Source organism: Paraburkholderia sp. GAS448, assembly GCF_050435685.1.
Lineage (GTDB): Bacteria > Pseudomonadota > Gammaproteobacteria > Burkholderiales > Burkholderiaceae > Paraburkholderia.
Genome location: NZ_JBNDKT010000027.1, coordinates 57,672 through 111,545, shown reverse-complemented (window position 1 = coordinate 111,545; position 53,874 = coordinate 57,672). Strand labels below are relative to the sequence as shown.

Genomic DNA, 53,874 nt, shown 5'->3' with positions numbered 1-53,874 from the left:
CAATTGCGCCACCAGCCGTGAAGGCAACGGCGGGCGTTGCGAGGCCCGCATCGGCTCACGCCGCGCCGCAACTGGCTCGGCGTCGGGCAGCGCCGACCTGGATGGCAAGTGCACAGGTTCAGCATCAACCACTTCCAGAACAGGAACGAATGCCGGCGAATTGCCTGGTGCCGGCTGCCGTGCACGTCGGGGACGTGTCTGTTGGCGCGCCAGGCTAATCCATTTGCGAAGCTGGTTGGCGTTCACGCCGGCCTTCAGCGCCAGCCCGGCCACGGAGGCTCCGGGTTTCTGGCACGCCTCGATCAGCTTTCGCTTGCCCTCGCGGTCGTACCGGTTCTTGCCGTCGGCCGATTTGCCGATCACCCGCAGGGGCAGGAAGTCAAAGTCAGTTTGTAGGTCAGTCATAAGTTGCGTCCGCAATGTGTAAGCTGCGGACGCAATCTTGTTCCCTCTCACCCGCAGGTTCCAGATGAGCCGAAATTACCGCTTACGAATGACCGTTGACAATGTCGATGCCCTGCTCACCTCTGCAGGATCCACATCCGCGAACGCAAGCGCAGAAGCGGCAACGAAATGCGCTGCCCTGAAGAATCCCCCTGCTACCAGAGTTGCCACGATAAATATCGCTGGAGTGCTGCTGCGGAAAGTCGCTGGCGTCATTGTGGCAATGGCGGTCAAAACTGCTGTGGCGAGTAACGCCCTGCGAAAGCCAATCACCCGAATAGTGAGGGTTCCTCCAAACCTGGCGAGGATAGAACCAAGCATGATTGCGGTCATGACGAATCCCGACCGCACAGGCGACCATCCGAGTCCGATCTGGAACAGGAGGGGAAACAAAAAAGGCGTGGCACTGATGCTTGAACGCATCAGCGATCCACCTATCATGCTGGCCCGATAAGTGGCTTTCGAAAATATCCGCAGGTCCAGCATGGGCGTCTTGCTTCGCAACGCATGCCATACAAACACCACACCGCCGACTATCGAGCAAGCCACAAGGCTGATCTGCTCACCAGTCGAAAGCAATCCCGTCCCGACCGTCTCGGACAGGCTGACGACAGCCATAATCGTGCATGCCGCCAGGAGAAAACCAACCCAGTCGAATTTACCGGGGTGAATTTGACGAAGACGCGGCACGATCCGAAGCACAGCGAAAATTCCAACCAGCCCAACCGGTAAATTGATAAAAAAGATCCATCGCCAGCTTGCCACCTCCAGCAAAAGACCGGCCAACGGAGGTCCCAGCAACGGTCCAATCACTGCTGGCATCGTAAACGCGTTCATCGCGTGAACCAGTCGGGCGCGCGGCGTGGTTGCAACGACAATCAGTCGGGCAACAGGCGTCATCATCGCGCCGCCGATGCCTTGTAACACGCGTGCCGCGACAAGCGTCGACACAGAATCAGACAGTCCACAGCAGAGGGAGCCCAGCAGATATATTTTTACGGCATTCACAAAGACGCGCCGCGCGCCATAGCGATCCGCAAGCCAACCGCTTGCGGGCACAAACACTGCCATCGTCATGAGATACGCCGTCAACGCGAACTTTAATTGTACTGGACTGGTGTGGAACTGCCGGGCCAGGGTCGGCAACGCCGCACCCAACGCAGAGGTATCCAGCAGATCCATGAATAGCGCACTGGCCATCGCCATGGGAAGGAATCTGGATGCAGGCGGAAGATCGGGATTGGCTGGGGGTTCTGCACACGTCTTCGCATCCGAGATATTCGACACAAACCCTCGCTTATCCATGACCTCTATCCATGACAAAGACAATGCCTTACAACCTGTCCAGACGGACGAAATGACCTATCGGATGTCCGAGACCCGCGGCCAGATCAACTATCCGGCTTGACAGTCCTCTCCCATCGTCCGATCATAGCCACATAAATGACTCTTCATCAGTTTATACCACGGCGGATGGACGGCGAGCGACTCATTTTTCAGCTATTTACTCGGTTTCATCTGGTCAAAGTCACTCGAAAAACTCTCACATTGACATCTGTAGATGATGATCCATCATTTACTAATCAACCCCTTAAAAGGTGAATTGAAAGCGAAATCGACAGGAGCGCTGAATATGGAGGTTGTTGCGATAACCGGTGCAGGAGGCATGGGAAGCGCGTGCGCGCGGCGGCTGGGCCCTGGCCGTGCTGTAGTGCTCGGAGATTTCGATACCCAATGTCTCGCCGCGACTGAGCGCGCTCTGAGCGAAGAGGGCTATACCGTTATCACTCAGTTTCTCGATGCCTCTGATGCCGGATCGGTCGAGGAGTTTGCAAGTCTCGTCGACTCGCTGGGTCCGCTGCGCGCGTTCGTACATACCGCCGGTGTATCGCCCGTCATGGCGTCAGCAGACAAAATCTATGCAGTAAATCTTCTTGGCACCGCCTTGTTGCTGGATTCCTTCCTTCCGCTTGCCGGCGATGGCACAGTCGGTGTCGTCATTGCCAGCATGGGCGGCTATAGTGTCAGCCTGTCCGCCGAGACCGAGCGGTTGTTCGCGACTAGCCCGACGGAAACATTGCTCGATATCGCGGGCAAGTTAAACAACAATGATCGTTCAACTGCCTACAGAACGGCCAAGCGTGCTAATCAGTTGCGCGTCCAACATGATGCTCGCATGTGGGGCGCACGCGGCGCACGGCTCGTTTCGGTAAGCCCTGGCATTATCTCTACCCCGATGGCTTCCCGGGAACTGAGGACCGCAGCGGTCGCCGAAAAGTTGAAGAACGCAGCGTTGGCTCGTATAGGCACGCCGGCTGAAATTGCATCGGCCGTGGAATGGCTGATCAGCCCGGCGGCCTCTTTCATCACCGGAACCGACATTTTGGTAGACGGAGGGGTAACCGCCACGTTGAAGTGGCATTGAAGCTCCGCTCTTCGCCGGGCCTGCAATTTTCTCTCGCCCAGCGTGGCCGCCCCGCTGGGGCCATCGGTTCGCGAAGCTACCGCCCGATTTCCTGGAGCAACGCCTGCGCGAGTTCTTCTGGTGCATCAATCATCATGTCGTGCCCTGCGTCGATGGCGACCGTGTGCCACGCCGGATCCTGACCCAATCGGTCAAATGTTTCGCGGTTCAGGGCATAGCCATAGTTGCTGGCAAGCATATAAGTGCGATTCCGAACCGCGCACTCCCTGCCTGTCAGGCGCACCGCTTCAACGAAGGTGGCAATGGATTGAGGCACGCAGCGACGTTCGACCCATTCCGAATCAGCGGCATTTACATTGAAGAACGCTGTTCCGGGAGACGGTACGAGACCGTCCCGTGCAGCAGCGGCAATCGTGAGCTGCATGGTTTCGAGCCCGACAACGTCGAACAATGACTGACCGTCTTGTGGAACAATTGCATCAAGGTAGACGAGCGTGCGGATGCGCTCGCCTTCGGCGGCCGCTACACCTGTGATCACCATGCCAGCATAAGAATGGCCGCACAGTATCACGTCCGTGAGTTCTTCGTTGCGCAGCAATGCGGCCACGTCCTCGACGTGAAGTGAAAGGTTGACCGACATATGCGCTAGATGCGCACGTTCACCAAGACCCGTCAAGGTCGGCGTAAAGACATCATGACCGGCGGCCCGCAAGATTCGCGCGACGCGGCTATAGCACCAGCCACCATGGAAGGCACCGTGAACAAGGACGAAAGTAGTGATGGCTGTCATCTCACTCGACATAGGCCGGAGCCGGCTCACGCGCTCCGGATTGTCTGTCCCCCTTCCGATGGACTTCGTCGGGCGAACCATATAAGGCAAGGCCGATGGCCTCCCGTATCGTCGACGCCGCAAATCTCTGCTGCGTGCTGCACTCCACCCCAAGCAGGTGAGAATTCGGACTGTACGCATCCAGAGCGACCTCGAGTGCCTTCAGCATCGCGGGAGCGGCACTCAAAAGTCGAGCAACAGCAAGACCGTCTCCGTGCCACGCAGCAAACCGGTTCACCGTCGCCACGACCGTTCCGTCCGTGTCGCCAATCACTGCGCTGCGCATGTCATACGGATCGATATAGAGCTGAAAGTTGTATTCACTAAGGCAATTTTCCATGGTCACACCACTTCGGAAGATGAGGTCGTTGAGCCGCGGATGTATCGTTTCAATTTGATTCTTTGCTCAAAAGTGACGAATCGTGCGCGGTGATGAATCGCCTGCTTATCGGGCTGACGATATGGGTATCTCGTCAAAGGGCATGTTTCTGTCCGCGCGCAAATCCCCTGGTAAGCCCAGAACTCGTTCGGCAATAATGTTTCTCAATATCTCGTCTGTTCCACCCGCAATTCGTTTTCCAGGCGCATACAGATAGGCATCCTGAAAAAGACCGCCGTATAGTGATTGATCTGGGTCGCTAACCACTGCGGCCGGACCCATCATATCCAGTGCCAGCGAAACGATCTCCTGAAGTCTGGTGGCGTTAACGGCCTTGGCAATGGACGCCTCGGGGCCGGGCTTTTGCCCACGGGACAGAGCAGTCATTACGCGATATCGTGTATATCGAACGCCCTCGGCTTGAACGTACCAGTCTGCCAGCCTGTCTCTGACACTCTGGTTTTCAACCGGCAGCTTCCCGCCGATTCTCGTTTTCGAACATAGCGTGAATACGTCGGCGAACGTGGGACCGCTTGTTTCTGCTATGGCAAGCCGCTCGTGGGAAAGCGTGGTGAGGGCCACGCTCCACCCCTCCCCCACGGCACCGAGGCGCTGCGCATCCGGCACCCGCAAGTTGTCAAAAAACACTTCGTTAAAGTTATGGTCGCCGGAGATCCGCTTGATCGGCCTGACTTCGATTCCGGGCGAACGCATATCGATGAAGAACGCTGTGAGGCCCGCATGCTTGGAAACTTTCGTATCCGTACGAGCCAACAGGAGGCCGAAATCCGCAATGTTAGCGTGCGACGTCCAGATTTTCTGCCCACTGACGAGCCAGTCTTCTCCGTCGCGAGTCGCGCGCGTGCGCAGCGCGGCGAGATCAGATCCGGCAGAAGGCTCGGAAAAAAGCTGGCACCAGAGTTCCTTGCCTCTGAGCGCTGGACCAACATGACGCTCCAGCACCGCCGGTCCCGCGTAGCTCAGCAGTGTCGGTATGCACATGCCGAGCGTCACTTCGAATACGCCGCGGGGCACATCGAAGTGTGCTTCTTCCTGATTGTAAATAAGCTGTTCGATCGGCTTGCCTTCGCGGCCACCCCACCGTTTCGGCAACGGGATCGACGCAAAACCATGATCGGCCTTGATTGCCTGCCATTCGCGGGCCCGCTTGACCATTTCCGCATCGGGCGCGCCTTGGGACAGACGTGCCGAAGTTTCACGCTTGCGCGGAGCATGCTGCTCGAGGAATGTGCGCACGTCGGCGCGAAACGATGCTTCGTCTGGCTTATCGTCAAAATCCATGATGTTATCCAGTAATGAGGTCAGGGCGCCGGACAAGTTCGCTCACGATATGCTCTTTCCAATCGGAGGAAGGTCCGTTCAGCGCAGCCAGCATCTTTGCGCGCCGTAGATAAAGATGGCAGTCGGCCTCCCAGGTCACCCCGAAGCCGCCATGCACCTGAATGTTTTCTTTCGCGCAAAGCTGGAAGGCGTTCGATGCGCAAAGTTGGGCTGACGCGGCAGCAATTGTCAGCTTCGATGGATCGCCCGCGAGCGCCCATGCTGCGAAATAGGCGTTTGATCGGGCCAGTTCAACGGCGATGTACATATCCGCCAATTTGTGCTTGATGGCCTGGAAGGATCCAATCGGTCGTCCGAACGCGTAGCGTTGTTTTGCGTATTCGACTGCCATGTCCAGACAGGCTTGTGCACCGCCCAGCAATTCGAATGCAAGCGGAACCCCGGCGCGTGCGATCAAGGCGCGCATATCCTCCGCCGACATCCGCATCGATCCCAACCGTTCAGCATGAGCGCCATCGAACCGGATACGCGCGTGATCGCGCGTCGGGTCCAGCGTGACAAGGCGCTGCCGCTCGACCCCTGACGCATTCAGGTCGACGAGATAAAAGCCACAGGTACCGTCATCCGATCCGTCCGTCGCAGCGACGATAGCGAAATCGGCATAAGTACCATCCGTCACAGGCCATTTCGTCCCTGTAAGAAGGCCGCCGTTGACTTTGGCCGAGAAAGGGCCGGTGCACGTTGCCTCGAAGCCCTCGGCAAACCCGAAAGCGCCGATCAGCTTACCCGCACCAAGCGCGGGCAGCAGCCGTTGTTTCTGTTCGGCAGACCCGTGGATTCCGATCGCCATGGCCGCGAAGTACACTGACGAGGAAAACGGAATCGCTGCATTCGCCCGGCCCAATTCGTAGGCAAGCATACACAGCACTTCGTCGGACAGGCCAGAGCCTCCATACGCTTCGGGAAGCGACACTGCCGTCCAGCCCAGCTCCGCAACGAGACGCCACAGCGGTTCGTCGTAGGGACACAAACCATCGAGTACGCGTCGGGCGCCGCGCAGGCTATCGTGACGCACAAGCGTACGCTTCGCTTCCTCTCCGATGGCGAGTGCTTCTTCAGAGAAATCAAAATTCATGGTGTCCTCGACAAATTCCTGCTCTGTGCCGCGTCCGGCCCCTGGATATGCACGCCATCTGGTTCATTGGCGCTGCGCAGCAGCCTGCATCATCCCCGCGCCACGCGCCATCATGTCGTCAGGCGGAGAGGGAAGAACAATCGCCTTGCCGGCCCGGGTAGGTAGAATGACCGTCGCGGTACCCGGCGCCGTTACCTCGCCCCGTTGGTTAGTACCCCAGATTTCCAGATCGATCACGTGTCGGGCGCCGATCTCTCTTTTTCCGACTACCCGCCCTGAACAGATCGTCGTATCGCCCATGAAGTTGAATGCACGCGACTGGCACGACAGCTGCCACAGCCAGGCGTCATCGCCCATCCAGTTTGTGACCAGATGAATCAGCCAGCTGGTGCGCATCTGCCCGTAGTCGTAGGAAGTCGGCAGTCCAAGATCTGTCGCGCGCTGGTGATCCCAGTGCACTCGCTGCACCACGTCGGGTACCCCCCAGGCATCGGGCACAAAAAATGCCGGCATACGGCTGCGCTGCCGCCAGTTGTAGCGCAAAGGCCCGATGCCGCTGCTGGACAACCCGAGACCCATGTGCATCGAAATAATGTCGACCATTGTCAGAGGTCCTTTTGCAACGGGAGTGAGTTCATCTCCGATCTGCACATCGTCCCAGTATCGCTTTTCGGCGCCGCGTCGCTGCTCAGCCGCATAGACTTCATCGATTCGCGCAATGTCCTCGGTGCTATAGGTCTGACGGGTGACGGAAGCGTAGCGGCCGGTCTTCCTGCTGCCTTCGCGTTCAGCGCTCAGATAGGCCTCTTCGCGGCGTCCGACTGGCAGCCCGGCCCGGTTGACCCACAGGTCGCGGTAGACCTCGGTTACCGAAATGCCACCGCTGAATGAAGACTTCTCATTGACCTTCACCTCGGACGTCACGCGTTCCACAAAGAGCTGTTCTTCCGGGTATATGGGTTGCCACCACGTCCATGTGACGCCCGTGTAGTACTTTCCTACGCCCCGAAACAGCCCCTTGAATAGCTGTTTCTGCGCGGCGTCTGGTCTGGGCGTCAGGTTCGTGCCCGTCGAATGGAGAAATAGCGGAAAAGCGATCTGGTCGCGCCAGCGTGTGGCTCTGCCGTAGGCGGGGTCATGCCACAGAGGATTGTCATCTCCACAGGCCCAGGCGAAATGACGCAGAACGTCGCGTGACGCAATCTCGTTGTACGGTTTGTTGTAAGCAAATTTCGGAATCCCGATCTGGTCTTTCGCCCGTTCGATATCCGATTGCGTGATCGTTCCCGAGTTTTCCTCGGAGACGGCTGCGTCTGTTGCGTTTTCCTGCTCTTTCAGTTCCATCTATTGTCTCCATAAGGATGATCCAAAATTCGCGGACCACCCAACAACCTGTTCCTTGAGGGAAGCCATTGGCTGCTACCCCTGTCCTGGCTCGATAAATGCGAAGCCTTCAGGTTCCGGTAAAGCGAGGCATGCGTTTCTCACGAAATGCGAGCGCGGCCTCCTTGACGTCCTGCGTGCGACTGCAGCGCGCCATATGAAACGCCTCGCATTCCATCACCTCATCCAGTGAGCCCACTTCCGCCCGCGCGATGTTCTGCTTGATATAGCGCAGCGCAATCGCCGGACCGTCCGCCAGTCGGGCTGCCATGTGTAACGTCGCCTGGCGAAGCCCGGGAGCATCTTCCACTCGCGTGACCAGTCCGATGCGAAGCGCCTCCTCCGCTGAGATCTTGTCGCCGACGAACATCAGTTCCCGAGCTTTTGCGGAGCCCACCAGTTGCGTCAGGAAATAGCTCACGCCGAGATCACCTGACATGGCAACCCGGACATAGGAGGTCGTAAGCGTCACGCCGCGTGCGGCGAACCGCATATCGCAGGCCAGTGCCAGCGCGAGGCCGGCGCCGGCCGCAACCCCATTGATCATTGCAATCGTCGGCTTTGGCATGGTGTGCAGCAACCGCGCCGTCTCGCCGTGATGAAGAAGGCTGTCGGCGCGATCCTCCAGACTCGGCCGCGTACCCGCATCGGACGTATTAGACGCTTCAGGGCGACGCATGTCGCCACCCGAACAGAATGCACGTCCCGCGCCACATAGAACAACCGCACCCACCTCCTTGTCGCTCGCCGCCTCGCGCAACGCCTCCAGGAGTCGCTGATGCAAATACGGCGTCAGCGCGTTCAAACTTTCAGGACGGTTCAGCGTGAGGATGAGAACGCGCCCATCGCGGACTTTCGTGAGTTCGCCACGCTCCCCCCGCTGCACCGAATCTTCAGCAACGTCCCACATCGTGTCGGATACAGAGGTCATGACCAGATTCCTTGTCGATTGAGCGTGAGGTCACGCGCGTAATGGCTCAACCGCACCTGCGGGCTCATTACCGTGGACCCGCTATCCGTTGGCACAAAGGAAACGCCCCACTTCATCGCAGTGTCCATCCGGCCTCCGCTTTGGTACTCACCGGGTTCAGGTCTGTGGCGATTGGCTTGCCAATCTGTATGTACTTCAACGCATTGCTCACTGCCTGCGCCCTTGGCAAACTTTGAGCCTCCCAGACAGCGCGCACAGATCCCTGTACTGCCACGGGATGACGTCTTGCGACCATGGCGGCAAGTTCGTGAGCACGCGCCCATAACTGTTCGTTCGCAGTCACCTCGGTGACCAGGCTTATCCGTAGCGCGGTACTCGCACTGATCCGCTCGGCGTCGGCGAGCAGCACCATTCGCATGATTTCCTGATACGGAATGTGTCCCATCGCCCCGATTGGTTCGACTGCGGAAATCTTGCCGAACTTCAGGTGCGGATCGAAGAATGTCGCATCCTCGGAGCAGATCACGATGTCGGCTTCATTGAGCCAATAGAACGCGCCGCCCGCGGCGATGCCATGCACGGCAACAATCAGGGGTTTCCACACCTTATTGCTCTTCGGTCCGAGCCACTCGCCCGGATCGTCCTGATCAAACGGCATGTCCTCCTGGCCGGACGCCCGCCATCCCTCCTTGACGTCGACCCCGGAACAGAACGCGCGCCCAGGCGCGGCACGCAAGACCACGACCCGCACGTCTGGCTCGGTGCGTAGCTGGCGCCACAGTTCACGGAACTCCACAACCATGTCCCGGTTGAAGCAATTGAGCTTGTCGGGCCGGTTCAGCGTGACGGTCGCGATGCCGTCGGCGACATCGACGAGAATGGTTGTGTATTCCTTGACGATAGTGCTTTCCATATTCCTGTCCTAAACGCTAGACACCCAACAACGCTTTGAGCTCAGGCCGACTCACCTTCATCGAAGCCGTACGCGGAAGCGCCTCGACAATCCGGAACTCTGTGGGAATCATGTAAGGGGTGAGCAGCTGGCGTGCGAAGGCGATCAGCTCATCTGCAGTGGGCGCGACAGCGCCGGGGGCCATTTCTATCGCCGCGACCGGAACCTGGCCGAGACGGCGATCCGCCTTGCCGATGACCGCAGCGTCACGGACGCCCGGGTATCGTCGCAGCACGGCAGCAACTTCTTCTGGGAGGATCTTGAAACCGCCACGGTTGATCGCATCATCCGCACGTCCGTGCAGGAACAGAAATCCGTCTTCGTCGATCGACGCAAGATCGTTGGTGCGGATCCATTCGGGCCCGAACCGATCGCACTTCACGCTCAGCACGCCGACCTGACCTGCGGACAGAGCGGTCTCGGAGTCATCTGGCGCGGCAACCTTCAGCAAGACATCACTACGCGCGCGCCCAACACTGCGACGCTTGGCGGATGCGTACTGCCGATGGTCGTCGAGCGTCCAGCCGGCCACGCCGCCGATGAACTCGGCCGCGCCGTAGTCGACGAGGACGGGGACACCATAGCGCTGCTCGAAATCGACCTGGACCTGCGGATCCAGTGGCGCGGTTCCCGCCCGAATGGCCTTCAGGCTCTTCAGGAACTGCGGTTCGATGTTAGCTTCCAGAATCATCTGGATCATCGCCGGCACCAGACTCGCGGATTTGATCTGATAGCGCTCGACGGCCCTCGCCCACTCGTCGGGCACGAACTTCTCGAGCAGCACCATCGGGCGCGCCTGGTACAGCGCGAGCAGCAGTCCGAACAGTCCACCCGCATGGCTAAACGGCTTGAGCAGAATCGCTGGCGAGCGCTTCAGGCCCAATTCGCCGTCTGATGCGCCCCTGCCGCGCTGTTCAGCGGATTGAAGCGACGGGATCAGCACCTCTTCCCGCACTGGAATCCGCTTGGGCGCCCCCGTCGTGCCACTGGTGAGCCTCTCCAGGATGTATCCCGGCATGGGTTGCCGATGTGGACCGGCGCCGACCATTGAAAGCTGGGGGTGCACGCTCGTTTGCACTGGCGAAGAGCCGCTGACGATAATGCCCAGAGTACCGGCTTGCGCCGCTGCCGCCACTACGCCTTCTTCTGCCCAGTCGTCATCGTCTGCGAGGACAGCACATAACCGCTGGGCGGCCAGTTCCGCCGCGAAGGTCGCCGAGGCCTGCCTCGGCCGCAGCGGAACAACCATCCAACCGCCGATCAACAAGCTGACGAACGAGGCAACTGCTGCTGGCCGATTGCGGGCCACCCAGCCAACCGGCGCATCGCGACCCACCCCGTTGCGCAACAGCAGACTCTCTATTTCCTCAGCCGCCCGACCGAGGTCTCCCCAGGTCGCAACCGTGTGGCCAGCTTCCACTGCAACTGCGTCAGGCTTCAGGAGCAGCACGCTGCGGATACGTTCACCCAGGTGCCTGGTGCTCATCGACGACATTTCATCTCCATAAGACAGGAATCACGGGACAACCGACTGCTTGATCGACCCCCCCCACTCCAAGGCCGTCAACTTCATCATAACTTACTTGTCGTCATTTTTAAAGATATGCAAAACACCAGGGAAAACTCGTACAAAATCCGTATTTATCAGGGACTTACGGGGTATTTTAGAGTCGAAAGCGGAGCTCTGTTGACCATCAATAACTGATGTTATATCATTTATTTAAAGAAGGCGAACGCTCGAACAAACTGGAGGAGCGAGATGGATTTGCAGTTTTCCCGTGAAGACAAGGTTTTCCGCGAGGAAGCCCGGGACTGGCTGAACAGCAATAGCCCGAACGAACGGCGTCCTCACGCCGGCCAGGCCATGCGCGAATTCGACCTCGTCTGGCAGAAGAGGCAATATGAAGGCGGTTGGGCTGGTGTTTCGTGGCCAAAGGAATACGGCGGTCTCGGACTCTCTCTCACACGGCAGTTGATCTGGCATGAGGAATACGCGCGTGCAGATGCGCCGGACAATCACTTATGCTTCGTCGCACTCAACCATGCCGGCCCGACCATCATTGCCCGTGGCTCGGAAGTGCAAAAGCGGGAGCATCTGCAAAGGATTCTCAGCGGCCAGACCATCTGGTGCCAGGGCTTTTCCGAACCCAACGCCGGATCGGATCTCGGAAGCCTGAAAACTAGCGCACGCATCGATGGAGACCATCTGGTGGTCAACGGTTCAAAGATCTGGACGAGCCATGGGCATCTGTCGGACTGGCAGGAACTGCTGGTTCGCACGGACCCGGAAGCGCCTAAGCATAAGGGTATTAGCTGGGTGATCTGCGACATGAAATCGCCTGGCATCACGCTGCGTCCCATCGAGATCATGACTTCGCCGAATCAGGTGCATTTCGTCCAATGCTTTTACGACGACGTGCGCATACCGTTGGCGAACGTCGTCGGCGCGGTCAACGACGGATGGAATGTCGCGATGTCAACGCTGGGCTTCGAGCGCGGCACGGCTCAGATCCGGGACATGATCCGCTATGCGTTTCTGCTCGAGAAGATGATCGAAAGGGCGCAGCAGCGGCTGGGAGCTGACTGTCCGCTGTCGCGAGATGAGATCGGTGCGCGGCTCGCGCAGTTGCGTGCAGACATGGCAGCGGCAAGAGCCATGACATATATGGTCGTCTCGCGCGCGCAGGCTGGCATCAGGGGTTCCGAGAGTTCATTGATGCGGGCGATGGTTGGCGAGACACAGCAGCGTGTGCGCCGGCTTGCGCTAGACATTCTCGGTCCCTACGCGCTGGAGAATCCCGAGGACGACGACTGGGTCTACTACTACCTTCGCTCCTTTTCGATCACGATCGCAGCCGGTACCGCGCAGATCCAGCGCAACATCATCGGCGAACGCGTTCTCGGCCTCCCCCGCTAACACTTGAGAGGCATACATGAATCTGCTGCTTTCCGAAGATCAGGTCCAGATTGTTGACACACTGAAACACTTTCTGTCCGAAGAAGCGCCCGTCTCCCGCTTCCGTCCCCCTGCGCCTCAAATCGGCAATCAGGATCATCGGCTGTGGCCGCACCTGGCAGAACTCGGCTTCCTCGGCGTCTCCATTCCCGAAGAATCAGGAGGAATAGGTTTGAGCAGCGCAGAAGAGATGGTGGTCTATCGCGAGTTCGGGCGGCACCTGATCTCTCCCGCCATCATTGGCTCGATGCTCGGCGCGCGTGTTGCTGCAGCTGCGGGCGATACAGCGCTGCTGCACGATCTGCTATCTGGCAAGGCGCGCGTCGGGCTGGGGAATCCGCGCGGAGATGCAGGCATCGGACCGCTCTGTCACGGAGAATTTCACCTCATCGAAAGCATCGATGCACCGTGGGTACTATGCTGCGATGAACAGGGCGCTGCACTGCTCAGGCGCAGCGACTTCACGGCGATCGAGCAGGTCCACGCGATGGATCACTCGCTGTCGCTCGAACGCGCCCACCTGGAAGACGTTCGTCCCGCTGCGTGGGTCAGTATCGAGCAGGACGCGATTTACACGCGCGCGCTCGTGCTGATCGGGGCCTTCGCAGTTGGACTCGCCGAAGCCACCCGAGACATGGCCGTCGAGTACGCGAAGATTCGCGAGCAGTTCGGCAGGCCAATCGGTTCGTTTCAGGCCATCAAGCATATATGCGCCGATATGGCGATCCGTGCTGAGTCGGCTCTGTGCCAGGCAGCCGTGGCGTCGTTGACGCTAGCCGACAATGACGCGGGCGCCGGCTTTCATGGCACAGCCTGCAAGCTGGTCTCGATCGACGCCGCACTGAAGAACGCATCCCAGAACATCCAGGTGCACGGCGCAATTGGCTTCACCTCGGAAGCGGATGCCCATCTCTATCTCAAGCGTGCACACGTGATGGACCAGCTGTGGGGCGACACGCGCGTCCAGCGCGAACGGATGCTGCACACACCATTTGCCGGTTGATACAACGAGCCTTATGACTTACCAGACAATTCTCTTTGAACGTGGTTCTGGTGTTGCGCGCCTGACGCTCAACCGCCCGGAGCGGCTGAATGCCTTTAACACGCAGATGCACAAAGAAGTGGCCGACGCACTTACCCGAGTCGAGGCTGACGCGGAGGTGAGGGTTCTGCTGCTGACTGCCGCCGGCAAAGGGTTCTGCGCAGGTCAGGATCTCGCGGAACGTGACGTCCAGGCGGGGCCGCTCGATCTCGGGCGAACGACCCGCACTTATTACAACCCGCTCATCCGTCGTCTCGCCGCATTGCCGATGCCGGTTGTCTGTGCGGTGAACGGTGTGGCGGCGGGAGCTGGAGTCAGCCTCGCGCTCGCTTGCGATGTGGTGATTGCGTGCTCGAGCGCGCGGTTTGTCCAGGCTTTTTCCAGCATCGGCCTCGTACCCGATGCAGGCGGCACCTGGACTCTGCCGCATCTTGTCGGGCAGGCCCGCGCGCTGGGATTCACGCTGACGGGCGGCACGCTGTCTGCGGCAACAGCAGTTGAATGGGGCCTGATATGGAAAGCGATCGACGACGAGCACTTCGAGGCAGAACGCGAGGCATTGGTCGAGCAGCTTTCTCGCGGCCCGACGAAAGGCCTGGCGAACGCGAAACTTGCCATCCGCCATGCGGCGCGCGCAACACTCGACGAACAACTGGATATCGAATCGGAGTTGCAGCGCAAATGTGGATTGACGGATGACTACAAGGAGGGGGTATCCGCATTCAAGGAACGGCGTCCGCCTCGCTTTACCGGCCGATGAACATGTCCCGCTATAGCTGGCCGTACCTGATCAACTGTCTCGAAGCCGAGTGAAAGCACCCATGTTAGAAAATCGTGTCACGCAAATCCTGGGCATCCGCTACCCTGTCATCCAGGGTGGGATGCAATGGATCGGAAAGGCAGAGCTTGCATCCGCAGTTTCCAACGCCGGCGGCCTTGGCGTGCTGACAGCGCTGACTCAGCCTACGCCTGCTCATCTGGCGCAGGAAATCGAACGGTGTCGGTCGATGACCGACCGTCCATTCGGCGTCAACCTGACCATCCTGCCTACCGCGTCCGCGCCTCCCTATGAAGAGTATGTCGACGCGATCATCGACGCAGGCGTCAAGATTGTCGAGACAGCGGGGAGCAGTCCCAAGGCGTTTATCGAACGCTTCAAACGTCACAAGGTGACGATCGTCCACAAATGCACATCTGTGCGCCACGCGGTTTCTGCCGAGCGAGCCGGCGTGGACATCATCTCTATCGACGGCTTCGAATGCGCCGGACACCCCGGGGAGGACGATGTCCCTGGGTTGATTCTCATCCCGCTTGCAACCCGGGCACTCACGATTCCCGTTGTTGCGTCGGGCGGCATCGGAGACGGACGAGGCATGGCAGCCGCACTCGCGCTCGGCGCTGAGGGCATCAACATGGGAACGCGCTTCTTATGCACCCGGGAAGCGCCCGTACATGACGATCTGAAGCGGGCATTGGTCGCAGCAACCGAAAAGGATACCAACCTGATCTTCCGGACACTGGGTAACACGGCCCGCGTCTTCAGGAACAGCGTATCGGACGAGGTGATCGCCCTGGAACGGCAGCCAGGGGGCTGCAAATTTGAGGATATTCGACACCTCGTCATCGGTACCCGCGGCCGGGATGCCTGGATATCCGGTGATTCCGACGGCGGCGTGCTGACAGCGGGCATGGTCATGGGCCTGATTGACGATGTTCCAACCTGCGCCCAACTGATCGAGCGGATCGTTCTGGAATGTTCAACGCGTCTGCGCGAATCACTCTCCTTGCTTGACAAATGCGGAGGCCGCAATGAGTGATGCGTCAACGGACCACCCCCAAGGGGCCATCGAGTCGATCCCTCGGCGGCATTTGCCTCGCCTGACCGACGAAAACACATTCTTCTGGCAGGCCGGCGAATCCGGCAAGCTGCACTTCATCCGCTGCGACGCCTGCGGATTCTATGTTCACCCGCCTCTTCCTATCTGCCCCCGCTGCAAATCGCGCGAAGTCGCTCCCTGCGCCGTCTCCGGAAAGGCGACGGTCGCGTCCTGCACGATCAACCATCAAATATGGGAGCGCGGCCTCGAAGCGCCTTATGTGATCGCCATCGTTGAGATTGCGGAACAAAGGGATCTGCGACTCACAACGAATATCGTTAACTGCTCACCTGGAGATGTAAAGATCGGCATGCCGGTACGGGTGCTCTTCGACAAACGCGAAGACGTCTGGCTGCCGCTGTTTGAGCCGGATGTTTAGCACCGGGAAAACTACGGCTCGCAGACGACGAGTAAGTTGGCCGGTCACGGATACCAACCCTGCACCGGCGGTACTGAGAATCTTTCGCTTTTTGTCCATGGCGAAACGCGTCGAACCGATGTCACTGAAGCGCTATGTCACGTCGTGCGAAACACGCGGCTTGCCACTAACAGAAAACAGGCCACCGCTCATGATGAAAGCTGCATCCTGGCTCAACAACACCATTACCTCAGCTATTGCCGACGGAGGCGTCCAGGACGACGTATCGGCAGCAGGCATATCGGCCCTGTTTGCTGGCGTATCCATGATCTCAGGCATCACGCAAAACACACCGATTTCCTCCTTGCGCAACTCCGCTGCCATGCTTTCTGTCAATCGCATCACAGCGCCTTTGGCAGCGGCATAAGCGCTCATACATGCCTGACCGCGCGTATGGGCCGCAGCGCCGACGTTGATGACGGTGCCTTTTTCTCCGGATATCATCAACGGCACCACGGCGCGAACCACGTTGATCATGGTCACCGCATTCAGGTCCATCATGCGATGCCAGACATCCACTTTCATCTGGTGGACCGGTTCACCATAGTAAAAGCCACCGGCTACGTTGCAGAGCACGTCGACCGTGCCAAACTTTTCGACGGCAACAGCCACGGCCCTGTCGACCGATTCGGTATCCGTCAGGTCAGCCGACATCAGCAGACGATCACCTGATTCGGTGGGGTAAGCCGCATGAAGTGCCGCCTCGTCGACGTCGATCACCACCCGTCGGCTTCCGGTTCGCGCGAAAGCGCTCTCGACCGCACGACCAAGCTGGCCCGCACCTCCCGTTATCACGACAACCCGGCTCCTCGACGCGCTCATCTCATTCCTCGCAAAAGAAAATGCGCTGCATTGAGCAACGCTGGCTAAAAATCGGTGCCACCGTCGATATTGACCGTCGCGCCTGTCACATACGAAGCGCGGGCAGACAGCAGATAGGCAATGAGATCGGCAAACTCTTCATGGCGCCCAGCCCGCTCCAGCGCAACCGACATGCCAGACTCGCGGCGCACCTGCTCATAGCGCGCCTTGCACTCGGGCACACCATATCTAGCCGCAAGTGCCCGGTTGGTCTGCGCATCCCTGTCGATGATCCCTGGCGCGATGCAATTGGCGCGCAAACCCCGTGATCCATAAGTCCGCGCGATATTCTTTGCCACGCTGGCTACAGCGCTTTTCATCGCCGTGTAGGCGACAAGGCCTGATTTCTGCGCGCGGATCGAAAGCGCAGACGTGAGAACAATGGCGCTATCGGGTGTTCCTAGCAATGCTGGCAGCGCTGCGCGACAACTGCGAACTGCCAGCATCAGGCTCTGCTCGAAATACGACTTCCAGTCGCTGTCGTCGAGTTCGTGCAGCAGCGCGCGCGTGCCCATGGGACCGGCCACCACCGCAAGGCGATGCAGGCCGCCGAAATGCGACACCGTCTGCGCCACAACATCGTCCATGAAACCGGCATTCCCAGCATCACCCGCAATGCAGAGAACCTCCACCCCGGTTGCCGTCAATTCCGTGCGGATCCCTTCAAGCTCCCGCTGACGGCGCGCCACCAGTGAGAGCTTCGCCCCTTCCCGGCCAAGAACCCGTGCGGCGGCCGCGCCGATCCCGCTACTACCTCCGACGATCAGCACGACCCGATCGCTGAGATCAAGTTCCATCTCAGATCCTGAGAACGGTGCCGCCGTCCACGCACCAGGTCTGTCCGGTGACCCAACCCGCATCGTCGGATAGCAGGAAAAGGCACGTGTTCACGACATCCTGCGTGGTCCCGATGCGACGCAAAGGCAAGTTCGAAAGCAGTGCCTGAAGACGCTCTGGTGGGACACTGGTACGGGTCGCGGTCGTATCCGTCGGGCCCGGCGCGACACCATTGACGCGAATATTCAACGGCCCAAGTTCGCGCGCCAATCCGATCGTGATGGCGTTCAGGCCGGTCTTCGCAATCTTGTAGTAGTTACCCGCTTCGTAAGCAGCAGTCGACGATTGGTTCACGATTGCCCCGCCGCCACGCTCCACCATCAACTTATAGACCGCGCGCGTAACGATCAGCGCGCCGTTCATGTTGACCTCCATGAACCGCTGGTAATACGCGTAATCGACCTCAAGCAGGCTTTCACGCCGCATTCCCGCAAAGATCGCCGCATTGTTGATCAGCAGGTCGACCCCGCCGAAAGCTTCGGCCACGCGTGCCGCCAGATTCGCAGCCGACTCGGGCGATGAGACGTCGGTCTTGACGAACAGCGCGCGGCCTCCCGTCCCGACGATCTCCTGCGCGACGCGCTGACCGTTCTCCTCGTTAATCTCCGCCACCGCGACCGCAGCCCCCTCGCGAGCCAGTGCGCGTGCGTAGGCTTCGCCGATACCTTGTCCGGCACCGGTCACGATCGCGATCTTGTCCTGAAAACGCATTTCGACTCTCCCGCCATTCTCATTCAAGTTTGAGATCCGCGGCACGGACCGCTGACCCAGCTTGCATTGTCGGCTTAACCTGACGACCGTAGATCAAGCAGGTCGATATTGGCCTCGCGCGGCAAAGCCAGCACATCCATTACCGCCCTCGCGGTAATCTGCGGTGAAATCGGCTCGCCCGACGACGCGTGGTAGCCTTCCGCCTTCACGATCTCGTGATAGCGCGTTCGGCGCTCCTCAGGCCAATCCCGATTGAACCCGCTTTCACTCATCCGGCCCGAACGTAGGACAGTGATACGGATACCCTGCCCTCGCAATTCCGTTCGCAGCCCCGCCGACAGGGTTTCCATCGCGCTTTTGGTGGCTGCGTACACCGTCAGAAACGGATAAGGTCGGTTCACCGACTCCGACGTGACATTGACAACGCCCCCTCCTCCCCGCGCCTTCATCAAAGGAATGGCTGCGCGTATGCAATAGATCGGACCGAGCAGATTTGCGCCGACTTCTTGCTGAAGCAGTTGATCATCTGCCTCCTCAATCGTCTGCAAATGACCTATCGCGGCGTTGTTGACAAGAAAATCGACGCCGCCGAAGCGCCGGTGTATCGCATCAAATGTCTGACGTACGGCCAACGGGTCAGAGATGTCCGTGGGAAAAACCACCGCCATCGCGCCCAATTCTGCCGCAGCCGCTTCTAGCGCAGCGACGTTGCGCCCCAACATTGCCACGCTGCCGCCCTCGTTTATGAAGGCCTCGGCAATCCGCTTGCCGAGACCGCGGGCGGCGCCGGTCACCACAGCAATTTTGCCCTGAAAGCGCTTTGACTGATCCGTGCTCATCTGCCACCCTCGCTCAACCAACACGCGGCCACCTCAATGCTGCTCTTTTCCATCTGGCTCATGTCGTCCCCCTCCAGGCATGTCGTTGCGTGATCCAGCGAGTTCAGATTGGATCCCACGGTGTGATAGCCATCGACGGCACGTTCTCATAGAAGCTGGGCGCGAGCGCGGGGATCGCATGTTCTGCGATGGTCTCAGGCGTCCATCCATCACTTCTGTGCAAGGTGCGCAGGATGCGCGGCTGACTGAAGAGATAGATCTCATTCGCGCGCACGCCGAATATTTGGCCCGAAACGTCAACCGCCTGATCACTTCCGAGGTACACGGCCAGTGGTGCAATCTTCGCGCTTTCCATCTTCTTGAGCTTCTCGATCCTGGCGATGTTCTCAGGCGTATCGGCAGGGATATTCGCCGTCATCGAAGTCCATGCCCACGGCGAGATGCAGTTTGAACGCACCTTGAATCTGGCCATGTCCAGCGCCAGCGACTTCGACAGGCCGACAATGCCCATTTTTGCCGCAGCGTAGTTGGCTTGTCCGAGGTTGCCGACCAACCCGCTCGTCGAAGTCATATGGATATAGCTTCCCGACGCCTGGCTTTTGAAGTGCGGCGCGGCGGCGCGCGCGACGTAGAATGAGCCATTCAGGTGCACGTCCAGCACGGCCCGCCACTCCTCTTCGCTCATATTGAAGAAAAAGCGATCGCGTGTGATACCCGCGTTATTTACCACGCAGTCAATCCGGCCAAAGTGGTCAAGCGCGGTCTGAACAATGCGCTGCGCAGATTCGTTGCTGGCCACGCTTTCCACTGCCGGAGCGGCCTCTCCTGCTTCAGCCCGAATCTCCGCGACAACCTGTTCGGCGGCGAAGCCCTCACTGTCCACAGCCCGACCGGTGTCGTTGACGATAACTCTCGCACCGTTAGCGGCGAACGCCTTTGCGAGATCGCGGCCGATGCCGCTTCCGGCGCCGGTCACTATGACCACCTTCCCTTCTACCATTTTGCCCACCGCCCATCTCCTGTTTTACAGCGTATCAATCGATTTCGATCACACCGTTGTCCAACACGATCGCGTCACGCGCCATCACGCGCGCGCGTAGCCGCAGTGTCCGGTCGCCTATGTGCCACAGCTCGAACCGGATTTCCTCACCCGGGTACACGGGCGCCGTGAAGCGTGCGGCAATCGCGCGAAGTCTTGTGGCGTCATATGACAGGGCAGCACGTAGCACCGCGTGGCATGCCATACCGTATGTGCAGAGCCCGTGGAGGATCGGTTGACTGAAGCCCGCCGCAGCAGCGATCTCCGGATCCGCGTGCAACGGATTCAGATCGCCAGTCAACCGGTATATCAACGCCGCCTGAGGCAAGCTTGAAATGTCGATTACGAGGTCTGCCGGCCCCTCGGGCATCGACGGCAACGGATCAGGAACCGGGTCGGAGGCGCCGCTGAATGCGCTGAAGCCGCCGTCCCCGCGAAGAAAGCTCACGTTGCGGCTCTGTGCGACCAACTCACCCGTCCCCTCATCGACGAGGTCTCTGAGCACGACGCCGATTGCACCGCGACCTTCACCCTTATCGCTCAGTGAATGCACACGGTTTCTGGCGATAAGGCATCCCTGTGCTGGCAAAGGCCGGATTATCCGCAGGGATTGCTCGCCGTGCACCAGTTTCAACGCGTTGGCGCCCGTGCGTGGATCACGCCACCAGGCACCCGGAGCGCCCATCACAGTGGCCATCGTCGGAACCGCGTGCAGGTCTTTTTCATACACGTAGCGCAACTGCCCGCGGTCTGTCGGCTCAACGCCAAGTCCAACGCTCAGCGCATAAAGCATCGACTCGCGAGCCGTGTACGGATAACGAACGTCCTCGAACTTCCACGATTTCACAACGTGATAGTCGATCATGGCCGCGCTCCTTTCAGTGCCGGGCAATCACGCAGTGGCTCATCGTCTGCAATCTGCTCGCCCTGCCAACGGGGAAGGCGCCTTTCAGCGAACGCCCGTGGCCCTTCGGTAGCATCATCGGATGCGTACATCGCCAAAACTGCCGGATATTGACCCTGCAGACTCAACGCCTCACTCAGCCCAGCTTCGTCGAGCCCGCGCAGGATCGTCTGCTTTGTTGCTCGTACGGCCAACGGACCACTCCGCAGGATCTCGTTCGCCCAACGGCGTGCGACGTCGACGGAGGTCCCCGCCGGCACAACTTCGTTGACAAAACCGAGATGGTTAGCCTCGGCGGCATCGACGCGACGCCCCGTCAGTGCGATCCCCATCGCAGCCTTGAGGCCGATTTCCCGGGGCAGACGGTGTAGACCACCCGCCAACGCGGCAAGCCCCACCCGGACTTCTGGTAACGCGAACTGCGCACGCTCATCTGCGACGATCAGGTCGCAGGCGAGCGCCAGTTCAAAACCGCCCCCGACGGCCAGGCCGTTGACCGCCGCCAGTACCGGCTTGTCGAGATCAAAGCGGGCCGTCAGACCGGCAAAACCCGACTCCGGCATGCGCTGCCGCCCTTCGGCCACGCGGAACTTCAGGTCGTTACCCGCACAGAACGCACGGTCGCCAGCGCCGGTGACAATTGCAACCCATTGGCTACTGTCGAACTGGAACGCGTCGAAGGCCGTGGCGAGTTCGTGGTGCGCTGGCGGATGCAGCGCATTGAGCACGTCGGGACGGTTTATCGTAATCAACGTCAGCCGGGCTTCCTGCATAACGGAGATAAACTCGTATTGCATGACGACCTGGCTCAGACTTTTTCGAGGATATGCACCGCACAGGCGCTGCCAAGCCCGACCACGTGCGTGAGGCCAAGCCGTGCACCTTCCACCTGCCGCTGGCCGGCTTCGCCGCGCAACTGCGTCACGACTTCATAGATGTTCGCAATGCCAGTTGCACCAAGTGGATGTCCTTTTGACAGGAGTCCTCCAGAAACGTTGACCGGGATGCGGCCACCGAGCGCCGTCTCGCCCTTATCGATCAGGCTTGCGCCCTCTCCCTCCGGGCACAGGCCCAGGTTTTCGTAGTGGGGAATCTCAGCTGTGGCAAAACAGTCATGCAGTTCCACAAGATGCAGTTCGTCTGGACCAATGCCAGCCATTTCGTATGCTGTTTTCGCCGCAAGACGCGTCACCGTGTTGACATCCTGCATCACCAGATTGCGCTCCGACCACGCGTCGCTCGCGAGGGCCGACGCCCTCACTCTCGCGGCTCGCCGCTCGAGCCCCAGTTCCCGAGCCTTCTTTGCCGACATAAGCACCGCCGCCGCAGCGCCGTCGACATTAACCGAGCACATCAGCTTTGTGTTCGGGTAGGCAATCATCTCCGCGTTCATCACTTCCTCGAGCGGCGTCTCTTTCTGGTACATCGCCTTCGGATTGAAGGTCGAGTGATGGTGGTTCTTCACCGACACCTTGGCAAACTGCTCAAGCGTGGTCCCATATTTACGGGCATGTTCCATGCCCATCATGGCGAAGACCGCCGGCATCGTTTCCGAACCGATGAGACCCTCGACCGGCAGCGGCTCGTTACCTACCTTCTTCTTGACGATCATCCCGGGCTGCATTTTCTCGACGCCGATGCAAAGCACAACGTCATAGAGTCCTGCCTTGATTGCAGTCCATCCTTCACGCAATGCCGTCGCCCCGGTTGCACACGCGTTGGTGCAATTGACGACCGGAATCCCGGTCTGTCCGATCAGTTGCAACGTGCGCTGCCCCGTCATGGTTTCGCCGATGTTTCCGCTATAGAGTGCCTGCACGTCTCCGATGGCAATGCCACAATCATCAAGCGCGCCTAGCGCCGCTTCGGCAGCCAGTTGGACGACGGTACGGTCGGGATAGCGCCCGAACCGGATCATGTCGATACCTACCACATATACGTCGGACATATCTGCCTCTCAAGCCGGAACAAAGAAATGGGCGAGATAGCCAAGCGCGTCGGCGTTGGCCGTTTCGGCGCCGCGAAATACCATCTTTACGGGCATTCCGAAGGCGAGCGCGTCTGCCGTGGGCTCGACCTCGAGCAGGTTCCCTTTTACGGACGTTCCATCGTCAAGGTCGACCACTGCCGAGACGAAAGGCACGGAGATACCCGGATAACTGCGGTACACAATGGTGTAGTTGTACAGACGACCGTATTCACTCAACGGATAGCTCTCCATGAATCCGCGCACGCCGCAGCGCGCGCAGTTCTCACGGGCGCCAACGAAGCGCGCCCCGCATGCCCGGCATTTACTTCCTTCCAGCCAGGCCGAGCCGTCGTCGCCTACCCTCGTGTAGGAGGTGGCGGGCTTTAGGGCGTCGAAGCTGCAATGTTCCATAGTGTTCTCACAATCAATTGATCTGCGCGAGCGTTGCTCTGCCGTTCCTGATTACCTTGATATCCCGGGCACGCACACCGACTTCGAACCAGACATCGTGCGCATCGCGCCACAGATCCACCGTAAGCAGATCCCCCGGAAACACTGGCGCCGAGAAGCGGACCGAGAACTCGCGAATACGTGCGGGATCGTAGTCACAGAATGCCTGCAGGACCGCGCGGCATGCCATTCCGTAGGTGCACAACCCATGCAGGATCGGCCCTTCAAAGCCAGCCGCACGCGCTAATTCCGGATCCGCATGCAGCGGATTTCGATCGCCGCAGAGGCGATAAAGCAGCGCCTGATCGCGCCGCGTAGGCAATTCAATCGTCACGTCCGGCTGCCGCTCGGGCGTGACGTTCATAGTCCGTGTGTCGGGTGGGCCGCCGAATCCACCGTCCGCCCGTGCAAATGCGGTTCGGGTAAGCGTCGCGAGCGCCTCTTTCGAGTCGAGGTCGCGCAGGACGGTTTCCCTCTGGATGACCGCCCCCTTTCCTTCTCCCTTGTCGTAGACCGCAAGCACCCGGCTGTCCGCGATCACGCTGCCGGTGACCGGAATCGGCTTATGGACGATCAAGGCTTCTTCACCGTGCAGTGTCTTGCCGCGATTGACGCCGATCCGCTCGGGCGTGATCCCGGCGCCCCAGGCCGCGACCGCTGCGAACGTGGGCACGGTCCGCAGTCCCTCTTCGTAGACAAAGGGCAACTCCCGACGGTCGAGCGGATCGGCTCCCATGCCAATCGCAAGCCCGTACAGCATCGTGTCCCGATCCGTCCAGGAAAAATGCCGCCCCTCTTCCTTGAGATCGAGCACGGCGGGGTACTGGATAGCCATGGATGCTTCCTTCCTAGTGGCTCTTCTGCGCCGGCCCGTAGGCATTGACAAAATTGAGATCCCGCTCCGGCAGCATGACTTTGCCTGCTGCAACGGCGGCGGCCAACGCGTGGGCGTCGAACTGTTCTGGCGGAACGATCCCCGGACCAATCTCCATCCGGATCTCGCCGACATAGCCACCGCCAGCCAGAAGCGTCTTGCCCGTCTGCTGGCCAGACAGATCACTGACCATGTACAGCAGCACTGGAGCGACGCGCTCGGGCGTAAAGACCTTCTTGTACTCGTCCGACACCATGCCGTCGATCAGCTGGCTGGCCGCCGCGGGCGCGATCGTCCAGACCCGGATACCGTACTTCAACCCTTCCTGAGCAAGCGAATTGGAGAATCCCCAGATACCCGCCTTCGCAGCACCGTAGTTGGTCTGGCCGAACTTGCCCCGCAGGCCGGAGGTTGACGTGGTGTTGACGATCACGCCGCCGCGCCCCGCCTCCTTCATCTGGCCGAAAACAGCCCGCGTCACACAATACGTTCCCTTCAGATGCACGCGAATCACCGCATCCCAATCAGCTTCCCCCATCTTCAACAGCGACTTGTCGCGCAGGATGCCGGCGTTGTTCACGAGAATATCCACGTGGCCAAACGCCGAAAGCGCGTCTTGAAGAATGCTTTCCCCGCCTTCAACACTACCGACGTCTGCCACGCTCGCGACAGCCGTGCCGCCCGCTTCGCGAATGCCAGTTGCGACTTCCTCTGCGGGCCCTTGGGCATAGTCGTTCACGACAACCGCCGCTCCCTCACGCGCCAGCAACTGCGCATATGCACGTCCCAGCCCGGCGCCAGCACCGGTCACTACCGCTACCTTCCCGTCCAGCAAACCCATTTCATCACTCCGTTCTTTGGCAACGTGGTGTCAGGGCGCGGGTCCGCGCCAATCGTCGTGAGATGCACACGCATCTGAGCAGACGCGACCCGTTCGCCTGGCCGCCGTTCAACCGGCCTGAATCTCAATCAGCTTCGTTTGTGTAAATTCATTCAGACCGTCCTCGCCCAGTTCCCGACCGTAGCCAGAACGTTTGACACCACCGAACGGGCCATCTGAAAGCTGGGTGCCGGCGCCGCCGTTAAGCGTCACCCCACCCGTGCGAATCGCGCGAGCCATCTCAAAGGCGCGACCCACGTTCGCACTGATGATTCCACCCCGCAGACCAAAGCGTGAGTCGTTGGCAATGGAGATCGCCTCATCGTCGTCGTCGAAGCCAATCACTACTCCGACCGGTCCAAATATTTCGTCCTGTGCGATCGTCGATCGGCTTTCGACGTTGTCAAAAAAAGTGGGCTCGTAGTAGAAGCCCTTGACCAGATCCGCTGGGCGCCGACCACCGGCCATCAGCGTCGCTCCACTGTCGATACCCTGCGCGACGTAACGCTCGACCCTCTCACGCGCGGAGGCCCGGATCAGAGGCCCCATCTCGGTGTCTGAGGCACGCGGATCCCCAACCTTGACCGCTCGTGCCATCGCTGCCAGCTGCTTGACGAATTCCTTGCGCAGCGAGTTGTGCACGAGCACGCGGGTGTTCATGGCACATCCTTGCCCCGCATGACTGGTGAAACCCCGCAACGCCTGACCGAGCGCCATCTTTACGTTCGCATCCTCGCGCACGATCAGGGCAGACTTGCCGCCCAGTTCCATGACAAGCCGCTTCAGCGTCGGTGCGCTCTGCGCGACAATCGCCGCGCCCACCTGGTCGGAGCCCGTGAAGGTCACCATGTCGACCCTGGCATCCGCTGTCAGTTGTTCACCAACTTCCTTGCCGCCAGTGATGACGTTCAGCACGCCCTTCGGCAATCCAGCCTCTGCCGCTGCACCAGCCAGCACCAGCGCCTCGAAAGGTGTATAAGGCGATGGCTTCAGCACCACGGTATTACCGGTGACCAATGCCGCCGCAACCTTAACCACGTTGAGGAAGTACGGATAGTTGTAAGGCGTTATCGCCGCAACCACGCCCACCGGTTCACGCACGACAAAAGCGGTCCCCAGCACAGTGCCGGGTCCACCGCCTCGGGTCAGTTCCGGCGCAAGCGCCCGGATATCCTGGCGCAAGGCCAGCTCCAGAATGCGCCGAAAGTGCTTCATCGGCACATCAAACTGCCGCGCTTTCGCATTCGACTGAACGGAACCCGCTTCAAGCACAATCAGTTCGCAAATCTCTGCGGCTCGCGACTCCAGCACGTCATACATTCTTTGCAGGTATGCAACGCGCTCACCGATACTCATGGTGGGCCACGAACCGGTGTCGAACGCCGAGCGTGCGGCGGCAATGGCCGCCTCTGCATCGGCGACTCCGCCATACGGCGCCATCGCGATCACTTCTTCGGTCGCCGGATTGAGCACCGGGTCTTCATGCCCCTCGCCCGGTGCAACGAACGCGCCGTTGATATACAACGCCCCAGCTTGCTGCAATGGCAAATTCAAAACCGTTCTCCCTATCTTCAGGCGCACTCGCCCACAGTCCTATCCGATTCGACCGCGGATCCCGCGGTAATGACACACTAATCCAGTGTGTAAGCTGCGGCGAAGCATCCGGCCAGTCAGTCAGACGTGCGACAGAATTTTTTTGATGTCTGCGGAGGTCACAGGCTTATCCGACGACGCGGACGGATTCAGGCCGCCCCGCGAGATCGGTCGTGTGTCGACCTTTTCAGCCAGTTGCCGCAACGCACCCACCGTACAGTTTTCACGCCCCAGAATTGAAAACGGGTCGTAGCTAAACTCCCGCATCGCATTCAGATGAGTGATCTTGTTGATATCGGTTGATGGAAGTGCCCGGATGCTCTGCCAGAGATGCTCCGGAGAATTGGGCCAGGTCGCGTCCGAATGCGGATAATCTGCTTCCCATGTGATCATGTCGATGCCGATATCCTGCCGGTTGCGCAATCCGAACTCGTCGTCGATGAAGCACGTGATGACGTGGCGCCGAAAGACATCGCTCGGCTTGTCCTTGCCGAAGTTCGCGCGTGTCCACGCGCTATGCTGCTGGTAGGTAAAATCGGCCCGCTCGAGCAGGTACGGAATCCATCCAATGCCGCCCTCTGAAAGCGCCATGCGCAGACCGGGGTAACGGCGCCAGAAGCCGGCGAACAGCCAGTCCGCTGCAGCGTTCGCAATCGAAATGGGCATCGACGTAATCCACGCGTCGATCGGCGATTCGTCTGACGGATAGGGCGCGTTTCCGCCCGAGCCAATGTGGCAACAGATCACCACGGCGTTTTCCTCGCACACCGCCCACAGCGGTTCCCAACATTCGTTGTGCAGACTCGGCAGACCGATCATCGACGGATTGTCCGGAAACGTGATTGCGTGACAACCGAGTGCGACGAGGCGCTTCACTTCATCCACTGCGAGCTTGACGTCCCAGAGTGGAAGCATGCCGAGGGGGATAAAGCGTCCGGGGTGCCTGCCGCACCAGTCGTGGAAATGCCAGTCGTTGTAAGCCTGAATAGTGGCTAACGCAAGCTCCTTATCCTGCATTTTCTGGAAGCGAGCGCCTGCAAATCCCGGAAACGACCCAAAGCAGATCGAGCCCAGCACGCCGTTAGCGTTCATGTCTTCGATGCGGGCGTCGACGTCATAACACCCCTTGCGCACCTGATCGAAAGAAACCGGCTCGAACCCGTACTCCTCTTTAGGCCGTCCAGCGACAGCATTGAGCCCGAGACCAGGCGCGCGCTGCCCCTCGACCACCCAGTGGTGCGCCCCACCCGTCCCGCGAACCACCTTCGGCGCCCGCTCCCTGAACGCTGGACGGATGTGGCGCTCGAACATGTCCTCGGGCTCGATCAGGTGATCGTCAACGCTAACCAGAATAAGGTCCTGCAGCTCCATGTGCGTCTCCTGTTTGTATTTCATTGTCATAAACTGACTTAGATTCAGTTTATTCACCTAACTTATGGATGTCAACGCCCGAGATTTATAGCGGGCAAACATTAGGGTAATACCGAACAAAGATCAGTAGACAAAAGCTGACGGTTCGTCCATTATTGAATCGTGATGTTTCGAGAAGTTGCCGTAAATCCGCCCCGGCGGACCCTTGATGAACCCGTGGCGGAGATTCCGGTACGCCGGGCAGTGCGCCAATTCCCATAGACCAACCGCGCGGCTCCTGCGAGGGCATCCGAACGCGAGAAAGCTTAAGACGACGACACATGGATGAGCATAAGATCTGGTCCCGTGGAAAACAGGACACCGTAACGGCGGCGATCACCCGTTCAGCAATGCAGTATCGCGACCGCACGTTTCTGGATTTCAGCGGCGAGCTGCATACCTATGCCGAAATTGATCGCGCCTCAACCCGCCTGGCGCACGGCCTCATCGCGCTGGGCGTGAAGAAAGGCGATACCGTGGTCAGTATTCTCGACAACAACGTCGAGGCGGTGCTGAGCTGGTTTGCAATCAACAAGGCAGGTGCGATCAGCGTTCCCGTGAACACGGCCTACAAGGGGGAATTTCTGCGGCATCAGTTGAACGACTGCGGGGCGAAAATCGTGATTGCGGAGGACGACTACGCGAGGCGAGTGGTCGACATCGAGGACGGGCTCGATCATGCGACAACGCTGTTGCAGCGCCGCGGATCGCTGGTCCGCGCGTCCCGTCTGCAGGTCGTCAAACTCGATTCCGCCTTTGATGAATCGGTCGAACCGCTCCCCGACGTGAATTCCCCGGCCGATCTGTCGATGCTCATCTACACAGCCGGAACCACCGGTCCGTCAAAAGGCTGCATGATCAGCCATAACTATGTGTGCAACCTGGGTCGACAGGTCGTGCAGATGGAAGACCGGCGCAGCGAGGACTGCAACTGGACCGCGCTCCCCCTCTTTCATATGAACGCCACGGGTGGCTCGATCCTGTCCTGCATGTTCGTAGGCGCCCGCGTGGCGATCTTTCCGCGCTTTTCGGTATCGCGTTTCTGGCCGGACATTCAACGCAGCGGAGCGACGGTGGCGAGTCTGCTGGGTTCGATGATTACCTTTCTGGCCGAAGCAGAAGACTCTGAAGCATCGAGGGCATGTTTTGGCCAGTTGCATACCGTGCGCGGTTCGCCATTCCCGGCCCAGTTGCAACGCAAATGGAAAGAGCGCTTCGGCGTAAAGACCGCAGGCTCGAACAGCTACGGCCTGACCGAGGCCGCTCGTGTGGTTACCGGTGCGCAATCTGACGAATCTGCACCGGCAGGCTCATCGGGTCGCGCCAACGAAGACTTTGATGTGCGGATCTTTGATGACGAGGATAACGAATTACCTCCCAATACCCCGGGTGAAATCGTCATTCGTCCCAGACGGCCGCATATCATGTTCGAAGGCTACTGGAACCGGCCTTCAGACACAATCAAGATCATGCGGAACATGTGGCTTCACAGTGGGGATATCGGCAAATTCGACGAAGACGGCTACTTTTATTTCGTCGATCGAAAGAAGGACTACCTACGCCGGCGTGGAGAAAACATTTCGAGCTACGAAGTTGAAACCGGTTTGCGTGCCCACCCTGGCATTGCTGATGTCGCAGTGCACGCGGTATTCTCCGAGTCCGGAGAGGACGATGTAAAAGCTACGATCGTCCTGAAAGAAGGCGCTGGCGTCACCGAAGAAGAGATATGCCTGTGGGCAATCGAGCGTCTGCCCTATTTCACGATCCCACGTTATTTCGAGTTCAGGCCGGATCTGCCGCGCAATCCGGTCGGAAGAGTACTGAAGTACGAACTGCGCGCCGAAGGCTGCACCCATACAACGTGGGATCGTGAGAAGAGCGGTATGCAGGTCCCGAAACGATAATACGACGCCGTCCGTTAGCTGAAGGCAACAGAGTGTCGCGGATCAGAGATTGAACATGCTCAGCCAGATACAAACTGAAAGTACGGTAATCGTGGGTGCCGGCCAGGCGGCCAGCGAAGCGGCGGTGTCCCTGAGGCAAAAGGGATACGGCGGCCGCCTGCTCATGCTCGGAGATGAAGCGCACCTGCCTTACCAGAGACCTCCGTTATCGAAAACCTATCTGTCAGGCGAGGCTGAGCCGCAAGGGTTATATCTCAAACCCGCGACCGCATATGAAAAGCTCGGCATTGAAATCCGCACCGGTGTGCGGGTCACGCGTCTTGACGCCCGTGTGCGAAGAATTACCCTTTCCGACGGGACGGTGGAACCCTATGACAAGCTGATACTCGCGACCGGCGGCCGCCCACGCCCACTATTGCAGGCTGCCATTATGGACGGAGAGAAGCACCCGTCGAACCTGCACTACCTCCGGACGATCGACGATGTGGATCACATTCGACGGCAACTCAGTCCCAACTTCCGGCTGGTGGTCATTGGCGGCGGCTATGTTGGTCTCGAGGTTGCCGCCGTAGCCAGCCGTCTGCGCGTCCGCGTGACTGTGCTCGAAGCGCTACCTCGCGTGCTTGCGCGGGTCACTGCTCCTGAATTATCGGAATTCTATGAGAAAGTCCACCGGGAAGCTGGCGTCGAGATTCGCACCTCAACCCAGATAGAACGTCTGGAACTCGATCCATCTGGCGATGCCGTAAAAGCCATTGTCTGTGCAGATGGCACGGTGCTGCCGACGGACCTCGTCATCGTCGGAATCGGCCTGATACCCAACGTCGAACTCGCGGAACAGGCAGGCCTTGCCCTCGAGAACGGCATTGCAGTGGATGAGTCCGGGCGAACGTCCGACCCGAACATATTTGCTATCGGAGATTGTTCCAGCCGTCCCAGTGCCCTGTACAAGCGGCGCATCAGGCTTGAGTCAGTACCGAACGCACTCGAACAGGCACGAGCCGTCGCTACCGTGCTATGTGGCCAGCCATGCCCTCCCGAATCCGCACCGTGGTTCTGGTCCGACCAATATGAACTTAAACTGCAGATGGTAGGCCTTTCGCACGGGTACGATATGCTTGTGCTCCGCGGGGACCCGTCGTCGCGCTCCTTCATTGCGTTCTATCTGAAGGACAGGCGAATCATCGCAGCGGACGCGGTCAACTCGCCAGCTGCGTTCATGTTTGCAAAGCGCGTTGTCGGCCGGCAGCCGCTGATCGAAAACCATGAAGCGCTTGCCGACGTTACGGTGCCGCTTCAAACGCTCTTCGCCGATCAAAACTCGTAGTCCCATTCTTATTTACGCCATGCCTACCATCAAATTTATCGAATACAACGGCACGGAGCATGTCGTTGACGAAGAGGTTGGCCGTTCCTTGATGCAGGCCGCGGTCGACCATTGCGTACCTGGAATTGTTGCCGATTGCGGCGGAAGTTGCAGTTGCGGAACCTGCCACTGCTTCATTGATGAAGCATGGATCGTTCATCTGCCGCAGGCTCAGGAAGACGAGAAATCTCTGGTTGACGGCTTGCTCGAAGTCACTGTCGGCAGCCGGCTTAGCTGCCAGATCAAGATCACCCCGGAACTCGATGGCATGGTCGTACGCTTGCCGAAGTCGCAGTTCTGACCACATCGCCTATTGGCATGGCGAATACTGATGGAGACATCTGATGAAAATTATCGCCGACCGCGCCAAGTGTGCCGGACACGCTCGCTGCGCTGCCGTTTCCGAAGAACTCTTCGAACTCGATGAAAGCGGGTATATCGCATTTGACTCCAAAGCCGTTCCTCCCGGCATGGAAACATTGGCAACGCGCGGTACACGCGCCTGCCCCGAACGGGCCCTCTCGCTGCAAACAGATGAAACGGCAGGCGATCACGATATGTCGTGACAGGCCGGAACGCATATAATCACAACTGACACGGATTCAGTAATTCACCGTGTTGGTTAGACAATGCGCGACATCAGGGCACAGCGACATGAAAACAACCGATCTTGGTCAGTCAACAAACCCAACGGCAAACGGAACGGAAAGCAAGAAAGCGGCGCGGCCGCGAAACCTTTATGGGCAGTCCATAGGACGCAAGGGGGCTGAGACCCGGGAACGGCTGCTCAAGGCTACCGTCGAACTTCTGGAAAAGCGCTCGCTTCGCGACGTGAGTGTGGCAGATATCACTGCGCTTGCCGGGGCTTCGTCGTCGGGCTTCTACATCTATTTTTCCGATGTCGCCGCAGCCGCATTGGCGGTGGCTGAAACGATCTTCCAGATCACGCCCGAAATCGAAGCCCTTCTCAGTAAGGAGTGGACGGCGGGGGACGCTAAAGCGAATGCGTATTCGCTGGTTAATTCATACGTCAATTTCACCCGGCAGCATCATGCCATCCTGCGCGTTCGCAATCTTGCAGCCGACGAGGGAGACCGTCGTTTCGAGGAGGCCCGGCACAATGCGGTCGCCCGCATTCATGAGTTGCTGACTGCACGCATTGCCGCTGCCGACAACGGGCTGGACCCATCCTCTGGTGCCTCGGCGGTTCTTGCACTCATGGAACGAATCAGCGCAATCTCCAGGCTGCCTCTCAGGCGCCATCATTCCCGGCCGAAGTTGATCGCTTCGGCGGCCTTTATGGTGGCGAGCGCGCTGGCTCCCACCGATCGCTCCACTACCTAGTCAACATGGAAATTCTCGAACGCCAGGCGGCGATCAGCGGCGTCGGACTGATGCTGGCAGGACGGCAAACAGGCCGCAGCGCGCTTGAACTGACGCTCGATGCCATCGAAGAGGCCTTACGCGACGCAGGTCTCGACTATGACGATATTGACGGTCTCAGCTCCTGGCCAGGCATATCGTCCACACCCGGAATGTCGCCGGTGACGCTGCGCGAAGTCAAGGAATCGCTGGACCTGAAGCTGAACTGGTTTGCAGCCTCTCCCGAAGCGCCGGGCCAGCTCAGCGCGGTCATGAATGCTGCCATGGCCGTCGCTACTGGCCAGGCACGTCACGTTATCTGCTTCCGGACACTGAATCAGTACTCCGAGCAGGTCAAGGCGCGCGGCCTGAAAAGACCCGACGCCACGCCAGCTGCCCGCGTCGACGGCCTGATGTCATGGATCCGGCCTTTCAATGGCCTCTCTGCAGCGCATCCACTCGCTCTTGTTGCCATGCGTCACATGCATGAGTACGGCACGACGCGAGAGCAACTTGGCGCCATTGCTGTCAATGGTCGCCGCAATGCAATGCTCAATCCGCAGGCACTATACCGGGATCCAATGAGTCTCGAGGACTATCTGGCCGCGAGAATGATCACCGAGCCGCTCTGCCTTTATGACTGTGATGCACCGATCGACGGGGCAACGGTCGTGATTGTTTCAAGACTTGATGCGGCCCAGACATTGCGCAAACCGCCACTGCAGATCGAGGCGATGAGCGGCGCTTTTTATGGACGCAACTCCTGGGACCAGTTCGCGGATCTGACGTCCATGGCAGCGAATGACGCAGGTCGGCAATTATGGACACGTACCGCCCTCAAACCAGCGGATGTGCAGGTCGCCAATCTGTACGATGGGTTCAGCATTCTGACGCTGATCTGGCTTGAGGCGCTGGGGTTCTGCGGCAAGGGAGCAAGCGGTGCCTATGTGGAAGGCGGCCTGCGCATTGCGCGCGACGGCGAGCTGCCGCTTAACACCGGCGGAGGCCAGCTTTCCGCTGGCCGGCTGCACGGCTTCGGCTTGCTATGGGAGACCTGTATTCAGCTCTGGGGAGAAGGCGGAGACAGACAGGTTGCGGGCAACCCTGAAGTTGGACTGGCTGCGGCCGGAGGGGGGCCCCTTGCCGGTTGCCTGCTGCTTACCCGGCATTAACGGTAAGCCCGCCCTCCTGGGCGGCAAGATCACCTGCCACCCAATGAGACAACCTCACTGACGCAACGAGACGGCAAGCTCGGAGACGTCTTCAAGCGCCTCCAGGCCATCGACCTTCTGCACGATCTGCTCAACTTGTTCGCGTGGAAACAGCCCTTCGGTAAGCCCATAGAATTTGAGCTTCAGCTCTGCATCAGATGCGGGACATTCCGGCAACCCGCGAGGCGCTCTCTGGTAGTAACAGAACTTCCTGCCATCGCGAAGGATGACCTCCACTTTCGCACCGAGCGGATGCGCGCCGTCCTCGATCACCATGGGATAGGGATGCACCTTCTCGGCCTGACCAAGCAGTTCTGCGTCTCCCCACAAGCCGGGATCCAGGTAGAACTGCAGATCGTTACTACGCTTGACCAGCCGTAGCGCGAGACTGAACGCCAGACTGAACTGTGCACTGATGCAATCAGTCGGTCGTGTAATAGCTGCGCCATGCGGAATCGCCCAGTCGACCAGGCCCACATTGATGGCTGTCACGTCGGACGGTACGAACTCCTCCGAACCCATGATTTGAGTGAGCGCGTTGAGGGCCGCGTGCGCCGTGCCGACAGCCGGATAGAGCTTGAACATCGTATCCAGAATGTGAAAGTGCCCCGTCCAGAAGCATTCGACGTCGGGCGGACTGCCATCGCCAAACAACCGATAAATGCCGCGCTTGCCCTCGAAAATCGTTGTTGGTCCCGTCATGCCGTATTGCGCGAGCAGTGCCGCCTGCACGCCACTGCGAGACGCTGACCCGGCATGCAGACGCTTGACCTCCCCGCCGCTCTGGTCATACTCCATGGTTCCGGAGGCGTCGCTCGCGGCAATACTTAGCGCGTGCGCTGCCTGTTCGATGTCTAGCCTCAGCAAACTGGCCGCCGCGCCTGCTGCCCCGAAGACACCGCCGACCTTCGTTCCGTGCCACCCCAGCGCGAGGGTGCTGCCGTGGATCGGCCCGATCGACGCGGCCTGCGCCTGATAACCCGCGACAACGGCGGTAATCAGATCGCGCCCGGTCGCGCGCCCCCGTTCCGCAAGCGCCAGTGCCGCGGGAATCACGCACACGCCCGGATGACCACAGTGGAAATGGCTATCGTCAAACTCGCAGCTATGACCGAAGGTCCCGTTCACATACGCGGCGTAAGCCGCTGATGTTTTCCAGCCGTAAAATCCCACCGTCGCCTCAGCCGTGCCCGCCATCGCCTCCACCAACCTCCGTACAGGCTGCACCTGAGGCAATGTGGCACCCCTGATCTGGACGCCGAGATGATCCAGGATGCATTGCTTCGCCAGTCTGACGACTTCCGGCGACAGATCCTCATACTTCAGTTCGACGATCCACTTCCCCAACCTGCTTGCGATCATGTCCATTCTGGCTCATCTTCTGAAGTAGGACTCATAGTCACGCCAGCGCTCCCCGATCCGGGATTCGCTGATCCAGCGATGCGAAAACTGTACATTCGTCATTTTATTGAATATTAACCAATGCTCATGCGCCTGCATAGCTCTTGTTTACTCTACCAAAGACCGTCAACTAGCGACTGATGCCAATTTATTTAGTTGACGATCCGTCATCTATTTGGGAGAATCCATCCATTACCTGGCGACAGGATTGTCCGCCGCAAACAATTACATCTTGAGACACTGGAGGATCAGCAATGCACGCGTTGCCGACATCAGGAGACACGAAATCGCACCCGCAGGAGATACCGGATCATGTTCCGCCAGAGCTTGTGCACGCGTTCGATTTCCGCACGGGACTCGGGAACTATCCGCACTCGACCGTAGCCGAGCTGCACAACGGTCCCCGGATTTTCTATTCACCCACGCATCACAACGCGATTCCTGGTCCCGGAACCTGGGTGCCTACCCGGGCAGAAGATATCCGCGCGGTGCTTCAGGATGCAGCGACCTTCTCGAGCGCTGTTTCCCGCTCGAACTCTTCGCTGAGGCTGATTCCCCTCGAAATGGATCCTCCTGAGCACCTGATATTCCGGGCCATCATGAACCCGATCTTTTCCCCGGTGCGGATGAAGGCTCTGGAAGAGAAGGTTCGTAGCAGGGCAAAAGCGCTCGTTGCGGTATGCCACGCAAAAGGCGCCTGCGATTTCGTGGAAGACTTTGCCAAACCCTTTCCCGTCGGGATATTCCTTGACATCATGGGTCTTCCGGCTGACAACATGATGCGATTCCTTGAGTGGGAAGCGCTGATCATGAGGGACAAATTCACGCGCGCAGGTGCCATGCAGCAGGTCGCGGCCTATCTGCAGGAACTCGTTGAAGCCCGTCGCAAGTCGCCGACGGATGATCTCATTAGCTTCGCCGTGACCGCCAAGGTCGACGGACGTCCCTTGAGTGACGCAGAGGTCACCGGTATGTGCGTCCTGCTCTTTATCGCCGGGCTCGACACAGTCACGAGCAGCTTCGCATTTCATTTTCGGCATCTTGCCGAGAATCCGGCCGACCAGGATAGTCTGCGACATGATTTCACACTGATCCCCACTGCGGTAGAGGAGCTCTTCCGCGCCTACGCGGTTGTTAACACCAATCGCTATGCAACGCGCGATGTCGAACTGGCTGGAGTGCTGATCAAGAAGGGGGACAATGTAACGTGTTCGACCATACTCGCGTCGCGGGATCCGCGGGAGTTCGAGAACCCCAATAAAGTCCAGCTCACGCGCAGCCCAAATCCGCATAACGCCTTTTCGTATGGACCGCATCGTTGCATCGGTTCCCATCTTGCACGGCGCGAAATCATCACAGGCATCGAAGAATGGCTGACGCAGGTGCCCCCGTTCCACATCAAGCCCGGCGCAGAGATCGTCACCCATGGCGGCGGCGTATTCAGCATGGAGTCTTTGCCGCTCCTCTGGTAACCCCCGTGCGGACTAACATTGAATTCGCGCCGCGAAAGAACAGAGCGTGTCCATGAGCCCGGAAATGGCGATCGGTTTTCATCAGTTTGCAGGAAGAGCGGGCTTGCCGCTGGCAGCAGACGTCGGCGGCAACGCAGGCGGAGTCTGCATCATCCTTTCGCCCGGCGGTGGCCAGACCCGCCACGCATGGCGACGCCTCGCAAAACATCTGGTTTTCCAGGGGCATCGCGTCATCTCACTCGACCTGCGAGGACACGGCGAAAGCGCATGGGCTGCCGAAGGAGACTACTCGATCGAAGCATTCGTAGATGACCTGTTGGCCGTGCTCGCGACACAGCACGGGCCGCTCGTTCTGATCGGTGCGTCGATCGGCGGGATCGCCTCGTTACTCGCCGTGGCAAGGCAACCTTCGGCTCACATTCGCGGACTGGTGCTGGTTGATGTGGTGCCCAACATGCAGACTTCGGGCCTTGAGCGCATTCGCGGGTTCATGAGCGCAGGCGAAGCAGGATTTGCAAATATCGACGAAGCGGCCGACGCAGTCGCGCGTTATCTGCCTCACCGTCCGCGGCCGGCTTCGAGTGCGAGTCTCGCAAAGAACCTCCGGCGTGGCGAAAACGGCAGATGGTATTGGCACTGGGATCCTGCATTCCACGCCGGGTCCAGACAGCGGGCCGAAGAAGGCATGTTGGCAAAAATGGAGTTGGCCGCGACCTCAATCTCTGTCCCTACACTCCTCGTGAGCGGCTCCCGCAGCGAAGTCGTCGATATGGCCGGTGCAACGCGACTCCTCCAGTTGATCCCTCATGCACAGTGGGTAAACGTTCAGGATGCCGCTCACATGGTCGCTGGCGACCGAAACGACGTTTTCGACGCCGAAATCGACTCTTTCGTCCGGCAGGTGTCAGAAGACCATGGAGATACGCAGCCGTGACGACGATCGACATCGAGCACCTGCGAACCTGGGTGGGCCGAAGCGAAACCCGCACTGAGGTGATCGCTCCCATACCTGCAACACTGCTGGCCGCAACCCTCGACCGCCCTGAAGTACCCACTGGGGAAGGCGACCCACTGCCACCACTCTTTCAGTGGCTATATTTCCTCCCGGTCTGCCCCCAGTCACAGATTGACAGCGACGGCCATCCGGTCCGAGGCGGCTTGCTACCACCTGTACCGCTTCCGCGCCGCATGTGGGCAGCGAGCACGATAGATTTCAGGCACGCGCTAGCAATAGGCGATACCGTCAGACGTCGTACTGAGGTGTCTGCGGTCAACCTCAAGCAGGGTCGCAGCGGTCCGCTTGTCTTCGTGACGCTGCGCACAATCCACACCGACAGTCAGGGGCGCGAGGCAATAGAGGAAAGCCAGGAACTGGTGTACCGGCATCAGCCGGCGCCCGAGGATCTACCAGTGACCCCAAAAGCCGCGCCTTGCGACGAAAGTTGGTCACGCACAGTGATTCCGGATCCGGTGCTGCTGTTCCGATACTCGGCCCTGACCTTCAACAGCCATCGGATCCACTACGACGTCGACTATGCGCGCAAGACGGAACAGTACCCCGCTCTGGTGGTTCACGGACCGCTCTCTATCACGCTTCTTCTGGACCAGCTACAGCGCGAGTTGCCTGAAAGGCGGGTCACCCATCTGGCTTTTCGTGCCCTGAGCCCGCTCTTTGAAGGAACGGCATTCGACCTGTGTGGACGACCTGCACCAGACGGAAAGACCGTCAGACTCTGGACCCGGGACAGCCATGGTGCCCTGTGTACCGATGCGATCGCGCGAATCGAATAACCCCCAAACTTGAACAGGATGGTTTCCCCGTGCATTACGACAGTGATCAGTTTCAGGAGATCCGCGATGGCGTACGCTCGCTGTGCGCGGGATTTCCGGACGAATATTTCCGCAAGATCGATGAACAGCGTGGCTACCCGGAGGCGTTTGTCAACGCGCTCATTGGTGCGGGGTGGCTCTCGGCCATGATTCCCGAACAGTACGGTGGGTCAGGACTTGGGCTGGCCGCGGCGACGGTCATCATGGAGGAGATCAACCGCTGCGGCGGTAACGCGGGCGCCGTGCATGGGCAGATGTATAACATGAGCACCTTGCTACGCAACGGATCGCCTGAACAGAAAGCGCGCTATCTGCCCCGTATCGCCTCTGGCGAGTTGCGCATTCAGTCGATGGCCGTGACGGAGCCGACAACTGGCACGGACACCACGCAGCTCAAGACCACCGCCACCCGACGCGATGGCCGCTACGTCATCAACGGCCAGAAGGTCTGGATCTCACGCGTCCAACACTCCGACCTCATGATTCTGCTTGCGCGCACGACGCCGCTTGCGGAGGTCAGGAAGAAATCCGAAGGGATGTCCATCTTCATCGTGGACCTTCATGATGCAATCGGCAAAGGGCTTACCGTTCGCCCGATCCCCAATATGGTCAATCATGAAACCAACGAACTCTTCTTCGACAACCTGGAAATTCCTGAAGACAACCTGATTGGGGAGGAAGGCAAAGGATTCCGTTACATCCTTGATGGCCTTAACGCGGAACGCACACTGATCGCGGCCGAGTGCATCGGTGACGGCCGATGGTTCGTCGAGCGTGCCACGCGATACGCCAACGAGCGCGTTGTTTTCGGCCGACCGATCGGCCAGAACCAGGGCGTGCAGTTTCCGATCGCTCAGGCGTATATCGATGTCGAAAGCGCCGACCTTATGCGTTTCAAGGCCGCAGAGCGCTTCGATGCGCATCTGCCCTGCGGGGCCGAGGCCAACATGGCCAAATATCTGGCCGCAAAAGCCTCCTGGGAAGCCGCCAACGTCTGCCTCCAGACTCATGGGGGATACGGCTTCGCCTGCGAATACGACGTCGAGCGCAAATTCCGCGAAACCCGCCTATACCAGGTTGCCCCGATCTCAACCAACCTGATATTCAGCTACGTGGCCGAGCACATTCTGGATTTGCCGCGATCCTTCTGAGGAACCTATGCACGCCCATGACCCATCCGTGTCGCTACCGGACCACGCCCGCGGGCACGCTTTGTCCGAAGGGGTGGTCGCTTCCCCTTCTTTGTCTGACGGAGCGACGTCGCAATGGGGAAGTGCGAGACGCGCATTTGTCCTGATGCTCCTTTGCATCGTCGCAGCGGTCAACCTTGCAGACCGGCAGCTGATTACGATCCTGCTTACTCCCATCAAGCGCGAATTCAATGTCAGCGATACCAGCATGGGGCTACTGACCGGAATGGCCTTCGCGGCAGTCTACGTCACTGCAGCATTACCGATTGCCTATTGGTCCGATCGAGGCTCACGCCGAACGATTATCGCTTCGTCAACTGGCATTTGGAGCCTGATGACCATGTTCTGTGGTCTGACCCAATCGTTTGCACAACTCGTGATCACCCGCATGGGCGTCGCTTTCGGTGAAGCAGGCTGCAACCCCCCATCCCATTCGATCATTGCAGATCTGTACAGCCGTCGCAATCGCGCAAAGGCCATTGGCTTTTACAACGCCTCTGCATCCGTTGGCGTCGGTCTCGGCCTTTTCGTCGGCGGCGCACTCATTGCACATTTCGGGTGGCGTATCGTGTTCGTGCTGGTCGGCGCGCCCGGCCTGCTGCTTGCGCTGTTCATCCGCCTCGCAGTGCCGGAGCCGCCCCGGGGGCTATCCGATCCATATTTGATGAAGGAGCCCGCATTGCCACTCCTGGAAACGCTCAGATGGTTAGGCCGGCTTCGCGCCTTCCGTCTCCTCTCGCTCTCCGCAATGGCATGCGCGATTGTCAACTACGGCGTGCAGTCGTGGGCTGCAACATTTTTTCTGCGTGTGCATGGCGTCGCCGCTAGCGAGATCGGCGCGAAGCTTGGCACCGCATCGGCAATTGGCCTGCTGGCAGGAACGATCCTGTCAGGAGTCGTAGCGGATCAGTTGTCCCAAAAGGACCTCCGCTGGCACATGCGCATTGCCGCAGGAGGCATGGCGCTGGCAATCCCATTCGGCGTGGCATTTCTGCTGACATCCAATCGCAATCTTGCATTCACAATGTATGGCCTCGCGATCGGACTGCTGTCGGTCTGGGCAACGCCAATCCATGCGCTCACGCAAACCGTAGCGAAACCGCGGATGCGTGCCCTCGCCGCAGCCATTGTGTCATTCTTTCTAAACGTATTGGGGTACGGCTTGGGACCGCTCGTGGTCGGCATCTTGACCGATCGATTGCAGCCCCGGTTCGGCAACGAATCCATTCGATATTCCCTGCTTATCCTGCTCGCGAGCGCGATCGGCGCTGCAATCGTGTGCGTGTCCACCAACCGGACGCTTCTTGCCGACTATGCGCGCACCCAGTCACCGCTTGCATCGCCTGAAGTGCCACCGGATACCGTACCGCTCGAAGAGGAATCAGCCAGATGAGATCCACGCCCGCAACGGGCGCCAGTCGGGCACGCTCCTACCTTTTTGTGCCAGGCGATCGGCCCGACCGCTTCGGGAAAGCGTTCGACGCAGGCGCGGACGCAGTCATCCTTGATCTGGAAGACGCCGTTTCGCCGGACAAAAAATCGGCCGCACGCGACGCCATCGACAACTTTGTTACGCCCGACAGTCATGCCATTGTCAGGATCAACGCGCTCGATACGGAGTGGGCTGCGGCAGATCTCGAACTGTGCCGGCGTCCGGGCATTAGCGGCCTGATGCTTCCCAAAACCGGGAGCGTCGCCGATGTGGCTGCTGTAGCCGCCAAGGTCGGGGGTAATGTGGCGATATTCGCCCTGATCGAAACCGCCCAAGGTATGGCGAATGTTCGTGCGATATCAGAGGCGGCAGCCACTAGTCGCCTTGTGTTCGGCACCATTGACTTCCAACTCGACCTTGGAATTGACGGTGACGACGCGGAACTGCTGCACTTCCGCTCCATGCTCGTGCTGGCTTCGCGCTGTGCAAGCCTTCCTCCGCCCTGCGACGGCGTCACCGCGTCAATCAATGACGATATTGCGGTAGCGATGGATGCGCGGCGCAGTCAGCGGCTTGGCTTCGGTGCCAAATTGTGCATACACCCACGGCAAATCCCGCTGGTCAACAGGGCGTTCACTCCAGACGCGGATTCATGCACCTGGGCAAAGCGCGTGCTTGACGCGTCGGCCCGTGCTGGAGGATCGGCGATCGCGCTCGACGGGAAAATGGTCGATCGGCCTGTCGTGGAGCGCGCGCAGCGGATCATTGACGCCGCATCCAACGAAAAATCGTGAGCCATGCGTGTTTTGAGCCGGCTTTGCCTGGCCTCAGCGCCACAAGCATGCAGGCGGTCGCCGGGACGCCCGGTAACCGCCAGCATGCTGTGGCAACCTGTCAGGACAACAGCACGCCACCGTCAACCACGATTTCAGTCCCCGTGATAAACGAGGCGTCCGGCGACAATAGGAACGACACGGCCTTGGCGATTTCAACCGGCTCGCCCATCCGCTTCATGGCGGTCAGCGCCGCAATGGGATCAGTCTGCTCCTTCGCGCCCCGGGTAAGCGGCGTCAGAATGGGACCGGGCGAAACGGCGTTGACACGCACGCCCCGAGTCGCATATTCAATTGCGACGGACCGGGTCAGGCCGAGTACGGCGTGCTTGCTCGCTGTATAGGCATCCAGCCGACGCAGCCCGAGATGCGCGTAGATGGACGCGATATTCACGATTGCGCCCCCACCCGCATTTTCAATTGCCGGCAGTTGGAATTTCATCCCAAAGAATACCCCGTCGAGATTGACGCCCATCACTTTGCGCCACTCATCGACGTCAACGCCGTCCAGCGCATCGAACCGACCACTAATGCCGGCGTTGTTCACTGCATAGTGCAACGCGCCGAAAACCTGCCCGGCTCTTTCGACCACCGCCTGGCTCTGCTCGAGCACCGACACGTCGGCACAAAATGCGACCGCCTCCCGGCCCTGCTCGCGGATTGAACGAGCTACCGAGTCAGCGTTGGCGCCATTTACGTCTACTACCAGCACGCACGCGCCGTTCAGCGCCAGGTCGTGCGCCACCGCTTCGCCGATACCCCCTCCGGCTCCCGTCACTACAGCTACCTTTCCCTCAAAGCTTTTTGACATCGACGTCTCCTTCCAGTTGTCTTGTTGTTCGCCGCGGCGGCAACAGCGCTGCGTCAACGTAGGGCAGCAATGATCGCCTCGGTGCTGCGCACGGCACCGATCATAGGAAAGATGGTCTGCGCAGCGAACTCGTGCATCCCCGGAGCCACGCTACTGATTGCGTCCTCCGCAAACACGAGCTGGTATCCCAGCTCGTAGGCCGCTCTTGCCGTTGACTCCACGCCCATATTGCTCGCGATTCCGGACAGTACCACTGTCTTGATACCGCGGCGGCGCAGTTGCAGGTCCAGTTCCGTGCCATGAAACGCATTCCACTGGCGCTTCGTGATCACGATGTCGTTCGGCGCCACGCCGAGGTCTCCTGACAGATCGGCCCAGTCTGCGGGCAGTCCCCCCGGTGGCATCGGCAGTGGCCGATCCACCGTCTGCTTGAGCGCATCAGCAAAATCCGCGGCCCATGTCACGCGGGTGAATACGACGGGGGCACCAATCTTACGGAAGCTTTGGGCCAGGCGCACAGTACTCGCGAGCACAGCATTTGCCGGATGAGGCACAAACGGCACGCGCAGGATGCCTTCCTGAAAGTCCACTGCGACAAGCGCCGCATTCTCGACTACGAATTGCTCCACGATTACCTCGACAAGGAAGTCCTACCGGTTCAGGGAAAGAAAGTCGCTTGACTGCCCAAGCCAACCGGACAGTTGGATGATTCTCTATAATAACTGATGCGTCATCAGTTTAGTATAGGTGATTCACACAATCCACTATTTTCACGTTTGCCTCTATATTTCACGGATAGATCATTAACATCACCGACGTTTTCCAGCAGTACAAATAAGAGAGTAAGCATCATTTTACAGACATGTTCCCCGACAGGGCTAACCGGCATTGCAATCCGAAAGGAGGCAGGAGATGGCACTGAACGTAGGTTTCGTAGGACTTGGCAATATGGGCGAAGGCATGGCTTCCAACCTTGCGAAAGCGGGGTTTGCGCTGACCGTCAGAGACATCAGGCCTGAGCCCGTCCAACGGCTGGTTGCACTCGGGGCGACTGTCGCCGCAAGCAACTACGAGCTGGCAGCTCGCTCCAACCTGGTTTGCGTCGCGCTGTTCGACGAGGCGCAGGTCCGCTCGGCCTTCATGCCTGATAGCGACGACCGGGGATTACTCGCAGGCCTCGCTCGCGGCAGCGTCGTGGCGATTCACAGCACGGTCCCGCCTCGATTGACCAGACAGCTCGCACAACAGGCTGCCGAACACGGGGTTTCAATCCTCGACGTCCCTATGACGGGTGGTGGCGATACCGCGGCCCGCGCCGGCAAACTTACGTTCTTCGTCGGCGGAGACAAGGCAGCCTTCGAACTGGCGCAACCGGCGCTCGCGGCAATGTCCCAGCACCTGTTCCATGTAGGAGGCGTGGGTGCCGGGTCGACAACCAAGATTCTGAGCAACTTCATGGCCATTTCCAATGTGCTGCTGGTTCGGGAGGCGCTTCGTCTTGCCCGGGCAGCCGGCGTCGATGAGGAGGACTGGCTGTCAGTCATCAACGCGGGCGGCGTCGGGTCAAGCTGGGTGAGCAACAACTGGGTGCGCATCCGCGAACAGGAAGACCACTACACGACCGGACACTCGGGCATGGTAGCCATGTCGAGCAAGGACATGCACCTCGCGCAGGATCTGGCGCGCGAGTTCGGCACCCCCACACCCACGCTTGACCATCTCGTCGAGCATGCACTGCCGGAGCTGGGAAGCCATGGCCTCACACGCTAACCCGAACGTGGAGAATGCCAGCGCAACGGCTGCCGGGAAACTTTGCATCGGCGTGGACGTCGGTGGGACATTTACCGACATTGTGTTGTCGGACGGTCTGGGGGTCTGGCGAGCAAAGGCACCGTCTACAACAGGGACACTGGGTCGTGGCGTAATTGAAGCCTGCCGTCTTGTCGCGCAGCGTGCCGGCCTTGACATCGAGGAGATGCTCTCCCGGGTAGAACGCTTCGGGCTGGGCACGACCGCTGTCACGAACGATATTGCGTCGCGCACCGGGCGAAAGGTCGGGCTGGTTACCACGCGCGGATTCGAGGATCTTGTGCCGCTAGCGCGGGTGCGCCGCGTGTCGCGCAATGGCTGGCTGGTGCCACCGGATGCGCTGATCGAACGGGACTGGATTGTAGGCGTTGACGAGCGTATTGACCGCGATGGAGACGTCCTTCAGCCGCTCGACGCCGAACAGGCAGTCGACGCAGCAAAGCATCTGCGCGAGCGTTTCGGGATCGAGGCATTGGTCGTGTCGTTTCTCTGGTCGTGCGTCAACCGCGAGCATGAAAGTGCGGCAGTCAGACTCATCCGTGAGGCGCTGCCGGACCTCCCAGTGCTTTCCGGGGCTGAACTGTACCCTGTGGCGCGGGAATACGAACGAACCACGTTCGCCCTGCTCAACGCCTACACGTCTGGTTCGCTTGGAGGCATCGACGAACTCGTCGACGAACTGGCGCGACTCGGACTGCCGCAACCGCCACTTCTTGTCCATTCAGGTGGCGGCTCCATTACCGTCAGTGAAGGGCGCAACATGCCAGCCGTGCTGGCAGAGTCGGGACCCGCCGCCGGCGTCGTCGGGGCACTCGCAGTTTGCCGGGCCGCCGGTGTCGAGGACGCCGTCGCATGCGATATGGGCGGCACTTCGTTCGACATGGCGATCGTGCGTCGCGGCGAACCGATGCGACGAACCCGCGGCGAACTGATGGGTATCTGGACCGCAATGCCTATGGTGGACATCGAGTCCGTCACGGCGGGTGGCGGCTCGCTTGCATGGGTAGACGCCCTTGGATTGCTACGGGTCGGGCCGCGCTCGGCAGGCGCCTACCCCGGCCCCGCGTGCTACGGCCGCGGCGGCACCGAGCCAACGGTAACCGACGCACTGGTGGTATTGGGCTATATCGACCCATCAAGGTTTCTTGGTGGTGACATGGCACTCGATGCGGCCGCTGCTTCGACGGCTTGCGAACGCCTCGGGCAGCTGGTCGGTTCGGAGGCGAAACAGGCCGCATGGGGCATCCATGAAATCGCCAGAGTAGAAATGGTGCGCGCACTCAGAGCCCAGTTTGCGCAGCGGGGGCTCGATCCGGCCGCGCACGCGATCGTGAGCATGGGTGGCTGCGGTGGCCTTTTCAATGCCCTGATCGCTCAGGAGCTTGGCATACAACGCGTGCTGATACCGGAACTGACGTCCGTCCTGTCAGCCTTTGGCGCGGCCAATGCCGACATCCGGCGCGAACGCAGCGTCAGCATGAATCTGTGTCTTCCATGCGACGCGCAACAGGTCGAAGCGAAGATGTCCGAGCTGGCTTTCAACACACACGCCGATCTCGCGGCCGATGGTATTGCCGAATGCGACCGCTCCCTGATGTTCGAAGCTGATCTGCGTTTCATGAGGCAACAGTCGGAGTTGAATGTTGCCTGTGTGGGAGGGTTTAGCCCTATACAGCAGGAACGCATCATCGAAGATTTCAAGGCTGAATATGGCAGGCGTTATGGCCAGGGAGCGTTGATCAGCGGCGCACCCGTCGAGCTTGTGGCGCTGCGAGCGATCGGGCACGGCCGCACGGTGCGCGCGGGGCTCGCAGCCGATCCTCGCGACGGGGAGCCACGCCCGCCATCGGTTGCCAGCACCCGCACCGTGTACGTCGGCAAACACGGATCCGAGCTCCACGTACCGGTATTCGATGGTGCAGACTTGCTACCTGGTCAGACACTGACTGGACCTGCCCTGATCGATAGCCGCGACACCACAATCTGGATTCCCGCCGATGTGCGCGCGACAGTCGATAAGCACCGCACGATTACCCTGGAGATACCGAGATGAACCGGAAATCAGACGCGGACTTCGACGCGATCGCACTCGAGGTTTTCCGCAGCCGGCTGCAAGCCGTGGCCGAAGAAGGAGCCGTGACCATCGAGCGCACCGCCTGCTCCCCGACGATCGCAGAGTCGCGTGACTGTTCGTGCTCCGTGCTGGACGCAGCGGGCGATCTCATCGCCGGCGGAGGCGCAGTGGCGCATCATTTTGGCGCGTGCAGCCATGCCGTGCGCTGTACGCTGGCGCTGCACGGCACGACCATTTCGCCCGGTGACGTGTTCATTGCCAACGATCCGCACAACGGCGGCGGCCTTCACTACATGGACGTGGTCGTCCAGCGCCCGATATTTCGTGATGGAGTGTTGATTGCCTGGGTGGCAAACTCCGGCCACATGATCGATGTCGGCGGTATGACTTTCGGGTCCTGGTCGCCCGCTGCCACCGAGTGCTTCCAGGAGGCACTCCGTCTTCCACCCGTGAGGCTTTTCCGCCAGGGCGCGGAGGAACAGGACATATGGGCGATCCTGCGCAATAACGTGCGGGTACCCTCGCTAGTCGAGATGGATATTCGAAGCCTTGTGGCCGGCTGCCAGGTGGTGCACGACAAACTCTCAGCAATGGCGGAAGCGATCGGCGCGGAGGTTTTCACGGCCAGCGTGCGGTCATTGCGTGACATCGTCTCGCGGGAACTCAGGCGGCGCATCGCACTGCTGGAAAACGGTGTGTATCGCCTCGCCACCTGGACCGAGTGGGGCGATGAGCGCTACCGGGTGCCCTGCGCCCTGACGGTACTGGACGAAAAACTGGTCTTCGATTTCGAGGGTGCCGCCCCGCAGTGCAAGCACTTTTTCAACTCAAAACCACACGTGATCCAGTCGATCGTCACGAGCGACGTCACGGACGTGTTCACTCACGATCTGCCTCTGTCTGCCGCCATGTTCGACGCGATCGAGGTCCGTTGCCCACCCGGTACCGTGGTGAACGCTGAGCCTCCGGCACCCACTGCGTCGGCCCATTTCGACGTCGCGCTCAACGCCAGCATGGCCGCTCATCAATGCCTGATGATGGCTGTTGCCATATCGGGCGCACAGGCGCCCGGGCAGCACCTGCTTTCCGGACCGGTTGCGCCGTCGTGCATGGGTCTGCACACATGGGCCTACAACACCGCCACCGGGGGACAGGACGGCTGGCTCATGATCGAAGGTGCGATGGCGGGCGGATCGGCCGGTCATGACCGCGACGGATACGACCTGTTCAGCTTTATGGTGGCCCGCAAAGCCATCATCGAATCCGTCGATATCGAATCGTTCGAGTCGCGCTACCCGGCGCTGGTTCTCGGGAAGCGGCCGCGCGCCGGTGCCGAAGGCGCGGGTCGATATCGCGCCGGCGCTGGCTGTCAAATGCGTTATAGGCCGCACAAAACGGCATCGTGGACTGGCGTAATGCTCGGCATGCGCGAGCGCCTGCCTCTGCCCGGCTTCGCAGGCGGACTACCCGGAGCCAATACGCGGTTTGCCCTCCACCGCGCCAACGGCCAGATGGAGGCGGTCTCGGGTCATGCCGATGCACTGACTATCCGGGACGACGAGTGGTTCGAATTCCGCCTTGGCTGCGGCGGCGGATTTGGCGACCCACTCGAACGAGAAGCCGACGCGGTGGCGCGCGATGTCCGGCAGTCGCGCATCAGCATCGCCGAAGCGGCATCGGTCTATGGAGTCGTTCTGGATGAGTCAGAGTTCCTGCCGGATCCCGAAGCGACTCCCACGTGCCGAAAGCGAATGCTGAACGAGCGGCTGACGCGAGCTCAGGCCGCGACAAAGCCCCTCACCGGACATGAGCCACTGGTACCGCCCAAGCGTGGTCAGGGACGTTTGCTATACCCTGGAGTCGAGCATCATGCTGGCATCGCCTACGCGGTAACCAGCGGAGCACCACTCGCCGTCGCACCCGGGGCCTGGACTGACGGATGTCCCAGACTCGAGGAGCAGCGTGAAGGCGGAGTGGTGGTCTGCCAGTATCTCGACCCGATCACGGGCACAATCCTCATTGCGGACGTCCGGCTGGAGGGGGAGCCATGCACGATCGAGGCCCGGCCGCAGCATTGGATCGATTCAGTGAATGAGCCAGCATCGTCCGAGGCGGCGTACGGATAGAGGCAAGCCAGGTGGAACTCCGGGCGCACTCGGCGCCCGGCTACGACCGTTGACCCGAATTCTTGCGGATGCGAATCATCGCCTCCTGAACGACGGAGGCGACGAGCTGCCCTGCCTCCGAATAAAAGCGGCCGTGTATCAACGCCCGGCCCTGCCCCGCCCAATTGCTTTCTGTCTCATAGAGGAGCCATCGTGACGGATCGGCCGGTACATGGAACCACATCGCATGGTTCAGGCTTGCTACAAACAGATGCTCATTGGGCATTTCGCTCACGTGGGGAATCAGCGCTGCGTTAATCAACAGGTAATCTGACAGGTACGTCAAAACCGCCGCCCAACCGGTCGGACCCGCTGGCATGTCTCCACGCGCCCTCATCCAGATACGGGATGCAGGATTGCCCGGTTGTAACAGCAGATGCTCCCTCACCTCGATCGGGCGTATTTCGAGCTGGGGGTAAGTGGTCAACCTTCCCCTGCCATGTTCCGAAACTTGCGTCCCATAGCGTGCGGCAACCGCTGCCAGAGCCGGCAGCGAGTCCGGCACAGGCGGTTGGGACCGCCAGCCCGACTGATGCCGAAATCCATCTCCGGCCGCGCTGAAAGAAGCATCAGCCCATAAAACCGTGTGCCCGGACTGACAAGCCATGATCCGACGACGGGATAGGCTGCGTCCGTCGTGCCCTTCTCGCACCTGATAAACGAGCGGTCGAATTGCCGAAGCGGGAAACTCGAACGAGGCGTGCAACGCGTGCGGCAGCTTGTCGGAAACAGTCTGTACTGCCGCATAAAGAGCCTGCGCGAGGAGTTGGCCACCGAAAATAAACTGATTGCGGTTGGTCTGGGCAACCATGCTTGAGAAACGACCCTCGCCGAGTCGACACAACGTCAGCAACTGCTGCAGATCCGGGACTGCAACATTCTGTCGAGGCGAATCGTTTCGCAGAACCATAGAGTTGCGCGCGCGCGTGGTCTACACGAGTGCCGCGGCTTGGGCATGCCGCTCAAGTTCGTCGCGGAATTGCGGCGCAGCAATGGAAATCAGGCGTCGGGCCCGATCGCCAAGGGACAGTCCGCGCAGATCCGCCACGCCATGCTCTGTAACGATCAAACCAGCGTCCGCGCGAGGGATGGTCGCTGGGCCCGACAGCGACCCGACAATCCGGCTCGCGGTCTGCGGGCCGGAGTCCGCCGTCGACGGCAATGCGATGATCGGCATACCGCCTCTGGACCGATGCGCACCACGAAGAAAATCCAGAACCCCACCGACTGCGCCAACGTATATCCCGCGCGCCACCTCGGTATTGATCTGCCCGGTCAAGTCCACTTCAAGCGCCGAATTGACCGCTACGAAACGATCGATGGACGCCAGCACATCCGCCGCATGCGTGTAGCAGACGGAACGGAACTGAATCGACGGGTTGCGGTGAACAAAATCATGCAATGCACGGCTGCCCATCGCCACCCCTGCGATGCTCGTGCCCGCGTCGATCGTCTTGCGGGCATTCGTGACAACGCCTGCCTCGATCAATCGCGCGGCCTCGTCTACGAGCGCTCCGGTATGGATACCCAGTTCCCGGTGGTCGCCCAGTTCGCTCAGCACCGTCTCCGGGATCGACCCTATGCCAAACTGGAGCGTCGAGCCGTCCTCGATCACGGCCGAAACCTGCCGCGCCACTGCCTTTTCGGTCTCCGTTGGGTCGCTCCGTATCGGTTCGAGAGGGCGCCTGGCTGTCACGACAGCAACGTGGATATCATCAGCGGACAAGCTATGCTGCCCATACGTCCACGGCGCCAGTTGATTGATCTCCGCGATGACAAGCCTCGCCCGTTTGATTGCGGGAACAAGGTACTCATGAGCCAGCGAAAGACTGTACCGGCCGTCCGGCCCCGCGGGCGCCAGTTGCAACATCAGCACGTCGATCCTTAGTTTTTCAGATGAAATCAGGTTGCCGATTTGAGAATAGTGGCATGGCACGACGTCGAGCTTTCCCTGCCTTGCAAGAATCCGATTGGCGCCGGCCCCGCAATAGGACTGGAAGCGCACGCAATCCGTAAATTGCGGATCCGCCGTCTCCGACCATGTCGCCCCTATAAAGGCCCGCAGGCGGCCAACACGGTGACGCTGCTCCATCAACGCGCGCGTCAACGTCACGGGCTCGGCGCCAGCCTGCCCCCACATCACGGTCTCGCCGCGGCGCACCAGCGCACCAAAGTCGATTTCACCAGCATCAATAATCTTCAAGGGTAGTCATCCTCAGGCGCCAGTCACCCATTTGCTCAGGCGCGGCATATAATTGACGATGCGTCAGTTTATATCAAACCGGACACAAATCCCACTGGAGACTCACAGCATGAACACAGCGCTCAGACGGGCGGCAGTAGTCGCGCCGCTTCGCACCCCTGTAGGAAGTTTTGGCGGCAGCTTGCGGCCCCTTAATGCCGACCAGTTGACCACGCATATCATCCAGGCGGTGCTCAAACGCAGCGCAATCGACGGTGCGTCGATCGACGAAGTGATTGTCGCGCAGTCGTATTCGTCCAGCGAGGCTCCGTGCCTTGGCCGTTATGGAGCGCTTGCGGCAGGACTGCCGCTCGAGGTGCCCGGATACACGGTCGACAGGCGTTGCGGGTCGGGTCTGCAGGCAATCATCGATGCGGCCATGATGGTCCAGACGCGTGCGGCCGACGTAGTCCTGGTGGTTGGGGTTGAGAGTATGAGCAACATCGAATACTACTCGACCGACATGCGCTGGGGCGCCCGCTCCGGCTCAGTCAAGTTTCACGATCGGCTGCAACGGGGACGGGAACGCTCACAGCCGCAAGAGCGTTTCGGGGTGATTTCCGGCATGCCGGAAACCGCCGAGAACCTCGCAAAGGAATACGGCATTACTCGTGAAGATGCTGACGATTTTTCAGTTTCCAGCCATCGACGTGCAGCGGCCGCGTGGGCTGAGGGCCGCTTCGACGAAGAGGTTGTGCCGGTACCCGTACCCCAAAAGAAAGGCGAGCCAATGATGTTTTGCAGGGACGAAGGCATCCGCCCAGACACAAGCACGGAAACTCTGGCTCGCCTGAAACCTGTCCTGAAAGATGGTACGGTTACTGCGGGCAATGCCAGTCAGCAGAACGACGCCGCAGCAGCCTGCCTGATCGTCGCGGAGGATCGTCTGGCGTCCCTGGGGCTTGAACCTATGGCGTTCCTGAGTGGATGGGCAGCCTCAGGGTGTCATCCGGCGACAATGGGGATTGGTCCCGTACCGGCGGTCAGCAAGCTGCTTGCTCGAACAGGGTTCACGCTCGACAGGATGGATGTCGTCGAACTCAACGAGGCGTTCGCTGCGCAGGTTCTGTCCGTGCTCAAGGCATGGGACTGGCATGACGTTGACAAGCTCAATGTCAACGGCGGCGGAATCTCGCTTGGGCACCCGATTGGCGCGACTGGCGTACGGATGCTCGCCACGCTGCTGCACGAACTGAAACGACGCCGTGGCCGATACGGGCTTGAAACCATGTGTATCGGCGGTGGCCAAGGTCTCGCTGCTATCTTCGAGCGCCCCTGACGCCCGCTCGACCTATCACCGAAAGGGAGGCTGCCGGCGCGATTTCTCTGGACGCCGGGTCTCCCCGAGGGCCATTCGCAGGATCGGGCTGCAGCTATAGGAATCAAAGTAATCCTCCCATCGCACGATCTTGTGATTTTCTACAAACAGCAGGGCAAATCCAGGACACCAGAGTTGTACGTCGCCGTGAGTCGTAAAGCGATACCCCATACGCTGGATGACGCCCTCCCCGAATGGCCACCAACGCACGTTTTCCACCCTGACATTGGGCCAAATTCTGAACAGCTTCCAGAAGCGCTCATAGGCGGCCTCGACACCCAGTCAGCTGTTATCGATCAACTGACATAACGTCGAATCATTGCTCCAGTACGACTTTATCTCTTCAAGGAAACCCAGCCATGACATCGAACGCGCGCGTACTGCATCGAGATCGCGCATAAACCGCCGGTGAGACTCAATTCTCCTCCCAGTCATTTCCAACTGGTCTGGGTCAACGGAGATCCCGACATCCACAACGTCCGCCTCGGACTCAAGCTCGTTCCACCATGGCGGCTGCCGCCGTACCGGGTCCAGCCACAGCGAACCCGCATGAATTGGCGGGGCGGACGGGTTGCTCGACAGATGGGCACATCGCATACGCCTTCCTGTCCGCACGACAAAGCTTCAGGGGGGATACATTCCGCACCGCGCAGGATGCGCTCAGGCCCGTACCTGCTTCTCAGATCCCAGCTTGCACCGCGTTTTTTTTTCCACCGCCCGAACCGACACGTTGCGCAGCAGGAAATGGGACAACGAAGGAATCAGGACCAGCGCACCCACCATGTTCCAGATAAACATGAAGGTCAACAGGATCCCCATGTCCGCCTGGAACTTGATTGGCGACCACGCCCAGGTGATGACACCCGCGGCCAGGGTCACGCCTACCAGAGCCACTACCTTTCCGGTAAATCCAACTGCCGTCCGGTAGGCCGTTGGCAGATCCATTCCAGCTCGCTGCTGCGCAAGCTGGACGCTTAGCAGGTACAGCGCATAATCCACGCCGATGCCCACGCC

The 53,874-nt window shown here is 59.9% G+C and carries 51 protein-coding genes (1 of these 51 cut by a window edge); 22 read left to right on the top strand and 29 right to left on the bottom strand.

From position 1 onward, the window contains the following. Both P3T23_RS34520 and P3T23_RS34515 read right to left on the bottom strand, forming a co-directional pair. Window positions 1-405 (bottom strand): transposase (locus P3T23_RS34520; protein ID WP_429320553.1); only part of this gene is annotated, 405 nt, incomplete at its 3' end. A gap of 75 nt (window positions 406-480) precedes the next feature. Beyond that, complete coding sequence (locus tag P3T23_RS34515) at window positions 481-1,749, bottom strand: MFS transporter (RefSeq protein ID WP_429320552.1); 1,269 nt, start codon at window positions 1,747-1,749, stop codon at window positions 481-483. 256 nt (window positions 1,750-2,005) lie between these two features. On the opposite strand from P3T23_RS34515, the gene P3T23_RS34510 reads away from it, so the two are divergent. Further along, the gene (locus tag P3T23_RS34510; protein WP_429320551.1) at window positions 2,006-2,869 is read left to right on the top strand and encodes an SDR family oxidoreductase; all 864 of its coding nucleotides are present in this window, start codon (window positions 2,006-2,008) and stop codon (window positions 2,867-2,869) included. 76 nt (window positions 2,870-2,945) lie between these two features. On the opposite strand, the gene P3T23_RS34505 is transcribed toward P3T23_RS34510, so the two are convergent. The 8 genes from P3T23_RS34505 to P3T23_RS34470 form a co-directional block, all read right to left on the bottom strand. Further along, on the bottom strand, window positions 2,946-3,659 hold the full coding sequence (locus P3T23_RS34505; RefSeq protein ID WP_429320550.1) for an alpha/beta fold hydrolase: 714 nt from the start codon (window positions 3,657-3,659) through the stop codon (window positions 2,946-2,948). Between the two features lies 1 nt (window position 3,660). After that, window positions 3,661-4,038, bottom strand: a complete 378-nt coding sequence (locus P3T23_RS34500) for a hypothetical protein (RefSeq protein ID WP_429320549.1) — start codon at window positions 4,036-4,038, stop codon at window positions 3,661-3,663. A gap of 105 nt (window positions 4,039-4,143) precedes the next feature. Next, window positions 4,144-5,379: an acyl-CoA dehydrogenase family protein gene (locus P3T23_RS34495; protein WP_429320548.1), complete on the bottom strand. Its 1,236-nt coding sequence runs from the start codon at window positions 5,377-5,379 to the stop codon at window positions 4,144-4,146. A 4-nt stretch (window positions 5,380-5,383) separates the two neighbouring features. After that, window positions 5,384-6,514: an acyl-CoA dehydrogenase family protein gene (locus P3T23_RS34490; protein ID WP_429320547.1), complete on the bottom strand. Its 1,131-nt coding sequence runs from the start codon at window positions 6,512-6,514 to the stop codon at window positions 5,384-5,386. Window positions 6,515-6,577: 63 nt separating this feature from the next. Next, the gene (locus P3T23_RS34485; protein ID WP_429320546.1) at window positions 6,578-7,858 is read right to left on the bottom strand and encodes an FAS1-like dehydratase domain-containing protein; all 1,281 of its coding nucleotides are present in this window, start codon (window positions 7,856-7,858) and stop codon (window positions 6,578-6,580) included. 109 nt (window positions 7,859-7,967) lie between these two features. Next, a complete protein-coding gene (locus P3T23_RS34480; RefSeq protein ID WP_429320545.1) occupies window positions 7,968-8,828 on the bottom strand; it encodes an enoyl-CoA hydratase-related protein in 861 nt (286 codons plus the stop codon). Between the two features lie 112 nt (window positions 8,829-8,940). Next, window positions 8,941-9,741, bottom strand: coding sequence for an enoyl-CoA hydratase/isomerase family protein (locus P3T23_RS34475; protein WP_429320544.1), 801 nt, complete (start codon window positions 9,739-9,741; stop codon window positions 8,941-8,943). A 16-nt stretch (window positions 9,742-9,757) separates the two neighbouring features. After that, the gene (locus tag P3T23_RS34470; protein ID WP_429320543.1) at window positions 9,758-11,266 is read right to left on the bottom strand and encodes a class I adenylate-forming enzyme family protein; all 1,509 of its coding nucleotides are present in this window, start codon (window positions 11,264-11,266) and stop codon (window positions 9,758-9,760) included. Window positions 11,267-11,539: 273 nt separating this feature from the next. Between P3T23_RS34470 and P3T23_RS34465 the strand changes: the two genes are divergently transcribed. The 5 genes from P3T23_RS34465 (at window position 11,540) to P3T23_RS34445 (ending at window position 16,034) form a co-directional block, all read left to right on the top strand. Beyond that, window positions 11,540-12,697 carry an acyl-CoA dehydrogenase family protein gene (locus tag P3T23_RS34465; RefSeq protein ID WP_429320542.1) on the top strand — a complete coding sequence of 386 codons (1,158 nt, stop codon included), beginning with the start codon at window positions 11,540-11,542 and terminating at the stop codon, window positions 12,695-12,697. A 16-nt stretch (window positions 12,698-12,713) separates the two neighbouring features. After that, entirely contained in the window at window positions 12,714-13,739 is a 1,026-nt protein-coding gene (locus P3T23_RS34460) for an acyl-CoA dehydrogenase family protein (RefSeq protein ID WP_429320541.1), read from the top strand. A gap of 13 nt (window positions 13,740-13,752) precedes the next feature. Next, entirely contained in the window at window positions 13,753-14,538 is a 786-nt protein-coding gene (gene paaG / locus P3T23_RS34455) for a 2-(1,2-epoxy-1,2-dihydrophenyl)acetyl-CoA isomerase PaaG (RefSeq protein ID WP_429320540.1), read from the top strand. A gap of 61 nt (window positions 14,539-14,599) precedes the next feature. After that, window positions 14,600-15,595 carry an NAD(P)H-dependent flavin oxidoreductase gene (locus P3T23_RS34450; RefSeq protein WP_429320557.1) on the top strand — a complete coding sequence of 332 codons (996 nt, stop codon included), beginning with the start codon at window positions 14,600-14,602 and terminating at the stop codon, window positions 15,593-15,595. Beyond that, window positions 15,588-16,034, top strand: coding sequence for a Zn-ribbon domain-containing OB-fold protein (locus P3T23_RS34445; protein ID WP_429320539.1), 447 nt, complete (start codon window positions 15,588-15,590; stop codon window positions 16,032-16,034). Before P3T23_RS34450 ends, P3T23_RS34445 begins: the two co-directional genes overlap by 8 nt. A gap of 132 nt (window positions 16,035-16,166) precedes the next feature. On the opposite strand, the gene P3T23_RS34440 is transcribed toward P3T23_RS34445, so the two are convergent. The 13 genes from P3T23_RS34440 to P3T23_RS34380 form a co-directional block, all read right to left on the bottom strand. Next, complete coding sequence (locus P3T23_RS34440) at window positions 16,167-16,895, bottom strand: SDR family NAD(P)-dependent oxidoreductase (RefSeq protein ID WP_429320538.1); 729 nt, start codon at window positions 16,893-16,895, stop codon at window positions 16,167-16,169. A 44-nt stretch (window positions 16,896-16,939) separates the two neighbouring features. After that, window positions 16,940-17,731 carry an SDR family NAD(P)-dependent oxidoreductase gene (locus P3T23_RS34435; RefSeq protein ID WP_429320537.1) on the bottom strand — a complete coding sequence of 264 codons (792 nt, stop codon included), beginning with the start codon at window positions 17,729-17,731 and terminating at the stop codon, window positions 16,940-16,942. A gap of 1 nt (window position 17,732) precedes the next feature. Beyond that, window positions 17,733-18,482: an SDR family oxidoreductase gene (locus tag P3T23_RS34430; protein ID WP_429320536.1), complete on the bottom strand. Its 750-nt coding sequence runs from the start codon at window positions 18,480-18,482 to the stop codon at window positions 17,733-17,735. Window positions 18,483-18,556: 74 nt separating this feature from the next. Further along, window positions 18,557-19,321 carry an SDR family oxidoreductase gene (locus P3T23_RS34425; protein ID WP_429320535.1) on the bottom strand — a complete coding sequence of 255 codons (765 nt, stop codon included), beginning with the start codon at window positions 19,319-19,321 and terminating at the stop codon, window positions 18,557-18,559. A 103-nt stretch (window positions 19,322-19,424) separates the two neighbouring features. Next, window positions 19,425-20,321 (bottom strand): SDR family NAD(P)-dependent oxidoreductase, encoded by an 897-nt coding sequence (locus P3T23_RS34420; RefSeq protein WP_429320556.1) that lies wholly within the window; start codon window positions 20,319-20,321, stop codon window positions 19,425-19,427. A 34-nt stretch (window positions 20,322-20,355) separates the two neighbouring features. Beyond that, the gene (locus tag P3T23_RS34415) at window positions 20,356-21,225 is read right to left on the bottom strand and encodes a MaoC/PaaZ C-terminal domain-containing protein (RefSeq protein ID WP_429320534.1); all 870 of its coding nucleotides are present in this window, start codon (window positions 21,223-21,225) and stop codon (window positions 20,356-20,358) included. Further along, a complete protein-coding gene (locus tag P3T23_RS34410) occupies window positions 21,222-22,061 on the bottom strand; it encodes an enoyl-CoA hydratase-related protein (protein ID WP_429320533.1) in 840 nt (279 codons plus the stop codon). The genes P3T23_RS34415 and P3T23_RS34410 overlap by 4 nt, the downstream gene beginning before the upstream one ends. An 11-nt stretch (window positions 22,062-22,072) precedes the next feature. Then, window positions 22,073-23,212, bottom strand: a complete 1,140-nt coding sequence (locus tag P3T23_RS34405) for a thiolase family protein (protein ID WP_429320532.1) — start codon at window positions 23,210-23,212, stop codon at window positions 22,073-22,075. Between the two features lie 9 nt (window positions 23,213-23,221). Next, window positions 23,222-23,644 carry a Zn-ribbon domain-containing OB-fold protein gene (locus P3T23_RS34400; RefSeq protein ID WP_429320531.1) on the bottom strand — a complete coding sequence of 141 codons (423 nt, stop codon included), beginning with the start codon at window positions 23,642-23,644 and terminating at the stop codon, window positions 23,222-23,224. A 13-nt stretch (window positions 23,645-23,657) separates the two neighbouring features. Then, entirely contained in the window at window positions 23,658-24,518 is an 861-nt protein-coding gene (locus P3T23_RS34395; protein ID WP_429320530.1) for a MaoC/PaaZ C-terminal domain-containing protein, read from the bottom strand. Window positions 24,519-24,531: 13 nt separating this feature from the next. Next, complete coding sequence (locus P3T23_RS34390; RefSeq protein ID WP_429320529.1) at window positions 24,532-25,398, bottom strand: SDR family NAD(P)-dependent oxidoreductase; 867 nt, start codon at window positions 25,396-25,398, stop codon at window positions 24,532-24,534. Between the two features lie 108 nt (window positions 25,399-25,506). Then, entirely contained in the window at window positions 25,507-26,991 is a 1,485-nt protein-coding gene (locus P3T23_RS34385; protein WP_429320528.1) for an aldehyde dehydrogenase family protein, read from the bottom strand. A gap of 120 nt (window positions 26,992-27,111) precedes the next feature. Further along, complete coding sequence (locus P3T23_RS34380; RefSeq protein ID WP_429320527.1) at window positions 27,112-28,401, bottom strand: amidohydrolase family protein; 1,290 nt, start codon at window positions 28,399-28,401, stop codon at window positions 27,112-27,114. Window positions 28,402-28,721: 320 nt separating this feature from the next. On the opposite strand from P3T23_RS34380, the gene P3T23_RS34375 reads away from it, so the two are divergent. From P3T23_RS34375 to P3T23_RS34350, 6 genes are all read left to right on the top strand, one after another. Continuing rightward, the gene (locus tag P3T23_RS34375) at window positions 28,722-30,344 is read left to right on the top strand and encodes an ATP-dependent acyl-CoA ligase (RefSeq protein ID WP_429320526.1); all 1,623 of its coding nucleotides are present in this window, start codon (window positions 28,722-28,724) and stop codon (window positions 30,342-30,344) included. 55 nt (window positions 30,345-30,399) lie between these two features. Next, on the top strand, window positions 30,400-31,671 hold the full coding sequence (locus P3T23_RS34370) for an NAD(P)/FAD-dependent oxidoreductase (protein ID WP_429320555.1): 1,272 nt from the start codon (window positions 30,400-30,402) through the stop codon (window positions 31,669-31,671). Further along, window positions 31,610-32,011: a 2Fe-2S iron-sulfur cluster-binding protein gene (locus P3T23_RS34365; RefSeq protein ID WP_429320525.1), complete on the top strand. Its 402-nt coding sequence runs from the start codon at window positions 31,610-31,612 to the stop codon at window positions 32,009-32,011. The genes P3T23_RS34370 and P3T23_RS34365 overlap by 62 nt, the downstream gene beginning before the upstream one ends. Window positions 32,012-32,054: 43 nt before the next feature. Next, window positions 32,055-32,276, top strand: a complete 222-nt coding sequence (locus P3T23_RS34360; RefSeq protein ID WP_429320524.1) for a ferredoxin — start codon at window positions 32,055-32,057, stop codon at window positions 32,274-32,276. Between the two features lie 88 nt (window positions 32,277-32,364). Beyond that, window positions 32,365-33,054, top strand: coding sequence for a TetR/AcrR family transcriptional regulator (locus P3T23_RS34355; protein ID WP_429320523.1), 690 nt, complete (start codon window positions 32,365-32,367; stop codon window positions 33,052-33,054). 191 nt (window positions 33,055-33,245) lie between these two features. Further along, a complete protein-coding gene (locus P3T23_RS34350; RefSeq protein ID WP_429320522.1) occupies window positions 33,246-34,244 on the top strand; it encodes a thiolase family protein in 999 nt (332 codons plus the stop codon). A 54-nt stretch (window positions 34,245-34,298) separates the two neighbouring features. Here P3T23_RS34350 and P3T23_RS34345 read toward each other — a convergent pair whose 3' ends face one another. Continuing rightward, entirely contained in the window at window positions 34,299-35,651 is a 1,353-nt protein-coding gene (locus tag P3T23_RS34345) for an MmgE/PrpD family protein (RefSeq protein ID WP_429320521.1), read from the bottom strand. 287 nt (window positions 35,652-35,938) lie between these two features. Here P3T23_RS34345 and P3T23_RS34340 point away from each other — a divergent pair, with 287 nt between their 5' ends. Genes P3T23_RS34340 through P3T23_RS34315 form a run of 6 tightly spaced genes read left to right on the top strand, consistent with a single transcriptional unit; the run spans window position 35,939 to window position 42,402 of the window. Then, window positions 35,939-37,156 carry a cytochrome P450 gene (locus P3T23_RS34340; RefSeq protein ID WP_429320520.1) on the top strand — a complete coding sequence of 406 codons (1,218 nt, stop codon included), beginning with the start codon at window positions 35,939-35,941 and terminating at the stop codon, window positions 37,154-37,156. Between the two features lie 52 nt (window positions 37,157-37,208). After that, window positions 37,209-38,090, top strand: coding sequence for an alpha/beta fold hydrolase (locus P3T23_RS34335; protein WP_429320519.1), 882 nt, complete (start codon window positions 37,209-37,211; stop codon window positions 38,088-38,090). Next, entirely contained in the window at window positions 38,087-38,947 is an 861-nt protein-coding gene (locus P3T23_RS34330) for an FAS1-like dehydratase domain-containing protein (RefSeq protein ID WP_429320518.1), read from the top strand. The genes P3T23_RS34335 and P3T23_RS34330 overlap by 4 nt, the downstream gene beginning before the upstream one ends. Window positions 38,948-38,976: 29 nt before the next feature. Beyond that, the gene (locus P3T23_RS34325; protein ID WP_429320517.1) at window positions 38,977-40,137 is read left to right on the top strand and encodes an acyl-CoA dehydrogenase family protein; all 1,161 of its coding nucleotides are present in this window, start codon (window positions 38,977-38,979) and stop codon (window positions 40,135-40,137) included. A gap of 7 nt (window positions 40,138-40,144) precedes the next feature. After that, entirely contained in the window at window positions 40,145-41,569 is a 1,425-nt protein-coding gene (locus P3T23_RS34320) for a spinster family MFS transporter (RefSeq protein ID WP_429320516.1), read from the top strand. Beyond that, window positions 41,566-42,402 carry an HpcH/HpaI aldolase/citrate lyase family protein gene (locus tag P3T23_RS34315; protein ID WP_429320515.1) on the top strand — a complete coding sequence of 279 codons (837 nt, stop codon included), beginning with the start codon at window positions 41,566-41,568 and terminating at the stop codon, window positions 42,400-42,402. The genes P3T23_RS34320 and P3T23_RS34315 overlap by 4 nt, the downstream gene beginning before the upstream one ends. A gap of 100 nt (window positions 42,403-42,502) precedes the next feature. Here P3T23_RS34315 and P3T23_RS34310 read toward each other — a convergent pair whose 3' ends face one another. Continuing rightward, window positions 42,503-43,252 (bottom strand): SDR family NAD(P)-dependent oxidoreductase, encoded by a 750-nt coding sequence (locus P3T23_RS34310; RefSeq protein WP_429320514.1) that lies wholly within the window; start codon window positions 43,250-43,252, stop codon window positions 42,503-42,505. A gap of 53 nt (window positions 43,253-43,305) precedes the next feature. Further along, entirely contained in the window at window positions 43,306-43,881 is a 576-nt protein-coding gene (locus P3T23_RS34305; protein WP_429320513.1) for a hydrolase, read from the bottom strand. A 283-nt stretch (window positions 43,882-44,164) separates the two neighbouring features. Between P3T23_RS34305 and P3T23_RS34300 the strand changes: the two genes are divergently transcribed. The 3 genes from P3T23_RS34300 to P3T23_RS34290 are packed head-to-tail and all read left to right on the top strand — an operon-like array spanning window position 44,165 to window position 49,261. Further along, window positions 44,165-45,022 (top strand): NAD(P)-dependent oxidoreductase, encoded by an 858-nt coding sequence (locus P3T23_RS34300; protein ID WP_429320512.1) that lies wholly within the window; start codon window positions 44,165-44,167, stop codon window positions 45,020-45,022. Next, window positions 45,006-47,114: a hydantoinase/oxoprolinase family protein gene (locus tag P3T23_RS34295; protein WP_429320511.1), complete on the top strand. Its 2,109-nt coding sequence runs from the start codon at window positions 45,006-45,008 to the stop codon at window positions 47,112-47,114. The genes P3T23_RS34300 and P3T23_RS34295 overlap by 17 nt, the downstream gene beginning before the upstream one ends. Continuing rightward, a complete protein-coding gene (locus tag P3T23_RS34290; protein ID WP_429320510.1) occupies window positions 47,111-49,261 on the top strand; it encodes a hydantoinase B/oxoprolinase family protein in 2,151 nt (716 codons plus the stop codon). The genes P3T23_RS34295 and P3T23_RS34290 overlap by 4 nt, the downstream gene beginning before the upstream one ends. A 40-nt stretch (window positions 49,262-49,301) precedes the next feature. Here the strand turns inward: P3T23_RS34290 and P3T23_RS34285 are convergent, their stop codons facing one another. Both P3T23_RS34285 and P3T23_RS34280 read right to left on the bottom strand, forming a co-directional pair. Next, window positions 49,302-50,111: an acyl-CoA thioesterase gene (locus P3T23_RS34285; protein WP_429320509.1), complete on the bottom strand. Its 810-nt coding sequence runs from the start codon at window positions 50,109-50,111 to the stop codon at window positions 49,302-49,304. A 120-nt stretch (window positions 50,112-50,231) separates the two neighbouring features. After that, the gene (locus tag P3T23_RS34280) at window positions 50,232-51,503 is read right to left on the bottom strand and encodes an acetyl-CoA hydrolase/transferase family protein (protein WP_429320508.1); all 1,272 of its coding nucleotides are present in this window, start codon (window positions 51,501-51,503) and stop codon (window positions 50,232-50,234) included. Between the two features lie 109 nt (window positions 51,504-51,612). Here P3T23_RS34280 and P3T23_RS34275 point away from each other — a divergent pair, with 109 nt between their 5' ends. Next, complete coding sequence (locus tag P3T23_RS34275) at window positions 51,613-52,821, top strand: acetyl-CoA C-acetyltransferase (protein WP_429320507.1); 1,209 nt, start codon at window positions 51,613-51,615, stop codon at window positions 52,819-52,821. 699 nt (window positions 52,822-53,520) lie between these two features. On the opposite strand, the gene P3T23_RS34270 is transcribed toward P3T23_RS34275, so the two are convergent. Further along, on the bottom strand, window positions 53,521-53,874 hold the final stretch of the coding sequence (locus P3T23_RS34270; protein ID WP_429320506.1) for an efflux RND transporter permease subunit. It continues 2,109 nt past the right edge of the window; only the last 354 of its 2,463 coding nucleotides appear in the window; its start codon lies off the right edge, out of view; the stop codon is at window positions 53,521-53,523.

What these genes read in the sequence shown, in the direction of transcription:
- P3T23_RS34290 (WP_429320510.1), top strand. Translation starts at nt 47,111, where the DNA reads ATGAACCGGAAATCAGACGCGGACTTCGACGCGATCGCACTCGAGGTT.
- paaG (WP_429320540.1), top strand. Translation starts at nt 13,753, where the DNA reads ATGACTTACCAGACAATTCTCTTTGAACGTGGTTCTGGTGTTGCGCGC.
- P3T23_RS34335 (WP_429320519.1), top strand. Translation starts at nt 37,209, where the DNA reads ATGAGCCCGGAAATGGCGATCGGTTTTCATCAGTTTGCAGGAAGAGCG.
- P3T23_RS34300 (WP_429320512.1), top strand. Translation starts at nt 44,165, where the DNA reads ATGGCACTGAACGTAGGTTTCGTAGGACTTGGCAATATGGGCGAAGGC.
- P3T23_RS34315 (WP_429320515.1), top strand. Translation starts at nt 41,566, where the DNA reads ATGAGATCCACGCCCGCAACGGGCGCCAGTCGGGCACGCTCCTACCTT.
- P3T23_RS34465 (WP_429320542.1), top strand. Translation starts at nt 11,540, where the DNA reads ATGGATTTGCAGTTTTCCCGTGAAGACAAGGTTTTCCGCGAGGAAGCC.
- P3T23_RS34410 (WP_429320533.1), bottom strand. Translation starts at nt 22,061, where the DNA reads ATGCAATACGAGTTTATCTCCGTTATGCAGGAAGCCCGGCTGACGTTG.
- P3T23_RS34275 (WP_429320507.1), top strand. Translation starts at nt 51,613, where the DNA reads ATGAACACAGCGCTCAGACGGGCGGCAGTAGTCGCGCCGCTTCGCACC.
- P3T23_RS34375 (WP_429320526.1), top strand. Translation starts at nt 28,722, where the DNA reads ATGGATGAGCATAAGATCTGGTCCCGTGGAAAACAGGACACCGTAACG.
- P3T23_RS34285 (WP_429320509.1), bottom strand. Translation starts at nt 50,111, where the DNA reads ATGGTTGCCCAGACCAACCGCAATCAGTTTATTTTCGGTGGCCAACTC.
- P3T23_RS34505 (WP_429320550.1), bottom strand. Translation starts at nt 3,659, where the DNA reads ATGACAGCCATCACTACTTTCGTCCTTGTTCACGGTGCCTTCCATGGT.
- P3T23_RS34405 (WP_429320532.1), bottom strand. Translation starts at nt 23,212, where the DNA reads ATGTCCGACGTATATGTGGTAGGTATCGACATGATCCGGTTCGGGCGC.
- P3T23_RS34430 (WP_429320536.1), bottom strand. Translation starts at nt 18,482, where the DNA reads ATGCGTTTTCAGGACAAGATCGCGATCGTGACCGGTGCCGGACAAGGT.
- P3T23_RS34310 (WP_429320514.1), bottom strand. Translation starts at nt 43,252, where the DNA reads ATGTCAAAAAGCTTTGAGGGAAAGGTAGCTGTAGTGACGGGAGCCGGA.
- P3T23_RS34395 (WP_429320530.1), bottom strand. Translation starts at nt 24,518, where the DNA reads ATGGCTATCCAGTACCCCGCCGTGCTCGATCTCAAGGAAGAGGGGCGG.
- P3T23_RS34350 (WP_429320522.1), top strand. Translation starts at nt 33,246, where the DNA reads ATGTCGCCGGTGACGCTGCGCGAAGTCAAGGAATCGCTGGACCTGAAG.
- P3T23_RS34295 (WP_429320511.1), top strand. Translation starts at nt 45,006, where the DNA reads ATGGCCTCACACGCTAACCCGAACGTGGAGAATGCCAGCGCAACGGCT.
- P3T23_RS34445 (WP_429320539.1), top strand. Translation starts at nt 15,588, where the DNA reads ATGAGTGATGCGTCAACGGACCACCCCCAAGGGGCCATCGAGTCGATC.
- P3T23_RS34365 (WP_429320525.1), top strand. Translation starts at nt 31,610, where the DNA reads ATGAAGCGCTTGCCGACGTTACGGTGCCGCTTCAAACGCTCTTCGCCG.
- P3T23_RS34420 (WP_429320556.1), bottom strand. Translation starts at nt 20,321, where the DNA reads ATGGTAGAAGGGAAGGTGGTCATAGTGACCGGCGCCGGAAGCGGCATC.
- P3T23_RS34475 (WP_429320544.1), bottom strand. Translation starts at nt 9,741, where the DNA reads ATGGAAAGCACTATCGTCAAGGAATACACAACCATTCTCGTCGATGTC.
- P3T23_RS34450 (WP_429320557.1), top strand. Translation starts at nt 14,600, where the DNA reads ATGTTAGAAAATCGTGTCACGCAAATCCTGGGCATCCGCTACCCTGTC.
- P3T23_RS34470 (WP_429320543.1), bottom strand. Translation starts at nt 11,266, where the DNA reads ATGAGCACCAGGCACCTGGGTGAACGTATCCGCAGCGTGCTGCTCCTG.
- P3T23_RS34460 (WP_429320541.1), top strand. Translation starts at nt 12,714, where the DNA reads ATGAATCTGCTGCTTTCCGAAGATCAGGTCCAGATTGTTGACACACTG.
- P3T23_RS34435 (WP_429320537.1), bottom strand. Translation starts at nt 17,731, where the DNA reads ATGGAACTTGATCTCAGCGATCGGGTCGTGCTGATCGTCGGAGGTAGT.
- P3T23_RS34360 (WP_429320524.1), top strand. Translation starts at nt 32,055, where the DNA reads ATGAAAATTATCGCCGACCGCGCCAAGTGTGCCGGACACGCTCGCTGC.
- P3T23_RS34515 (WP_429320552.1), bottom strand. Translation starts at nt 1,749, where the DNA reads ATGGATAAGCGAGGGTTTGTGTCGAATATCTCGGATGCGAAGACGTGT.
- P3T23_RS34440 (WP_429320538.1), bottom strand. Translation starts at nt 16,895, where the DNA reads ATGAGCGCGTCGAGGAGCCGGGTTGTCGTGATAACGGGAGGTGCGGGC.
- P3T23_RS34320 (WP_429320516.1), top strand. Translation starts at nt 40,145, where the DNA reads ATGCACGCCCATGACCCATCCGTGTCGCTACCGGACCACGCCCGCGGG.
- P3T23_RS34380 (WP_429320527.1), bottom strand. Translation starts at nt 28,401, where the DNA reads ATGGAGCTGCAGGACCTTATTCTGGTTAGCGTTGACGATCACCTGATC.
- P3T23_RS34390 (WP_429320529.1), bottom strand. Translation starts at nt 25,398, where the DNA reads ATGGGTTTGCTGGACGGGAAGGTAGCGGTAGTGACCGGTGCTGGCGCC.
- P3T23_RS34495 (WP_429320548.1), bottom strand. Translation starts at nt 5,379, where the DNA reads ATGGATTTTGACGATAAGCCAGACGAAGCATCGTTTCGCGCCGACGTG.
- P3T23_RS34355 (WP_429320523.1), top strand. Translation starts at nt 32,365, where the DNA reads ATGAAAACAACCGATCTTGGTCAGTCAACAAACCCAACGGCAAACGGA.
- P3T23_RS34340 (WP_429320520.1), top strand. Translation starts at nt 35,939, where the DNA reads ATGCACGCGTTGCCGACATCAGGAGACACGAAATCGCACCCGCAGGAG.
- P3T23_RS34370 (WP_429320555.1), top strand. Translation starts at nt 30,400, where the DNA reads ATGCTCAGCCAGATACAAACTGAAAGTACGGTAATCGTGGGTGCCGGC.
- P3T23_RS34345 (WP_429320521.1), bottom strand. Translation starts at nt 35,651, where the DNA reads ATGGACATGATCGCAAGCAGGTTGGGGAAGTGGATCGTCGAACTGAAG.
- P3T23_RS34425 (WP_429320535.1), bottom strand. Translation starts at nt 19,321, where the DNA reads ATGAGCACGGATCAGTCAAAGCGCTTTCAGGGCAAAATTGCTGTGGTG.
- P3T23_RS34500 (WP_429320549.1), bottom strand. Translation starts at nt 4,038, where the DNA reads ATGGAAAATTGCCTTAGTGAATACAACTTTCAGCTCTATATCGATCCG.
- P3T23_RS34490 (WP_429320547.1), bottom strand. Translation starts at nt 6,514, where the DNA reads ATGAATTTTGATTTCTCTGAAGAAGCACTCGCCATCGGAGAGGAAGCG.
- P3T23_RS34415 (WP_429320534.1), bottom strand. Translation starts at nt 21,225, where the DNA reads ATGATCGACTATCACGTTGTGAAATCGTGGAAGTTCGAGGACGTTCGT.
- P3T23_RS34480 (WP_429320545.1), bottom strand. Translation starts at nt 8,828, where the DNA reads ATGACCTCTGTATCCGACACGATGTGGGACGTTGCTGAAGATTCGGTG.
- P3T23_RS34400 (WP_429320531.1), bottom strand. Translation starts at nt 23,644, where the DNA reads ATGGAACATTGCAGCTTCGACGCCCTAAAGCCCGCCACCTCCTACACG.
- P3T23_RS34510 (WP_429320551.1), top strand. Translation starts at nt 2,006, where the DNA reads ATGATGATCCATCATTTACTAATCAACCCCTTAAAAGGTGAATTGAAA.
- P3T23_RS34485 (WP_429320546.1), bottom strand. Translation starts at nt 7,858, where the DNA reads ATGGAACTGAAAGAGCAGGAAAACGCAACAGACGCAGCCGTCTCCGAG.